This window comes from Streptomyces sp. NPDC006798 (genome assembly GCF_040635975.1).
GTDB lineage: Bacteria > Actinomycetota > Actinomycetes > Streptomycetales > Streptomycetaceae > Streptomyces.
Map to the genome: position 1 here is coordinate 1 of NZ_JBEYIS010000003.1, position 57,046 is coordinate 57,046.

The window sequence follows — 57,046 nt, forward strand, 5'->3', positions numbered from 1 at the left end:
GGCACCGCGGCCGAACTCAAGGGCCGGATCACGGGGCCGGAGCCGACGAAAGGGGCGGCCGGAGAGATCCGGCCGCCCCTCTTCCCTGCCCTTGAGCGCGTGTCCGCCGCCCGGGCTCAGCGGCCCACCGCGCGGCTCGCCTTCTTCGCCTGTTCCGCCTCGGCCTTCACCTCGGCCGCGTAGCGGTCGACGTACTCCTGTCCGGAGAGTTGCAGAACGGCGTACATGATCTCGTCGGTGACGGCCCGCAGAATGGCCTTCTCGTCCTCGAGACCGGCATAGCGGGAGAAGTCCAGGGGTTTGCCGAAGCGGACCGTGACCCGCTTGACCTTCGGCAGCTTCTGGCCGGGCGGCTGGATCTCGAAGGTGCCGACCATGGCACACGGAATCACCGGCACCCCGGCCCTGAGCGCCATCACGGCCACCCCGACCTTGCCCTTGTAGAGCCGTCCGTCGTGCGAACGGGTGCCCTCCGGATAGATCCCCAGCAATTCGCCCTTGCTCAGGACGCCGAGCCCTTCGCGGATCGCGGCCTGCCCCGCCTCTTTGCCCGACCGGTCCACCGGGATCTGCCCGACGCTGTGGAAGAACGCGGCCGTCAGCCGTCCCTTGAGCCCGGGTCCGGTGAAATACTCCGCCTTCGCGAGAAAGGTGATACGCCGTTTGAGGATGGCGGGCATCAGGAAATGGTCGGAGAACGACAGATGGTTTCCGGCGACGATCGCGGCGCCCTCCTCGGGGATGTGTTCGAGACCCTCGATCCTGGGCCGGAACAGCAACCGCAGCAGCGGCCCCAGAAGAACGTATTTGAGCACGTGGTAGAACACGTCGGGGGTGCTCCTTCAGCAGCGGGCCGGTGGTGGGGGATGCGCCCCTGGTCCTGCGGGAATTCTCGAACGCGGTCATTTTATGTGTCCGTCGACCGCCGGGTCACCGCTCCGGCACACCCGGCCCGGGTCTTCGCCGGGACGGGCGGTACGCCGTGTGCTGTTGCGGCCCCCGGGTCCCGGGTTCACCCTGGGCAGTGACCCGAATGCGTCAGTCGGCGACTCTCCGTGATATTTCGGCGGGCCGTCGCGGCAGGTCGTCGTGGTCGGCGGCCGTGGCCGGGCGGATCCGGACTGTCGCGGTGAGGAGCCATCGTCATGCACGGTCAGACCGAATGCCGGTACAGCATGGAAGTGCTGGCGACGGAGGAGCGGATTCCGCGGATCCGGCGGATTCTCGCGGCCCATCTGCGGCACTGGGATCTCGAAGCCCAGATCGATCCCGTCTGCCGGGCCGTGGACGCGTTGATAGCCAATGTCGTCCGTCATGTGCCCGGCGATCCGACCTGTCTGGTCGAGCTGCGCTGGACCGGCCGCAGGATCAATGCCTCCGTCGCGGACCGCGACCCCCGGATGCCGAGGATGACCAGCTCCTGCCCCGCCCGGGGCGGGCTCGCCACCGTCGCCCAGCTCAGTGACAGCTGGGGCACCTGCGGCACCGGTGACGGCAAGGTCATCTGGTTCACCCGTACCGTCACCAGCCGCGGCCGGGTTCCGGGCGAGGGCGGCCGGGACGCCACCCTGCCGCCCGTGGGCGAGGCCCGGCCCCGGCCGGAGCCGGCCGCCGGTCAGTTCCTTGAGGCGATCATCCCCACGGTGAGCAGCCCCAGCACCACCCAGCCGAACCAGAGCCAGCCATTGCTGCCGAGCGCGGCCGTATAGGCGGTGACCAACACCAGGGTGCCGATCGTGATGGCACCCATCGCACGCGTGGAACCGGGCATACGCGCCCTCCTCGGACGACGACCTTGGCCACCGCCATGGTCGCCCCGGAAGGGGTGTCGGCGCTACCGCCCGGCGCCCGCGCCCTGCTCCCGGCGCCGTTCGGTGGCGCTTTCCGGGGCGCTCGCCGCCGTACCTCCGGCAGCCTCGGCGCCCGCCGTCACGGCCTCCGTATCCGTTCCGGAATCCGGGACGGCACCCGCCGTCGGAGTGCCGTCCGCCGACGCGGCCCCGGTCTCCGGCCCGGCCTCCGCTGCGGCCGGTGCCGCCGGGGCACCGGCGGCACGGGCCTGCAGCCGCGCCAGATAGGCGTTGTACGCCGCCAGCTCCTTGTCCCCGTCCCGGTCCGCCGCCCGGTCCGTCCGCCTCGCCTGCCGCTGATCCGACCGGTACCACTGGAAGACGAGCGCGATCAGTACCAGCACCGAGGGGATCTCGCTGAACGCCCAGGCGATACCACCGGCCGCGTTCTGGTCGGCGAGCGCGTCGATCCCCAGCGACGCCGGAGGGCTGTCGTACGTCTTCACCATCGGCGAGCTGGCCATCATCAGGGCGATACCGAAGAAGGCGTGGAACGGCATGCCCGCGAACAGCTCCAGCATCCGCATCACATAGCCCGGCCGGTGCGGACCGGGGTCCACGCCCATGATCGGCCAGAAGAAGACCAGACCCACCGCGAGGAAGTGGATCATCATCACGATATGGCCCAGCTGCGAGCCCATCAGGAAGTCGAAGAGGGGCGTGAAGTAGAGCCCGTACAGACTCGCGATGAAAAGCGGGATCGTGAAGACCGGATGGGTGATGATCCGCATATAGCGGCTGTGCAGCAGGGCGAGCAGCAGCTCGCGCGGGCCCGTCCGGCCCCGGCCCGACACCGGCAGCGCCCGCAGCGCCAGCGTCACCGGCGCGCCGAGCAGCAGCAGGATCGGCGAGACCATGCTGATGATCATGTGCTGCACCATGTGCACGCTAAACATGACCATGCCGTAGTCGTTGAGCTTGGTGCACATCGCCAGCAGCACCGTGAGCACACCGGCGACGAAGAAGACCGTACGGCCCACGGGCCAGGCGTCGCCCCGCCGTACCAGCCGGGTCACCCCCCAGCCGTAGAGCGCCAGCGCCACCAGACAGGCGGTGAGGAAGAACGGGTCGGGGGAGAGTTCCAGCCCGCGTTCCAGCGTGAACGGCGGCAGATCCATCGATGTGCCGTGCTCGCTGTGATCCATCCGCCGGCTCCTGATTCTGCTGTGCGTGCCTTGCCGCACCAGAGTAGAACCGCCCCCGGCCGCGATCTCGGCCGGGGGCGGTTCCGCGCGCCTGATGCCGCGGCGGTCGCTACAGCACGCACTCCGCCTCGGCGTACCGCTCGTCCGGAACCGTCTTCAGGGTCTCCACGGCCCGCGCCAGCGGTACCAGGGTGATGTCCGTTCCGCGCAGCGCCGTCATCATGCCGAACTCGCCCCGGTGCGCGGCCTCGACCGCGTGCCAGCCGAACCGGGTCGCCAGGACCCGGTCGTACGCGGTCGGCGTACCGCCCCGCTGCACATGGCCGAGGATCACCGGCCGCGCCTCCTTGCCCAGCCGGTCCTCCAGCTCGTTGGAGAGCTGGCGGGCGACCCCGGCGAACCGCTCGTGGCCGTAGACGTCCTTGCCGCCCTCGTCCCAGCGCATGGTGCCCTCGCGCGGCTTGGCGCCCTCCGCGACCACCACGATCGCGAACCGCTTGCCCGCCTCGAACCGGGCGCCGACCCGCTTGGTCAGCTCCTCGATGTCGAAGGGCCGCTCGGGGACGACCACGGCATGCGCCCCGGCCGCCATCCCGGAATGCAGCGCGATCCACCCGGTGTGGCGGCCCATGACCTCGACGATCAGTACCCGCTGATGCGACTCGGCGGTGGTCTTCAGCCGGTCCAGGGCCTCCGTCGCCACCCCGACCGCCGTATCGAAACCGAAGGTCACATCGGTGGCGGCGATGTCGTTGTCGATGGTCTTCGGTACGCCGACGATCGGCAGACCGCCCTCGGAGAGCAGATGCGCGGCCTTGAGGGTGCCCTCGCCGCCGATCGGGATGACCGCGTCGAGACCCAGGTCGGCGCAGTGGCCCTTGGCCCGCTCGACGCCGTCGCGGAGCTGCTCGGGCCGGACCCGGGAGGAGCCGAGGATCGTACCGCCGCGGGCCAGGATGCCGCCCACCGCGTCCAGGTCCAGCTTGCGGTAGTCACACTCCAGCAAGCCCTTCCAGCCGTCGTGGAAACCGATCACCTCGTCGCCGTGGTCGACGACCGCGCGGTGCACGACGGACCGGATGACGGCGTTCAGACCGGGGCAGTCGCCTCCGGAAGTGAGCACACCAATGCGCATTGCCCGAATTACCTTTGCAACGTGGGCCGACTCCCGGACCACGTCGTCCGGCTGGATCGAGCCTCACCCTACCGGCGCCCCGGGCCACCGGCCGAATGGGGCGTCCGCCTGATGGGACGCCGGGGCCTCGCCGCCGGACCCGTACCCGATCCCGCTCCGGTCCCGGGTCGCGCTCCGGCCGGATCCCGCCGTACGGACCCGGGGCGGCGGTGCCGTACGGACCGCGGGTACGCCGAAGTCCCCGGCCGGACGGCTCGGGGACTTCGGTCGGCGGGGCTCAGGCGGGCTGGGTCGCCGTCGTGATCCGCTCGTTCCGCAGCGCCTCGTACCACCGGTCGTCGACCGGCGGCAGCGCGTTCACATCGAGCGCCAGCTTCAGCAGCAGATCCGCGATCTGCGGATTGCGCGCCATCACCGGACCGTGCATATACGTGCCGAACACGGTCTCGTTGTACGCGCCCTCGGTGCCGTCGCCGGTGCCGTTGCCGCGGCCCAGGACGGTCCGGGCGAACGGCCGGGCGGTGGGCCCGAGGTGGGTGATGCCCTGGTGGTTCTCGAAGCCGGTGAGCTGCGGCAGCCCCAGCCGGGGGTCGATGTCCGCGAGGACGTCGCCGACGCAGCGCTCGCCCTCGCCCCGGGTGGAGACCACATCGATCAGACCGAGGCCCGGCTCCCGCTGCCCCAGGTCGTTGATGAACTCGTGGCCGAGGATCTGGTACCCGGCGCAGACCGAGAAGATGATCGCGCCGTTCTCGGCGGCCCGGCTCAGTCCGGTGTCGCGCCGCAGCCGCTCGGCGGCCAGCCGCTGCGGCCGGTCCTCACCGCCGCCGATCAGATAGATATCGCCGGAGGTGGGGACGGGCTGGTCGCTGCGGACGTCCACCCGCTGGACGTCGAGGCCGCGCTGCCGGGCCCGCCGCTCCACGACCAGCGCGTTGCCCTGGTCGCCGTAGGTGGACAGCAGGTCCGGGTAGACCCAGACCAGACGGAGGCTGTTGTCGGCCATGCTGGATCAGTCTCTCTCGTTCTCGTCGGTCCGGTCGGCTCAGTTGCCCACGCGGCGGCGGACGTCCTGGAAGGCGGTGTAGTTCGCGATCAGCTCGATCCGGCCGGGCGGCGCCATCGCCACCGCCTCGTCCACGGTCTCGCAGACCCGGAAGTCCAGGCCCGCGACCTCCAGCCGGACCGCCAGGTCGAGCCGCCGGTCGCCGATGACCACGATCGGATGCCCGGCGAGCCTGGTGTAGTCCACGTCCCAGAGCCAGGAGGTGTCGGTACCGTCGGCGCCGCGCGCGTTCACCGACAGGATCACCGGGGTCGGCGGCGGGTCGATCAGTGAGAACGTCTCCAGCCAGCCCGCCGGGTTCTTCGCCAGCAGCAGCCGCAGCTCCCGCTGGTTGAAGGTGACCACGTCATAGCGTCCGGCGACCGCCTGCACCTGGTACATCCGCTCCAGCGCCACCTGCGGCGGAACGCCGAAACAGGCGGCGACGGCGGCCGAGCTGGTCGCGTTCGCCTTGTTGGCGCGGCCCGGGAGCTGGAGATGGATCGGCCAGGCCGAACCGTGCGGGTCGAGGACATGGTCCCCGCTCAGCACCCAGCTCGGCGCGGGGCGGCGGAAGCCGCACTCGCCGCAGTACCAGTCGTCGCCCGGGCGCTGCATCACACCGCCGCAGGACGGGCAGGACCAGGCGTCGTCCTTCCACGCCTGTCCGGCCGCCACCCACACCACATGCGGAGAGGAGGAAGCCGCCCACACCACCAGCGGATCGTCCGCGTTGGCGATCACCACTGCCTTGGTGCCCGCCAGCCCCTCCCGCCACTTCTCCGCCAGCATCCGGGTCTCGGCGGCCCGGTCGAGCTGGTCGCGGGAGAGATTCAGCAGCGCGATCGCCTTCGGCGTCACATCGCGCGCCACCCCCGCCAGATACTTCTCGTCGACCTCGATCACACCGAACTTGGCGCTGGAACCGCCCGCCAGCGCGGAGGTGATCCCGGCCGGCATATTCGCGCCCAGCGCGTTGGACACCACCGGCCCGGCGGCGCGCAGCGCCTCCGCGATCAACCGTGTGGTCGTCGTCTTGCCGTTCGTCGCCGACACCAGGACGACGTCCAGGTGCTGCGCCAGCCGCCCCAGCAGATCGGGGTCGAGTTTGAGCGCGACCTTCCCGCCGATGACCGAGCCGCTACCGCGTCCGGCCGCACGTGACACCGCCGCCGCCGCCTTGCCGGCCGTCACGGCGAGCTTGGCGCGAGGCGTCAGTGGCTCCGAGGTGCCTGCCATGGTCCTTGATCCTCCTTGCATCGGTCGACCCCAGCCTATCCAGGTCCGGCCCCGCCGCCGTACCTCGGCACCGGGCGACGCGGCCGACAGCCCCGGGAACGTACCCTTGCGCCCATGCGAAACCGGCCGATCCCCGGCAGTTCCGGACGCGTACGGCCCGTGAGCCTCTTCCGCGATCCCGTGCTGCACGCCCCCTGTGCACCCGTCACCGACTTCGGCCCCGGGCTGCGCCGGCTGGTCGAGGACATGTTCGCGACCATGTACGCGGCCCGCGGGGTGGGTTTGGCGGCCAATCAGGTCGGGGTCGGGCTGCGGGTGTTCGTCTACGACTGCCCCGACGACGAGGACGTCCGCCACCTCGGGCATCTGGTCAATCCCCGGCTGGTCGAGGCGGACGGCGTGGAGCTGCGCGGGCCCGAGGGCTGCCTGTCGCTGCCGGGGCTGGAGGCCGGGACCCCGCGGTACGACCGGGCCGTGGTCGAGGGCTTAACGGCGGACGGCGAGCCGGTACGGGTGGAGGGCACCGGGTTCTTCGCCCGCTGCCTCCAGCACGAGACCGACCATCTGGACGGTGTGGTCTACGCGGATCTGCTCACCGGGCTGCGCCGGACCCGGCTGCTGCGCGCGGTCGCCCGGGCGCCCTGGGCGGACCGGGTCGGGAGCCGGGGCGGCGGCGGGTCCGGAGAGCGACCGCTCGCCGGCCCCTGACACCGGGCCGCTGGCCGGACCACCGCCGTGCCGCCGCCGGGCCCGCCCGGGGCGGCGGAGCGTTCAATTCCGTACGGCGGTGTTCCGTACGGTCGTGTTCCGTGCGGCGGTCTTCCGCAAGGCCGCGCGGGGGCTGTGTTCCGTACGGCCGCCGCCCGACCGCCGGACGGGCCGCGGCGGCTCAGAAGCCGGGGCCGCCGTCGCGGTCGGCGGCCGTGGCGAGCCGCCCCCAGAGCAGATCGGTGAGATCGGCGACCAGCTCGGCGCGGGAGCACGGCCGGTCGCCGAGCCACCAGTCGCCCGCCGCGTGCATCATCCCGACGATGCCGTGGCCCCAGACCCGGGCCAGCCGGGTGCCGTCGGGCCCGAGGTCGACCCGCTCGCCGATGACCTGGGCCAGCTCCTCGCCGAGCCGCCGCAGCAGGGGCGCGGAGTGCCGTCCGACGTCGAAACCGGTCTCGGCCGCCGGGGCGCTCGCGGCCCCGTTCCCCGCCGGGGCGGAGGCCGTGACGGGCTCGGCCGGATGCATCAGGAACCGGTAGACCTGCGGTCTCGCCTCGATGGCGGCGAGATAGGTGTCCAGGGTCGCCGCCACCCGCTCCCGGCGGTCCGCGGGGGCGTCCAGCGCCGCACGGAGCGCCTCCAGCAGCGCGTCGGTGTGCCGCTTCGCCAGGGCCCGGTAGAGGCCGCCCTTGTCGCCGAAGTGCCGGTACAGGATGGGCTTGGTGATGCCCGCCTCGGCGGCGATCGCGTTCATGGACGCACCGGGACCGTCGCGGAGCACGACCCGGTCGGCCGCCTCCAGCAACTCCCCGCGGCGCTGTTCGGCCGCCGACCGGTCCTGGTCGGCGGCGTGCCGCGTGGTCTCCATCAGATCGTTCTCCCGCCCCTGCGATATGCCTGACGCCTGCGCAAAGTAACACCCTCCGGACCGCTCGGACCGGCCGCCGGGACGTTGACAGGCTCTACTGCCCGGTAACAGACTGTAGTTACCGCGAGTAACAGTGGTCTGTGATCGGGTGTCCGGAGGGGTTGTGGCGATGTCTGTTCCATCTGATTCATCTGTTTCGTCTTCGTTTGAGCTGAACGACGAGCAGCGGCTGCTGCGCGACTGGCTGCACGGCTTCGCCGCCGACGTGATGCGCCCGGCCGCCGCCGAATGGGACGAACGCGAGGAGACGCCCTGGCCGGTGATCCAGGAGGCGGCGAAGCTCGGGATCTACTCCCTCGACTTCTACGCCCGGCAGTACACCGACCCCACCGGCCTGGGGATCCCGATCGCGATGGAGGAAACTGTTCTGGGGCGACGCGGGTATCGCCCTCTCCATCGTCGGTACGGGCCTCGCCGCCGTGGGCGTTCTCGCCAACGGCACCGACGAACAGATCGGTACCTGGATCCCGCGGATGTACGGGGACCCCGACGACGTCAAGGTGGCCGCCTTCTGCTCCTCCGAACCCGACGCGGGTTCGGACGTCGGAGCCATGCGGACCCGCGCCGTCCACCTTCCCGCCACCGGCGAATGGGTGCTCAACGGCGTCAAGTCCTGGGTCACCAACGGCGGGATCGCCGACGTCCATGTGGTGGTCGCCGTGGTCGACCCCGAACTGGGGGCCCGCGGGCACGCCTCCTTCGTCGTACCCCCGGGCACTCCGGGGCTCGGCCGGGGCCGGAAGATCCGTAAGCACGGTATCCGGGCCTCGCACACCGCCGAGGTCGTCCTCGACGACGTCCGGATCCCCGGCCACTGCCTGCTCGGCGGCAAGGAGCGGCTGGACGAACGGCTGGCCGGGGCCCGTGAGCGGGCCGGGACCGGCGGCGGGGGCGAACGGACCAGGAACGCCGCCATGGCCACCTTCGAGGCGTCCCGCCCCGCTGTCGGCGCCATGGCGGTCGGCACGGCCCGGGCCGCGTACGAGGTGGCCCTGGAGTACGCCGGGACCCGGACCCAGTTCGGCCGGCCGATCATCGACAACCAGGGCATCGCCTTCCAGCTCGCCGATATGCGGACCCGGATCGACGCGGCCCGGCTGCTGGTCCGGCGGGCGTCGTGGATGGCGGCGGCGGGACGGCCCTTCGACGCCGCCGAGGGCTCGATGTCCAAACTCTTCGCGAGCGAGACGGCGAAGGACGTCACCGCGCGAGCCGTCCAGATCCTCGGCGGGAACGGCTTCACCCGGGAGTATCCGGTCGAGCGGATGCACCGGGACGCCGCGATCTACACGATCTTCGAGGGGACGAGCGAGATCCAGCGACTGGTGATCGCCCGCGCCCTCTCCGGCGTCGCCATCCGCTGAACCGCCCGTACTCGAAGCGCGTACCCCCGGGTTCGTACGGCCCGACCCGCACCACCCGGCTCGTACCGCCGGGTTCGTACGGCCCGGATCCGGGCACCCGGTTCCGGATGCCCGGCCCGTACCACCCGTCGCGCGGCGGGATCAGGCCGTCAGCAGCCGCTCGATCGCCGCGACGACCTCGGGCGCGTCCGGCTCGGTCCGGGGCCGGAACCGGGCCGCGACCGCGCCGTCCGGGCCGATCAGGAACTTCTCGAAGTTCCACTGCACGTCCCCGGCCTGGCCCGCCGCGTCGGCGGTCCGGGTCAGCTCGGTGTACAGCGGATCCCGCCCGGCCCCGTTGACCTCGGTCTTCGCCAGCATCGGGAAGCTGACGCCGTAGGTCGCCGAACAGAATGTCGCGATCTCGTCGGAGCTGCCCGGCTCCTGACCGCCGAACTGGTTGCACGGTACGCCCACGACCGTGAAGCCGCGCTCCCCGTACTCCTTCTGGATCCGCTCCAGCCCGGAGTACTGGGGCGTCAGTCCGCACTTCGACGCGACGTTCACCACCAGCACCACCGAACCCCGGTACGCGCCCAGGGATGTCGGCTCGTCCGCCAGGGTCCGCAGCGGGATGTCGTACAGCGTCGTCATCTCTCGACTCCTCGTCTCGTGGTGCTCCCGTGAGGTCACACGGGGTCTTCTTGTGAACGGTGCCTCACCCCGGGAGGCCGTGGGAGGCGGTCCGGGGACGGAGAGCGGCCCAGCTGCCGCGTCACTCACGGACGTCAGCCGCCGAGTGGCCGGAACAAGCCCTCCTGGACGACCGAGACCAGCAGTTCGCCGTCCCGGTTGTAGATCCGGCCCCGGGCCAGCCCGCGACCGCCGGTGGCGATCGGCGACTCCTGGTCGTAGAGGAACCACTCATCGGCCCGGAACGGGCGGTGGAACCACATCGCGTGGTCCAGCGACGCCAGGTCGAAATTGCGTGGTCCCCACAGGGGTTCGATCGGGATGCGTACCGCGTCCAGCAGGGTCATATCGCTGGCGTACGTCAGCGCACAGGTGTGGATCAGCGGGTCGTCGCCCAGCGGTCCGACCGCCCGCATCCAGACGGCGCTGCGCGGATCGGACTCCTTCTCCTTGATCTCCGCCGGGCTCCACCGCAGCCGTTCGGTGTAGCGGATGTCGAACGGCTGACGGCGGGCCATCCGCTCCAGCGCCTCCGGCAGCGCGCCCAGATGCTCCCGGATCTCGTCCGCGACCTTGGGCAGCGTCTCGGGCGCCGGGAAGTCCAGCCGGGGTGGCAGCTGGTGCTCGATACCGCCCGGCTCGGGCGAGTGGAAGGAGGCCGTCAGATTGAAGATCGTCCGCCCCTCCTGGACCGCCGTGACCCGGCGGGTGGTGAAGGACCGGCCGTCCCTGACCCGCTCCACCTGGTAGACGATCGGCACCCCGGGGCGGCCGGGCCGCAGGAAGTAGGCGTGCAGGGAGTGCACCGGGCGCTCCCCGTCCGTGGTGCGGCCCGCCGCGACCAGGGCCTGTCCGGCGACCTGGCCGCCGAAGACCCGCTGAAGCGACTCGTCGGGGCTCGCCCCGCGGAAGATATTGACCTCGATCCGCTCCAGATCGAGCAGATCGACCAGGCGTTCGGCCGGATTCGTCATCGCACTTCTCCTGATCGCGCCTCGTCCGGCCCGGTCCGCCGACCGGACCGGGGGGAACGGCGGAGCGCCGTCCACCCGGTCACAGCTGCCCCACCGATGTCACTCGTACCACCGCACGGCCCTCTTCGTCGGAGGCCGCGAGATCGACCTCGGCACTGATGCCCCAGTCGTGGTCGCCGGCGGGGTCGGCGAAGATCTGCCGGACCCGCCACAGCCCGTGCGGCTCGTCCTCCTCGATCAGCAGCAGCCGGGGACCGCGGGCGTCGGGTCCGGTGCCCAGCTCCTCGTGCTCGTCCCAGTACGCGTCCATGGCCTCGCCCCAGGCATCCGCGTCCCAGCCCGACTCGGTGTCCAGCTCGCCCAGCTCCCCGACCTTGTCGAGGGCGGCCAGCTCCACCCGCCGGAACATCGCGTTCCGTACGAGTACCCGGAAGGCCCGGGCGTTGGCGGTGACCGGCCGCACCTGGTCGGCCTTCTCCTGGGCCTCCTCGGCGGTCTCCACATCGGGATTGGCCAGCTGCTCCCACTCGTCCAGCAGGGACGAGTCGACCTGGCGGACCATCTCGCCGAGCCAGGCGATCAGATCCTGGAGGTCTTCCGACTTCAGATCGTCCGGGATGGTGTGCTCCAGCGCCTTGTAGGCACCGGCCAGATAGCGCAGCACGATGCCCTCGGTCCTGGCCAGCTCGTAGAACGAGGTGAACTCGGTGAACGAGAGCGCCCGCTCGTACATGTCGCGGATCACGGACTTCGGCGAGACCGGATGGTCACCCACCCAGGGGTGGCTCTTGCGGTAGACGTCGTACGCGTGCCACAGCAGCTCCTCCAGCGGCTTCGGGTACGTCACCTCCTGGAGCCGCTCCATCCGCTCCTCGTACTCGACGCCGTCCGCCTTCATCAGCGCGACCGCCTCGCCGCGGGCCTTGTTCTGCTGGGCCGCGAGGATCTGCCGGGGGTCGTCGAGCGTCGACTCCACCACGGAGACCATGTCCAGCGCGTACGACGGCGACTCCGGGTCCAGCAGCTCGAAGGAGGCCAGCGCGAAGGTCGACAGCGGCTGGTTGAGCGCGAAGTCGTGCTGGAGGTCGACGGTCAGCCGGACGATCCGGCCCTGGGCGTCCGGCTCGTCGAGCCGCTCCACCACCCCGCCGTCCAGCAGCGACCGGTAGATCGCGATGGCCCGGCGGATGTGCCGCAGCTGATTGCGGCGCGGCTCGTGGTTGTCCTCCAGCAGCCGCCGCATCGCGTCGAAGGCGTTCCCCGGGCGGGCGATCACCGACAGCAGCATCGTATGCGTCACATTGAACCGGCTGGTCAGCGGCTCGGGCTCGGACTCGATCAGCTTCTCGAAGGTCGAGTCCGACCAGGCGACAAAGCCCTCGGGTGCCTTCTTCCGGACCACCTTGCGGCGCTTCTTCGGATCGTCGCCCGCCTTGGCCAGCGCCTTGTCGTTCTCGATGACGTGCTCGGGTGCCTGGGCGGCGACCAGCCCGGCCGTATCGAAACCGGCCCGCCCCGCCCGGCCTGCGATCTGGTGGAACTCCCGGGCCCGCAGGGTGCGGACGCGGGTGCCGTCGTACTTGGTGAGCGCCGTGAACAGCACCGTACGGATCGGGACGTTCACTCCGACCCCGAGGGTGTCCGTACCGCAGATCACCTTCAGCAGCCCCGCCTGGGCCAGCTTCTCCACCAGCCGACGGTACTTGGGCAGCATGCCCGCGTGATGAACCCCGATCCCGTGCCGGACGTAACGCGACAGATTACGTCCGAACTTGGTGGTGAAACGGAAGTTGCCGATCAGTTCGGCGATCCGCTCCTTCTCCTCCCGGGAGCACATATTGATACTCATCAGGGACTGCGCCCGCTCCACCGCCGCGGCCTGGGTGAAGTGCACGATGTAGACCGGTGCCTGCCGGGTCTCCAGCAGCTCGGTCAGCGTCTCCGTGATCGGCGTACGGCGGTACTCGTACGACAGCGGGACCGGGCGGGTCGCGGAGCGGACCACCGCGGTGGGACGGCCGGTCCGCCGGGTCAGATCCTGCTCGAACCGCGAGACGTCCCCGAGGGTCGCCGACATCAGCACGAACTGTGCCTGCGGCAGCTCCAGCAGCGGGATCTGCCATGCCCAGCCGCGGTCCGGCTCCGCGTAGAAGTGGAACTCGTCCATCACGACCTGGCCGATATCGGCGTCCCGGCCGTCCCGCAGGGCGATCGAGGCCAGGATCTCGGCCGTACAGCAGATCACCGGGGCGTCCGCGTTGACCGACGCGTCTCCGGTCAGCATGCCCACGTTCTCGGTGCCGAAGATCTTGCAGAGGTCGAAGAACTTCTCCGAGACCAGAGCCTTGATCGGGGCGGTGTAGAACGTCACCTCGTCCCGGGCCAGGGCCGCGAAGTGGGCGCCCGCCGCCACCAGCGACTTCCCGGAGCCGGTGGGCGTGGAGAGGATCACATTCGCCCCCGACACGACTTCGATCAGCGCCTCCTCCTGCGCCGGGTAGAGCGAGATGCCCCGGCCCTCCGCCCAGGAGGAGAAAGCCTCGAAGAGGGCATCGGGGTCGGCGTCCGGCGGCAGCTGATCGATAAGCGTCACGCCCCCATCTTGCCTGGCGCGGGCCGCCGGATTCACCTCGGACCAGGGATCCGGGCGGCGCGGCGAAGATCACGGACGGTACGCTGCCCTGTCGGCCGGGGCTTCCCCGGCCCGACCGGCCTTTCGGGGCGGGGCGGTTCGGCGGTGACGGCCGGGCCCGCTCACCCGTGAACCCGGCGACAACGACAACGACATCAACAACGACATCAACAACGACAGCAACAACGACAGCAACAACGACATCTATAACGACTACGTCGATTGCATCGGCGACAGCGGCCCACCGGGCCCGGGCGGAAACGTTCCGGGACGGCCGGGCCACCACGGGGCGGGGACACGATCATGATGGGACCGGCGCACTCACTCTCCGGGGCGGCGGCCTGGCTGGGGGTGGGCGCGGCGACGGCCGCCGCCGGGCACCCCATGCCCTGGCCGGTACTGGTCGTCGGCGCGCTGATCTGCGCGGGCGCCGCCCTCGCACCCGATCTCGACCACAAGGCGGCGACCATCTCCCGGGCCTTCGGGCCGGTCTCCAAGGCGCTCTGCGAGATCGTCGACAAGCTCTCCTACGCGGTGTACCAGGCGACCCGCAAGCCCGGCGACAAACGGCGTACGGGCGGCCACCGCACCCTCACCCATACCTGGGTCTGGGCCGTAATGATCGGCGGCGGCGCCTCCGCCCTCGCCGTCACGGGCGGCCGCTGGGCGGTCCTCGGGATCCTCTTCGTCCATCTGGTGCTCGCGGTCGAGGGCTTGCTGTGGCGTGCCGCGCGGATGTCGAGCGATGTCCTGGTCTGGCTGCTCGGCGCCACCAGTGCCTGGATCCTCGCCGGGGTCCTCGACAAGCCGGGCAACGGCTCCGACTGGCTCTTCACGGCCCCGGGGCAGGAGTACCTCTGGCTGGGGCTGCCGATCGTGCTCGGCGCCCTGGTCCACGACATCGGCGATTCCCTGACCGTCTCGGGCTGTCCGGTGCTGTGGCCCATTCCCATCGGCAACAAGCGCTGGTACCCCATAGGTCCGCCGAAGGCGTTGCGCTTCAGGGCCGGTAGCTGGGTGGAGCTGAAGGTGCTGATGCCGGTCTTCATGCTGCTCGGGGGAGTGGGCGGGGCCTCGGCGCTCAATGTGTTCTGAGCCCGGCCCGGCCCGATCCGCGGGGGCCGGCCCCGGCGCCGTCCGGGGCGGTGGGCGCGCCGAGTGCCGTCCGGTGGGGGCGGCCCGCGCGGCTCAGCCCCGGTCCGTCGTCCGGTACATCCCGATGGAATCGTGCCCGGCGGTGTCCGCGAAGCCGAACTTCTCGTAGAGATGGCGCGCGGGGCCGTCCGCGATCAGGGATACGTACGCGGTGGCGGGCGCCCGGCGGTCCAGCTCCCCGGTGAGCGCGGCCATGATGCGCTTGCCGAGGCCACGCCCCTGGTGGGCGGGGTGCACACAGATATCGACGAGCTGGAACGCGGTACCGCCGTCCCCGATGATCCGGCCCATGCCGATCGGCTCGCCCGCGTGGTGCAGGACCACGCCGAACCAGGTATTGGGAAGGGCGAGGGCGACCGCCTCGGGGCTCTTGTCGGAGAGCCCTGCGTCGGTGCGCAGTCGGCGGAAGACCTCCGTCGTGGGTACGCCGGTCCGGATCTCGTAAGGGTCCTCGTCGATCTGCATGGATTACATGCTAACGGGTGGGCGATCAGCGGCGGCAGGCCGGACGACGGTGTCCGGCCCCGGTCCGGGGCCCCGCGACGGCTACTCCCTCCGCCCGTGGTGGGCGGCGGCCGACGGCCGGGGCACGGGGGTCCGGGCCGGTTCGTCACCGGTCCGGCACGGTTGTCCACAGGGGGTGGCGCGGTGGTGCCGTCCGGGCCTAACGTCCCCTCAGCACGTCCCCTCGGCCGCCGGTGTGGCGGCCCAGTCGTACGCCGTGGCGCACTGTCGTCGTCGCGGCCCGCGTACCCCGGGAGCGCCCATGCGCCGTAGCCGTCCGACCAAGGCCCTGCTGGCCCTCGTCGCCTCCGCCGCCCTGCTGATCGGCGCGGCGGGCCAGCTGGCCAAGATGATCGTCCCCGAATCCGCGCCGCGTGCGGCGGCCGCGGATGTCGCGCCCGTGCTCATCGGCGGATTCCTGATCGGCGCCGCCGCCCAGCTCTTCGACGACGGCGGCCAGGCGGGCCCGCAGGAGCGCCACATAGCCGCGATGAACAAGGCGGAGCTGGTCGGCGCCTGATCCCCGACGGGCCCCGCGCGGGGCGGGAAGCCGGTCCTGCGGCTCCCCGCCCAATGGGTCCACCGGGCCTGTCAGCCGTGCCAGGACCGCCAGAGCGCCGAGTACGGCCCCCCGGCCGCCACCAGCTCGTCGTGCTGCCCCAGCTCGGTGATCCGGCCCTCCTCCACGACGGCGATCACATCGGCGTCGTGCGCGGTGTGCAGCCGGTGCGCGATCGCCACGACCGTACGGCCCTCCAGCACGCGCGACAGGGACCGCTCCAGCTCCCGGGCCGCCCTCGGGTCCAGCAGGGACGTGGCCTCGTCAAGCACCAGAGTGTGGGGGTCGGCCAGGACCAGCCGGGCCAGCGCGATCTGCTGCGCCTGCGCCGGAGTCAGCGCCAGACCACCGGAGCCGACCTCCGTGTCCAGGGCATCGGGCAGCGCCCGCGCCCAGCCGTCCGCGTCCACCGACGCGAGCGCGTCCCACAGCTCGGGATCCGCCGCCCCGGCCCGCGCGAGCCGAAGATTATCCCGCAGCGTCCCGACGAACACATGGTGTTCCTGGTTGACCAGGGCCACATGCTCGCGCACCCGCTCGGCCGGCATCCGGGACAGCTCGGCCTCGCCGAGGGAGACCCGGCCCGACCGGGGCCCGTAGATCCCGGCCAGCAGCCGCCCCAGCGTCGACTTCCCGGCCCCCGAGGGACCGACGAGCGCCACCCGGCTCCCCGGCTTCACGGCCAGGGTCACGTCGTGCAGGACGTCGACGCCGTCGACATAGCCGAAGCGCACCTTGTCGGCGCGCATCTCGCGCCCCTCGGGCCGCAGCTCGGCGTCCCCCGCGTCCGGCTCGATCTCCCGCACACCGACCAGCCGGGCCAGCGACACCTGGGCGATCTGCAGCTCGTCGTACCAGCGCAGAATCGTGCCGACCGGCTCCACCAGCATCTGGGCCAGCAGCGCGCCCGTGGTCAGCTGGCCCACATCGAGCCACCCCTGGAGGACGAACACCCCACCGACCAGCAGCACCACACCGAGCACGGTGGTGTGGGTGGCGTTGATCGCCGGGAAGAGGATCGACCGCAGATACAGCGTGTAGTTCTCCCAGGACGTCCATTCCTTGATCCGCCGGTCCGACAGCTCGACCCTGCGCCGGCCCAGCCGGTGCGCCTCGACGGTCCGGCCCGCGTCGACGGTCTCGGCGAGCGCCGCGGACACCCCGGCCAGCCCCGCCGCCTCCGAGCGGTAGGCCGACGGCGCCCGGCGGAAGTACCACCGGCAGACCACGATCAGCAGTGGGGCCGCCACCACCACGGCGAGCGCCAGCGGCGGCGCCGTGATGGTCAGCCCGGTCAGCAGCAGCGCCGCCCACACCACCCCGATGGCGAGCTGGGGCACGGCTTCCCGCATGGCGTTGGCGAGCCGGTCGATATCGGTGGTGATCCGGGCCAGCAGATCACCCGTACCAGCCCGCTCCAGCACCCCCGGAGGCAGCCGTACCGACCGGACGAGGAAGTCCTCGCGCAGATCGGCCAGCATCTCCTCGCCGAGCATCACCCCCCGCAGCGCCACCAGCCGGGCGAGGAACGTCTGGAGCAGCAGCGCCACCACGAACAGTGCGACGACGGGCCCCAGCCGCAACTCGTCGGCCCCCTCGTTGAGCCGGTCGACCAGGGAGCCCAGCAGATACGGCCCCACCATGGAGGCGATCACCACCAGCGCCTGGACTGATATCAGCACGGTGAACGCACGGCGATGCCGCCGTATCAGCTCCCGCGCATAGCCCCGTACGGTCGCGGCGCCGCCCACCGGCAGCGTCGTCGCCGACTCGGGTGCCGCCGGATCGAAATCCGGCGCTTTCACCCGGAACATGGTCATTCCTCCTGAAGTCTGAATGAAGTCTGAAAATGGGTGCGTCCGGTGGGCGGGTTCGTCCCGCCCACCGGTCCGTCACACGGTCTCCGTCGTCGCGCCCCGGTCGGTCGGGCCGGGGCGCGCGGGCCTCCCGGTCGGTCAGGCCGGGACGCCCGCCTCCTGGTCCCGGCCGGGGTCGGCCTCACGGGTGACGACGGCGCGGTAGCGGGGCTCGGAGCGCAGCAGCTCCCGGTGGGTGCCGACGGCGGCCACGGTCTCGCCGTCCACCAGCACCACCCGGTCCGCCAGATCGAGCAGCAGCGGCGACGAGGCGAAGACCACCGTCGTACGGTCGTCGCGCAGCCGCCGCAGCCCCGCCGCGATCCGGGCCTCGGTGTGGGAGTCCACGGCCGACGTCGGCTCGTCGAGTACCAGCACCTCGGGGTCGGTCACCAGGGACCTGGCCAGGGCGAGGCGCTGGCGCTGGCCGCCGGAGAGCGATCGGCCGCGCTCGGTGATCGTGGTCTCCATGGGGTCACCGGATCCGTCGGAGTCGCCCGAGGCGCGGCCCAGGGCGGTCAGTACGTCGGCACACTGCGCCGCGTCCAGCGCGTCGGCGGCCGAGACCCGCCCCGACGAGGGGACGTCCAGCAGCTCGCGCAGAGTGCCGGAGAGCAGTACGGGCTCCTTGTCCTGGACGAGGACGGCCGTTCTGGCCTCCTCCAGCGGCAGCTCGTCCAGCGGGACCTCGCCCAGCAGTACGGAGTCCACCGGGGCGGCGGTCCCACCCGCCGCATCGCTCTCCCCGGGACCGGACGGGGCCACTACATCGGCGGCCGGATGGCCGCCCAGCCGTTCGGCCAGGTTCCCGGCGGTGTCGGGGTCGCCGCAGACGACGGCGGTCAGCAGCCCTTCGGGCGCGAGGACGCCCGTCACCGGGTCGTAGAGGTCACCGGTGGCGCGTCCGTGGTCGCGGTCGGTGGTCGTACTCGTCCTGCGGAGCGCGAGCACCCGGGCCGCGCGCTTCGCGGACGGCTTCGAGTAGGAGTAGGCGAGGGCGATCTCCTCGACGTTCCGCAGCGGGTGCTGCGCCAGGAGTACGGCGCTGTAGACGGTGACCAGCTCACCGACGGTGATCTGCCCGTCCAGCGCCAGATGGGCGCCGTAGACCACCACGATCAGCATCAGCGCGCCCGGCAGCAGGACCTGGATCGCGGAGATCAGGGACCAGGTGCGGGCGGCCCGGACGGCGGCCCGGCGCACCTCCTGGGACGCCTCGCGGTAGCGGTGGAGGAACTGCTCCTCACCGCCGATACCGCGCAGGACCCGCAGTCCGGCGACGGTGTCCGCGGCGAGTTCGGTCGCGTATCCGGCCTTCTCCCGCTGGACGTCGGCCCGCTTCGACGCGGGCGCCAGCAGCGGCAGCACGGCCAGACCGATGATCGGGAAGCCGATCGCGACCACCACACCGAGGGCGGGCTGGTAGATCACCAGCGCCCCGCTGACCAGCAGGACCGTCGTGGCGGCCGCCAGGAAGCGGGAGAACGCCTCGACGAACCAGCCGATCTTCTCCACATCGCCGCCGGAGACCGCGACGACCTCGCCCGCGGCGACCCGGCGGGTCAGTACCGAGCCGAGTTCGGCGGTCTTGCGGGAGAGTAGTTGCTGGACCCGGGCGGCGGCGGTGATCCAGTTGGTGACGGTCGCCCGGTGCAGCATGGTCTCGCCCACCGCGATCCCGGCACCGAGGACGGCCAGCAGCCCGCCCGCCCAGGCGAGCCGGGTCCCGTCCCGGTCCACCACCGCCTGGACGGCGATACCGGTGGCCACGGCCAGTCCGGCGATGGAGAGCTGGTTCAGCAGGCCCCAGCCCAGAGCCTTTGCCTGGCCGCCGAGCTGATGGCGAAAGAGCCAGGCCAAAAATCGCGTACCCGATCGCACATCGGGTTTACCGGGATCCCTGAAGGGAAGATTCTGGATCTGCATGGTGCCCCAGCACAGTCGAGGGTGGTGCAAACCGTGCAAGGTTCGCTCCGATCGCCCCGTTCGCGCAATCGGTTTTCGGGCGTTTCGAACGCCCGCGCGTGCCGGGGGGAGCGGAGCCGTACCCGGCGCCCGCTCCCCGTACGGCATCGGCCGTACTCGGGTTCGAAGCGGAGTCTCCGCCTCACTCTCCAGGTTTGGCCGAATCCACACCCGGACGGCTTCGGCGCCACTCGCCGCGGGTGAAGTCCGGGATCTGCAGCGGGGCGCCCTGGGCCTTGATCGACAGATGGCTCAGCGGTACCGGAGCGGTCCAGACCGCCGCGTCGTACACATCGAAATCGGGGACCAGCCCGAGCCGCATCGTCTGGATCAGACGGAAGAGCATGATGTAGTCCATCCCGCCGTGACCGCCGGGCGGGTTGGCATGCTCCTTCCAGAGCCAGTGGTCCCAGTCCGCGTACCGGGAGAAATTGCCCCAGGCGTGGTTGGAGTGGTCGGGCTCCAGATAGATCCGGGCCGGGTAGTCCTCGAAGACGCCCTTGGTGCCACCGAGGCTGTTGATCCTGCTGTACGGATGCGGGGTCGACACATCGTGCTCCAGCCGGATGATCCGGCCCTTGGCCGTCCGCACCATGCTGATGGTGCGGTCGGCGGAGACGTAGCTCTCCTTGAAGCTGGGGTCGCCTGCCGGCATATGCGCCTTCCGGTACTCGGCGAGGCCGAGTGCGGGGGTGCCGAAGCTGGCGATGGAGACCGCCCGGTCGCCGCGGTTGACGTCCATGTAGTTGGCGATCGGCCCGAAGGCGTGGTTCGGATAGAGATCGCCGCGGAGCCGGGTGTGCCAGAGCCGCCGCCAGGGGCCCTCGTAGTAGTCGGAGTCGAACATCAGATCGCGCAGATCGTGGTTGTATGCGCCCGCGCCGTGCAGCAGTTCGCCGAACTTCCCGGCGTGGGCCATTCTCAGGACCCGCATCTCGTTCCGGCCGTAACAGCAGTTCTCCAGCTGCACGCAGTGGCGCCGGGTGCGTTCGGAGAGGTCGACCAGGGCCCACAGCTCCTCCAGCCGCATCGCGACCGGACACTCCACCCCGACGTGCTTGCCGCCGCGCAGGGCCGCCTTCGCCATGGCGAAGTGGGTCTCCCAGGGTGTGGCGACATAGACCAGGTCGAGATCGCCCCGCTCACAGAGCTCGAGGTAGTCGTCGTCGCCGTTGGTGTAGAGGGTGGGGGAGGGCTGTCCGGCCGCGACGACCTTGGCGGCGGCCCGCTCGGTCTTCGTGCGGACCGGGTCGCAGAGGGCGACGACTCGTACCCCGGGCAGGGCGAGGAAGAGGCCGAGCATCGAGGCGCCCCGGTTGCCGAGGCCGATGATCCCGAGCCGGACCGTGCTCCGGCGCTCGAAGGGCACCCCCGCCATGGTCCGGCCCTGGCGCGGCGGTACCTTCAGCGCCTCGGCGGCGGCCACCGCCGCCCTACCGTCCGGGGGCGCCGCGGACGCGGCCGATGCGCCGAGCCCGCCGAATCCGCCGAGGGCCGCCCCGGCCCCGGCGACCCCCGCGGAGGTCCGCAGGACGGAACGGCGGCTGGGGGAGTCGGTGGAGTCCGGCGAGGGAGCGGCGCCGTCGTCGCCGGGGACGGCCGATGCGCCGTGGTCGGGTGCTGCGTCGTTCATCGAGCCTCCAGATAAGGGGAGCTGATGGTGCGCTGCTGGGCCGTGTCCAGGGGAGCTCTCCGGGCTCGCCACCTGGCACGACCGGGTACTGAATCTCCGTCAGCACGATCTCGGGTGAGGAGGCTGATGCGCAAGAGGGCCTCTGTGTCCCGTGTGTCGCCACCGTGCCGAGCCGTCGGGTCCGGGCGCGGCCTCCCAGGTCCCGGTTCCCCCCTGGGGAAGGCCCTGTATGCCGCGCTGATCCGGCACGGCCTAGCGGTGAGCATGCTCCGGTCAACGCAGGGGCGCAATGGTGCGCGGGGGCCGATCTCGTACGGTCCCGGCATCCTCGGCGGCCGACGCCGCGTCACCCCCGTACGGGCGCGGCTGAAGCGGCCCCGGCGGGTCAGCGGCTCCGGGCCGGACCGTCCGCCAGGGCGGAGAGCAGGGCGCCGAACTCCGTGCGCTGCGCCGGGGAGAGCGGCGCGAGGATGTCCTCGGCGGCGGCGCGGCGCGCCTCGCGCAGTGCCCTGAGCGTGGCGCGGCCGGTGTCGGTCAGCTCGATCCGTATGACCCGGCGGTTGTCGGGGTCGGGGGCGCGGCGGACCCGTCCCGCCGTCTCCAGGCCGTCCACCAGGCTGGTCACCGCGCGGGGCACCACTTCGAGCCGGGCGGCGAGATCGGCCATCCGCGGCGGGCGCTCGTCGTGCGCCAGGGCGCGCAGCAGGCGCGACTGGGCGGGTGTGATCACGACCCCGGCGGACTCCAGCCGGCGCTGCTGGCTGCGGTGGATCCGCCGGGTGAGCCGGAGCAGCTGCTCGGCCAGCAGGCCGTCGGGCTCGGGTGTGGTCATACGGGAACACTATCAGGACTTACTTCATTGTGTACATAGGTAACTATGAGCTATGCTCTCGATGTCGTCGTGCCGGACGTGGGCCGGACGGGCCAGGGGCGGTCCCAGTGAATTGCCCCGGGAATCGCCGCCCCGGTCGGGCCGCGGAAGGAGACCATGCACCCCGAACGGATCACCTGGACACCCCCGGCCCCCGGCCCGGAGCAGCCGCCCGCCCAGGTGCGGCGGATCCTCCGGCTCTTCCGGCCCTACCGGAGCCGGCTGGCCCTCGTCGGGCTGCTGGTCGCGGCCGCCTCCCTCGTCTCGGTGGCCTCCCCGTTCCTGCTGAAGGCGGTCATCGACACCGCGATCCCGCAGGGCCGCACCGGCCTGCTCGGTCTGCTCGCCCTGGGCATGATCGCCGCCGCCGTCGTCACCAGCGTTCTCGGCGTGCTCCAGACCCTGATCTCGACCACGGTCGGCCAGCGGGTGATGCACGATCTGCGGACCGCGGTCTACGCCCGGCTCCAGCGCATGCCGCTGGCGTTCTACACCCGGACGCGGACGGGCGAGGTGCAGTCCCGGATCGCGAACGACATCGGCGGGATGCAGGCCACCGTCACCTCCACGGCCACCTCGCTGGTCTCCAATCTGACGGCCGTGGTCGCCACCGTCGTCGCCATGCTCGCCCTCGACTGGCGGCTCACCGCGGTCTCGCTGCTTCTGCTGCCCGTCTTCGTCTGGATCAGCCGACGGGTCGGCCGCGAACGGAAGCGGATCACGGCCCAGCGGCAGAAACAGCTGGCGACGATGGCCGCCACGGTGACGGAGTCCCTCTCGGTCGGCGGCATCCTCCTCGGCCGCACCATGGGCCGGTCGGACTCGCTGACCCGTTCCTTCGCCGATGAGTCGGAGCGGCTGGTCGATCTGGAGGTCCGCTCCAGCATGGCCGGGCGGTGGCGGATGTCGATCATCGGCATCGTGATGGCCGCCATGCCCGCCGTCATCTACTGGACCGCGGGACTCGCCCTGGCCGGGGGAGCCGCCATCTCCATCGGCACCCTCGTCGCCTTCGTCTCCCTCCAGCAGGGGCTCTTCCGCCCGGCCGTGAGCCTGCTCTCCACCGGGGTGGACATGCAGACCTCGCTCGCCCTCTTCCAGCGCATCTTCGAGTACCTCGACCTGCCCGTGGACATCGCCGAGCCCGACGAACCGGTCCGGCCGGCGAGGATCCGCGGCGACATCCGCTTCGAGGCGGTGGACTTCGGCTACGACCCGAGGCAGGACGCCCCCACCCTCTCCGGTGTCGACATCGCCGTCCCGGCGGGCGGCAGCCTCGCCGTCGTGGGCCCGACCGGCTCGGGAAAGTCCACCCTCGGCTACCTCGTCCCCCGGCTCTACGACGTCACCGGCGGCCGGGTCACCCTCGACGGCATCGACGTCCGCGCCCTCGACTTCGACAGCCTCGCCCGGGCCGTGGGCGTGGTCTCCCAGGAGGCGTATCTCTTCCACGCCTCCGTGGCCGAGAATCTGCGCTTCGCCAGACCCGGCGCCACGGACGCCGAGATCGAGGCCGCGGCCAGGGCCGCCCAGATCCACGACCACATAGCCGCCCTCCCCGACGGCTACGACACCCTCGTCGGCGAGCGGGGCCACCGCTTCTCCGGCGGCGAGAAGCAGCGCCTGGCCATCGCCCGCACCATCCTGCGCGATCCCCCCGTCCTCATCCTCGACGAGGCGACCAGCGCCCTCGACACCCGTACCGAGGAAGCCGTCCAGCGGGCGATCGACGCGCTCTCGGCCGGACGTACCACCATCACCATCGCGCACCGGCTCTCCACCGTCCGGAACGCCGACGAGATCGTGGTGCTCGACGGCGGCCGGATAGCCGAACGCGGCACCCATGACGAGCTGCTGGCGAAGGACGGCCGCTATGCGGAGCTGATCCGCCGGGACGCCGACCCGACGGTCTCCGCCCCGGTCTGACCGTCGACCGTCAGACGAGTGCGGGCCGGCGCTCCAGCAGCTCCCGGATCTCCCGTACGGCCGCCCGCCCCGCGCGGTTGGCGCCGATCGTCGAGGCGGAGGGGCCGTACCCGCTCAGATGGATCCGCTCGTCCCGCGCCACCCGGGTACCGTCCATCCGCACACCACCGCCCGGCTCCCGCAGCTTCAGCGGGGCGAGATGCTCCAGCGCCGCCCGGAAGCCGGTCGCCCAGAGGATCACATCCGCCGCGACGGCCCGGCCGTCGTCCCACTCCACCCCGGCCGGGGTGATCCGGTCGAACATCGGCAGCCGGTCCAGCACCCCGTCGGCCCTGGCCGCGCGGACGGCATCGGTCAGCGGCAGCCCGGTCACCGACACCACACTCCTCGGCGGCAGCCCCTCCCGGACCCGCTCGTCCACCCGGGCCACCACCTCCCGGCCGACGTTCTCGTCGAACGGCCCGTCGACGAAGACCGGCGCGCTCCGGGTCACCCAGGTCGTCTCCGCCGCGTACTCCGCCAGCTCCATCAGATGCTGCGTCCCCGACGCGCCACCCCCGACCACGACCACCCGCTGCCCGGCGAACTCCTCGGGCCCCCGGTATCCGGTGGTGTGCAGCTGACGCCCCCGAAAGGTCTCCTGTCCCGGATACCGCGGCCAGAACGGCCGGTCCCAGGTCCCGGTCGCACTGATCAGAGCCCGCGCCGACCATCGCCCGGCCGAAGTCTCCACCGAGAGCCGCCCGCCCTCGCCGTCCCGTACGGCCACCACATCCACCGGCCGCCGGACCCGCAGCCCGAACCGCTCCTCGTACTCCGCGAAATACGCGCCGATCACCTCGGCCGAAGGCCGGGCGGGATCGACCCCGGTCAGTTCCATTCCGGGCAGTGCGTGCATCCCGTGCACCCGCCCGTACGTCAGACTCGGCCACCGGAACTGCCAGGCCCCACCGGGCCCGGGGGAGTGGTCGAGCACCACGAAGTCGCGGTCCGGCACCAGCCCGATCCGCCGCAGATGGTAGGCGGCCGACAGCCCGGCCTGCCCGGCACCGACGACCACCACGTCCACATCCCGCACCCCTGAGTCGTTCATGTTTCTACCAACCGTGGCGCCCGTGCCCTTCTTCCCACCCTTCCGCCGGAGGTCGGCCAAGATGGACTCATGCCGACCCCCTTCACCACCACCGCACTCGACCTCACCACCGGCTCCCGCGAGACGGTCACCGACCTCACCCGGGCCTGCGAACGCTTCCTCGACGAGGCCGCGTCCGGCCGCGACGGGCTCCTCAACGTCTTCGTCCCCCACGCCACCGCGGGCATCGCGATCATCGAAACGGGCTCCGGCAGCGACGACGACCTCCTCGCCGCACTCCGCACCCTGCTCCCCGCGGACGACCGCTGGCACCACCGCCACGGCACCCCGGGCCACGGCCGCGACCACGTCCTCCCGGCGCTCGTTCCGCCCCACGCCACCCTCCCGGTCGTCGGCGGACGGCTGGAACTCGGGACCTGGCAGTCGGTCTGCCTGGTGGACACCAATATTTCCAATACCAACCGTCAAGTGCGGTTGAGCTTCCTCGGCTGATCAAGATCATCCTGGGAGTGGCCGCCATTTCTCCGTACTCCGCGCGTTCGAAAGGGAGAGAGCGTGCGCGGTACGGACCAGAGCGTGATCGAACGAAGCTCGGGCCGTGGCTCCGGGACGAGCGTGGGCCGTACGACGGCCTGGCGGCCGCCGCGGTGGACCGGCTCGGCCGCAACGCCGTGGCGGCCCACGAACCTGAAGAACATCCTCCTGTCCGAGGTGGCCCCGGGCTGTCCGATGCGCCGCGGGCGACCGGTGACAGACCGTCTACGCCGTCATCGTCGGCGTCGCCCCGCTCCATCCCCGCCGTTCCCGCCGACGAGGTCGCTTGACCCTGCGTTCTCGCCTACGCGGCCGCCCTGTTCCGGTTCCGCATCGGGACGCGGGTCGGCTATGCGGTGGGCCGCAGGAAGCGGACCACGGCGTCTTCTTCCACGCCGACTGCCCTCCGGATCCGTTGAGGGACGGGTTCGAACGCGTCCACCTTGAGCGAGTGCCCGCCGGAGCCACGGCTCCAGGTGGCGATGGCCAGGCCGTCGGCGATGACGGTCGGCCGGATGAGGCCGCCTCCCGGCCAGACGCGGGCCTGGTGGACAGCGGGGACGGACATCTCGCGAGTGCGGTAGCCGATCAGGTAGTTGTCGTAGGCGGGCAGCATACGAACGTCCGGAGTGTCGGACGGGCCCGGGAGTTCCGCCACTCGTCCGGCGAGCACGGTCAAGCCGCCGTACTCGGTGATCACGCCGGATTCCGCCAGCAGTTTCCAGGACCTGCGGGCCCAGGTGACCGGCAGCCCGGACCAGGCGGCGAAGTCCTCCGGGGCGGCGGGGGCGTGCGCGGCCAGGTAGCGACGGGCCAGCTCGGCGAGAGCAGCGCCTTCCTCCCACCGGGCGCCCCCGGTGATGGGCAGCCAGTCGTCGAGCAGTACATACGTGGCCTCACCGGCGCGCTGCGGACCGTGGCAGAGGACGCCGGTGAGTGCCGCGTGGCGGATCAGGTGGAAAGGCGCCTGCCCGTCCGGCGGGATGCCGAGGGTGGTGAGGTGCCCGGTCAGCTCGGACCGGGTGAGCGGGCCGTGCGCGGCGAGAACGCGCCGGATGAGATGGTCGGCGCGCCGGCGCAGATCGCCGTCCAGGCCCAGCTGCTGATAGCGGCGGCTGGTTGCGGCAAGAATCCGCGGGGACAGCAACCGCGAGACCCAGTGGGCATCGTCGCCGGGAATGGTGTGCAGGGTGCCGCGCATGTACCAGCCGCGGACGATGCTCTTCTCTTTCTCGTATGCCGTGCGGATGGCCTGGCCGGTGATGTCCCGGCCGCGCACCCGGATGCCCAGGTCGGCGGCCGTGGCGTCCTGGGCCTGGATGGCGAAGGCCCGTCGGACGACCGCCTCGGCAGAGGCCTCGCGCGCTCCGCCGGCCAGGGCCTGCGCACAGGCCCGCAGTCGGCGGATGCTCTCCTGGTCGTGCATCGGGCTGTGCCTCCCGGCCGACCCGGTCAGGAGACGGCCTTGTCGAGGACGCGGGCGAGTTCGGCGGGCGCCGACAGCATCGGCCAGTGCCCGGTGGGCAGGTCGAAGCGCCGCCACGGCGGCTGGTTCAGGTAGGCCGGCATCGGGACCCCGGCGTCCAGCAGCCCCTTGAAGTCATGGCACGCGACCAGGACACGGTCCACATCGGGACCGGGCTCGGCCGGCCCGTCGAGACGCTGGGTGAAGGTACCGAACGGCTGAGGGGTGGCGCCCGTGAGCAGAGCGTCCCGCCGGCCCTCGTCGAGCCCGTCGAGGCTGCTGGACAAGCCCAGGACCTCCAACGGCGGCATCGGCAGTCGCCACCCGTCGCCAGACGCGTCGACCTGCCGGCGCAGCTGGTCCGACGACTGCGGCGGCATGAGGTCGAGCATGCGCATGCCCACGGTAAACGGGGCGCTGTCCACATAGACCACGCGCTCCAGCCGGTCACCGAGACGTCCGGCTGCCCCGGTCACCGGAGCGGCCGCGTAGCTGTGGGCGACCAGCGTGACATCGCGCAGATCGTTCCGCTCGACGAATCCCGTGATGTCCGCGATGTGGGTGTCCAGATCTGTCTCGGGTCCGCCCCGGTCCGCGTGCTCGGCCAGGCCGGTCAGGGTCAGCGGCAGCGCCGTGTGACCACGCTCCCGCAGAGCTCGGGCGGTGTCTTCCCAGGCCCACGCCCCGAGCCAGGCGCCGGGAACGAGTACGAAGGTGGCCATGTGAACTCCCTGAGGTAGGTGCTGCCGGGAGCGTAAGGTCGATACAGGACAGAATCCGCCCTGAAATGCCGAGTGATCCATGTCGCATCCCCTCACCCGCGTGCTGACCCTGCTGGAACTCCTCCAGTCCAACGCCCGGCTCACCGGGGCGGAGCTGGCGGACCGCCTGGACACCGACGTCCGCACCGTGCGCCGCTACACGGCCCACCTACGCGACCTGGGCATCCCCGTGGAGGCCGAACGCGGCCGCTACGGCGGCTACCGACTGGCCCGCGGATACCGGATGCCACCTCTGGTCCTCACCAACGACGAGGCCCTCGCCGTCGTTCTCGGCCTGCTCGGGGCAGAACGTCTGGGCATGGGCACCGCCGCGCCGGCCAGTGCCGGTGCCTTGGCCAAGATCGAGCGGGTGCTTCCGCACGCCCTGCGCGAACCGCTCGCCGCCATGCGGGAGACCCTGTTGTTCACCGCCAACGCCGTGATCGGTCAGGCACCCGGAACCGGCGTCCTGCTGGCACTGGCCCAGGCCTCCCGTGCCCGCGTAACCGTCGGTATCAGCCACCGGTCCTGGCGTCAGGAGCACACCGAACGCGACATCGACCCCTACGGCGTGGTCTTCCACACCGGCCGCTGGTACGTCGTCGGCCACGACCACCTCCGCGACAGCCTGCGTACCTTCCGCATCGACCGCATCACCGCCGTCACCTCCCGAGCCGGCGGCTTCACCGCACCCGACGACTTCGACCCCGTCGCCCACCTGACCTCGACCCTCGCTCAGGGGTCCTACCGCTGGCAGGTCGAGGTGACGATCCACGGCCCCCTCGACGAGATCGCTCGCCGGCTACCTCGCTCAACGGTGACCCTCACCGCCCGGCCCGCCGGCGTCCTGATGCGCGCACGGGCGGAACGGCTGGACGGCATGGCCCATATGCTCGCCTCCCTGGAGTGGCCCTTCACCGTCCACCATCCCGACGAACTACGGCAGGCGCTCGAGAATCTGGCCGCCCAGCTCATCGCAGCCGCCCGGCGGAGACCGGAAGTACCGCAGTAATGCCGGATTCACCGCGGCAGAGCCCCTGCCGTGATCAACGCGACCTGCCGCGGTCCATTCCGGCCGCCGGGGCGAGGTGTACGCATTCACCGCGGCAGTACCGGAACGACGGGGCGGGCATGACGACCGAACCGGTGAGAGGGCGCAAGCCCCGCGAGCAATCGCGCGGTCCGGCCGGGGACTGAGAGTCCGGTGTTCATACCTTGCTCGCGACTACCCGGTAGTTCTCGGCCTCAAGACCGAACGTGCTCTGTTCCGTCCGGAGTCCGACCCGGTGAAGATCGACTTCGAGTTCCTCGTACCGGTAGGGCCAGCAGGACAGCACTTCCGAGCGGACAAGAACCAACCCGGTCGCATCGACTTCCGCGATCGCGATCTCGATGTGGTGCTCCTCCTCCCAACGCGGCGCAATCTCCCAGCGGTAGACCACAACGGCATCGCGACCGTTCCGGCGGACGAGTCGGTCACCGATCTCCAGCCGGGAACCTCTGGACCTCACGAGTTCCCAGGTGCGGGATGTGAGTACCAGGCGCCCGCCGGGGCGCAGAAGCCGTGACATCGACTCCAGGGCGGCACCCCTGCCTGTCGCGCCCGTGGCATGGTGAAGCGAGTTGCCGACGCAGAACACCATGTCGAACGTGTTGTCCTGGAAATGGTCCGGCAGCTCTTCCCAGTTCGCCCGTACGGTGCGGACGGATGCCCCGAACTCCTCGGACAACTCCGCGGTCCGGCGAACCATCGCCTCGCTGGCGTCAGTTGCGACAACCCGCATGCCGCGACCGGCGAGGCCGACCGCCAACTGTCCGGTACCGCAGGAACAATCAAGGACCTGCGCGTTCGACGGCAGGACACCGAGGACGTCGTCGTACGACGCAACGAACTCGGCTGGAGGCAACTTCGCATCCGAGATGAGCCATTCGTATACCTCGGCAAGCACGTCATAACCTGTCACAACCGCTACCTCCGTCGCGCGGCAGACTCACGGTAGGACGTCAGTCCATCAGCGGAGCAAGCCGGGCACCAATGGTTTTCCCGAGGATGGCGCTGACGGAGTTTGCGGGCTGTCGGTTGTCCGTCCGCCGGACAAGCTCTCCGTGCACTGCGAGTGCTTTTCCCCCCGGGGATCCGAAGTGCCGTTATCGAGGGATGAGGTTGCCTCCGCCGCACGGCGGAGGCGGGTAGGCGCAGCGCGGGATGTGCCGGGAGTGCGTGCTCGCCAGTCTGGAGACATGACCCGGATCTCCCGCCCCGCTTCCCCTTCCGTTCCCGCTCGGCTGCCCGGTCCCGGCCGGTTGCCGCGGGTGCTGCGGGCAGTCGCCATCGCCTCCTGTGTTCCGTATCTCGCGCTCAAGGTGGCCTGGATCGCGGGCAGTCGTGTCGGGATCCCGAGCGGTAGTTCGCTCCTCGACGAGGACACCCGGGCGTTGCTGATGGCCGTCAACGCGGTGACCGTGCTGATGGACGCCGCCGTCATCGTGCTCGCCCTGGTGCTCACCCGGCCTCGGGGCCGCCGCGTGCCCGCGCCGCTGCTGGTGTTTCCGATGTGGGTGGCGACCGGGCTGCTGACGCCGATCATGGCGGGCTTCCCGGTCCAGCTGGCGGTCGGCCTCTTCACGGGTCCGGGCGAGAAGTCGGCGTCGAGCGGCGACCCCTTCCTCGACGACTGGGTCTACGGCATCGTCTACGGCGGCTTCATCGTCCAGGGCCTCACCCTGGGCATCCTCTTCGCGCGGTACGCGCGGGACCGCTGGGGCCACGTCTGGCAGGGGCGCATGGGCGAACTGCCGCGCGATGCCTGCGGCCGTGCGGCGCGTACGGCCTCCGTAGCGGGCGCCCTGCTGGCACTGATGCCCATCACGGTGCACCTGATGTGGGCGGCGGGCTCCACGACCGGACTCCCGCAGCAGCGCATCGACGAACGCGACGGATCCTTCGCCGCACTCGAAACCCTCACCGCCGTCACCGCGGCCGTCGCCGCCGTAAGTCTGCTGCTCCTCGTCCTCGCACCCCGCGCCGCGGCATTCGCCCGGCTCCCGGTGAAGGTGCCGCTCGCCGCCGCCTGGGCGGGCTCGGGAGCCGTCGGCTGCTGGGGCGCCTGGATGTTCCTCGCCGGACTCATCCCCCACGACGACCCCGCCAAGCAGCCCCCCGCGCTGATGACCCTGACCTACGCCGCGTCCATGACCGCCGGATTCCTGCTCGCCTACGGCGTCGCCTCCTTCCTGAAGCGGCGCACTCCGTGAAGACGCTCTACGGTCCTCCGGCTCGGCGCACGCGGTGCGGGCGTCGTTCCGGTCCGGCCGGCCCGCACGGTCGAGCCGCCCGTGCGGATCCGTCCCGGCGCCTGTGACTGCCCCGACCCGGTCGGCACCATCGTGGAGCCGACCGGGTCGGGGCAGTCCGCCGTGCGCCGGACCCGGGCCCGCCCCGGGTGCGGATCCGCCGATACCCGGTTGATACAGAACCGCGTGACCGCTGAAGCACGGCGTAGACCGGTCGGAAGTCCAGCTCTCCGAGACTGGCGGCGTACCCGGTCCCGGGTGACGCGAGATGGGGAGAGACCGTACGTGCCGAGCGCTCCGACAGTCCTGGAACCCGCCCCCGATCCGACACCGGAGCGGCCGGACGCCACCGCCCGGCCCCGAGGACGGGTACTTGCCGCCGTCGGGCTGCTCTGGGCGGCGCTGATGGCGGCGCACGGCTGGATACCCAACGGGTTCGGCAACCTCGGCAGCCTCTTCCAGACGCTGCTGCCCTGGACGGGGATCGCCGTACCCGTCCTGCTCGGGCTGGCCGCCGTACGCCGCTCCCGCCTCGCGGCCGTCACGGCTCTCGTACCCGCCGTGGTCTGGTCGGTGCTGTTCGGCGGCACCCTCACCGACAAGAGCGCGGGCGGCGGCGATCTGACCGTGGTCAGCCACAATGTGGACGAGGGCAACCCCGACCCGGAGCGCACCGCACGCGCCCTGGCGGCCGTCGACGCGGACGTCCTGGCGCTGGAGGAGCTGCCCGCGGACTCCGTCGAGGTGTACGAACGCGCGCTGGCCGGTGCCTATCCCCACCACGCGGTACTCGGCGGGGTCGGTCTGTGGAGCCGCCATCCGCTCAAGGACGTGGCGGCGGTGCCGATCATGCCGTGGACCCGGGCGATACGGGCCACGGCCGATACCCCGAGGGGTCCCGTCGCGGTCTACGCCGCCCATCTCGCGTCGGTACGGGTCCATCCCGCCGCCGGTTTCACCACCGGGCGCCGCGACGCCGCGGCCCGGGTCCTGGCCGCGGCGCTCCGCGCGGAGCCCCTGCCCCGGATCGTGCTGATGGGCGACTTCAACGGCACCTCCCGGGACGCGGCCCTCGGCCCCCTCTTCTCCGGGCTCCGCTCGGTGCAGGGGGAAGCGGGGGACGGTTTCGGCTTCACCTGGCCCGCCGCTTTCCCCGTGGTCCGTATCGACGACATCCATGTGAAGGGGATCACCCCGCGGTCGTCCCGGACCCTGCCCGCCACCGGCAGCGACCATCTGCCCGTCGCCGCGTCCCTGGCCCTGTGACCCTTCGTCCCGGCCGCCGCGACCCGTCCCGGCACCGGGACGGGTGGGACGACTGATTTACGATACGAGGGTCGAATGAACGAAGACGGCCAGGTGAGCGGTGTGTCAGAAGTCCGGGTCCCGGACCCCCTCAACGTGCTTCTCGTCGAGGACGACGACGCCATCCGGCGCTCCGTCCAGCTCGCCCTGGAGCGCTACGGCTACCGGGTCGTGGTGGCCGCCGACGGGCTAGCCGGTCTTGAGGCGTTCCGGGACGGCGGCCACGACCTGCTGATCCTCGACGTCATGATGCCCGAGCTCGACGGCATCGGCCTCTGCTGCCGGATCCGCGAGCAGAGCCAGGTACCGGTCCTGATGATGTCGGCCCGCGGCGACGCCCTCGACGTGGTCGCCGGTCTGGAGGCGGGCGCCGACGACTATGTGGTGAAACCCGTCGACACCGCGGTCATGGTCGCCCGGATCCGGGCCCTGCTGCGCCGCGCCACCTTCCGCCCGCCCGGGCCGGCCGCCGGCCCGCCCGTCACGAACACCGCCACCGCGCCCGCCGGCACTTCCGGGTCCGGCGGCGACGGGGCCCTGGTCTTCGGTGACCTCAGTGTCGACACCCGGGGCATGGAGGTGCGCCGGGCGGGCGAACTCGTACCCCTGACCCCCACGGAACTCCGTCTGCTGCTGGAGTTCGCCGCCTCCCCCGGGGTGGTCCTGGACCGCCGCAAGCTGCTGCGCGACGTCTGGGACTACGGCTGGGAGGGCGACACCCGCGTCGTGGATCTCTGCGTCCTCCGGCTGCGGAAGAAGATCGGCGGCGGCCGGATCGAGACCGTCCGCGGCTTCGGCTACAAACTCGTCCGCGGCTGATCGCCGTGCGCCTCTTCAACCCCCGCGCCCTGCGCTGGAAGATCGCCGCGCTGACCGCCCTCGCGTGCTGTGCCGTCGCCACCACGATCGCCCTCCTGGTCCGGGACTCCAACCGGGACCAACTGAACAAATTGGCGCGCGAGCGTGTCACTCTTCTGCTGACGACGGCGAAGAGACATTACGACCAAGGGGAGAACCGGCCCACATGGCTCGATGTCCGTACCCGTGACGAGACACCCGCGCCGCTGCTGCGTGCTCTGTCCGAAGAGCGCGCCCGGGGCGGGGAGGCCGGTCACTGGTACCAGGCCGAGAAGCCCGACCGGCACTGGATGTGGGCGGCGATCGCCGTCGACAACGACCGGATCCTGATCGTCAGGACCGATATGTACGCGGAGGAACGCGGCCTCCAGCTCCAGGACCGCGCCATGGTCACCTCCGTCCTCGCCGCACTCGTTGTCGTCGTCCCGCTCGCCGCGCTGGCCACGGAACCGATCATCCGGCGGCTGGGCCATGGCGCCCGTACCGCCCGGGCGATCGCCGACGGCGATCTCGACGCCCGGATCGGCAGCCCCGGCCGGGCCCGGGACGAGGTCACGGAGATGTCGGCCGCCGTCGACGAGATGGCCGCGGCCCTCCAGCGCAGACTGGAGAGCGAGCGGCGGTTCACCGCCGATGTCGCCCACGAACTCCGCACCCCGCTGATGGGCCTGGTCACCACCGCCGGACTGCTGCCCGACGACGACGAGGTGGCCCTCCTGCTCCGGGACCGGGTCCGGGCGCTGAACGCGCTGGTCGAGGATCTGCTGGAGATCTCCCGGCTCGACGCGGGCATCGAGCGGGCCGATCTCGACACCGTGCCGCTCGGCGAGTTCGTCACCGATGTCGTACGGCGGCTGGAGGCGGGCCCGGGGGTCGCGGTCACCGTCCCCGCCGGAGACGGTGACCCGGTCGAAACCGATCCGCGCCGGGTGGAACGGATCCTGGTGAACCTCGTCGTCAACGCCCAGCGGCACGGCGCCGAGCCCGTCCGGATCACCGTCGCCGGGAACCGGATCACGGTTCGCGATCACGGACCCGGATTCCCCGCCGTACTGCTCGACGAGGGCCCGCAGCGGTTCCGTACCGGCGCGAGCGACCGGGGGCGCGGGCACGGGCTCGGGCTGACCGTCGCCCAGGGGCAGGCCGGGGTCCTCGGCGCCCGGCTGACCTTCGCCAACGCCCCGGACGGCGGCGCCGTCGCCACCCTCGACCTGTAGCCCGTCGCGGCCGGGAGTCGCGGGACCGGGTCCCCGTACGGCCGTACCGGGACAAGTCGGTACGACCGCACGGCTGTCGGCGCGGAGTGAAACGCAACGGCAACACAGCTACGCGGCGGCGGAAACAGCGCCGCACCGGTACCGAAGAACGAGTCCCCGAAGGTGATTCCGGGTGCCCACAGGCACCCGGAATCACCGGAGGTGTCCCCATGTCCACCGTTCGCCGCCACACCCCGCCGGGCCGCGGAGCCCGCCCCGCCGCACTCCCCGGCCGCCGCCGTCTGCTCCTCGTCCCCCTGGTCGTCGGCGCGCTGCTCACCGGAGCGTGCGCGGGGCCCGCCGCCGAGGACGGGGCGTCCGGCTCCGGCGTCGCCGGTGCGGTGGAACTGGCCTGGCCGGACGAGGGCCAGGCCAGCGTGGCCGTCGAGGGCATCGGCAGCCTCGGCAGCACGGGCGGGCGGACTCCCGTCCCGATCGCCAGCGTCACGAAGGTCATGACCGCCTATGTGATCCTCAAGGAGCATCCGCTGAAGGGCGGCGATACGGGTCCCGGCATCGTCGCCGACCAGCAGGCGGCCGACGAGGCGTTCTCCTCCGTCGAATCGGCCGCGCCCGTCCTGGCCGGGCACTCCTACACCCAGCGGGAACTGCTGGAGATCATGATGGTGTCCTCCGCCAACAACGTGGCCCGGCTGCTGGCCCGGTGGGACGCGGGCGGCCAGGAGGCGTTCGTCGACAAGATGAACCGGACCGCCGCCGAACTCGGCATGGAGGACACCACCTACACCGGGGTGAGCGGTATCGAGTCCGACACCCGCAGCACCGCCGACGACCAGATGAAACTGGCCCGCGCCGCCATGAAGGACCCGGTCTTCCGCGCGATCGTGGCCATGCCCGCCGTGACACCGCCCGGCGGCGTACGGATCCCCAACACCAACAAGCTGCTGGGCCGCGACGGTGTCATCGGGCTGAAGACCGGCTCCTCCACCCCGGCGGGCGGCAATCTCGTCTGGGCCGCCACCCAGAAGATCGCCGGCACCCCCCGGCTCGTCATCGGCGTCGTACTGGGCCAGCGCGCGGGCCGCGCGCCCGTCGAGGGCAGCGCCGCCGCGCGCGATGCCAGCCGGGCTCTGATCGCCTCGGTCCGCGACGGCCTCCCGGACGCGGTCACCCGGGCCGCCGGAGCGAGCGGCTGACCGGTCACGAACAGCCGCCTCCGGAAGTGCCGCACGCCGTGTCCCGCGCCGTGGCCGGGGGAGTGGGTGCGGGGAGAAGGGGCTCCGGTTCGGAGCAGCATCCGGCCGCCGTCTGCTGATCGGTGGGAGTGGGGGCGTCGAAGAGGCCGGAGCCGCCGCAGACGCCCGTCTCGGGGAGGGTGAGTTCGATCCGGTCGGCCGCCTCGGTGTCGCCCGCGAGGGCGGCGGCGATCGAGCGGACCTGTTCGTAGCCGGTGAGGGCGAGGAAGGTGGGGGCGCGTCCGTAGGACTTCATGCCCGTGGCGTAGAAGTCCGGCTCGGGGTGGGAGAGTTCGCGGTGTCCGTGGGGGTAGACGGTGCCGCAGGAGTGCTGGTTGGGGTCGATCAGGGGCGCGAGGGCGACCGGTGCCTGGAGGCGTTCGTCCAGGCCGAGCCGGATCTCGGAGAGGAACGACAGGTCGGGGCGGAAGCCGGTGAGGGCGATGATCTCGTCCACCGGGTCGAGGCGGCGGCCGTCCTCCGCGACCAGGACGAGACGGCCCCGGTCGTCGCGTTCGATCGCCTCGGTACGGAAACCGGTGACCGCGTCCGCGTGCCCCTGGTCCACCGCCGCCTTGGCCGCGAGGCCGAGGGCGCCCCGGGCGGGGAGTTGGTCGGCGGTGCCGCCGCCGAAGGTGGAGCCGGAGATTCCGCGGCGGAGGATCCACACCGTCTTCGTACCGGCCCCGTCGTCCGCCCCGGCCAGGTCGGCGAGGGTGGCGAGGGCGGTGAAAGCGGAGGCGCCGGTGCCGATGACGGCCGTACGGCGGCCCGCGTACCGGGCCCGGACCGCGGGGTCGGCCAGATCGGGGACCCGGTACGAGATCCGGTCGGCGGCCGCGCGCTCGCCGATGGCGGGCAGTCCGCTGCCGCCCGCCGGGCCCGGTGCGGACCAGGTGCCGGAGGCGTCGATCACGGCGCGGGCGGAGATCCGCTCCTCCCGGCCGTCCGGGTGGGCGAGATGGATCACGAACGGCTGGGCCTCGCGGCCGTCGTCGACGATCCGGTCCCGCCCCGTCCGCGACACCCCGGTGACCCGGGCCCCGTAGCGGATCCGGTCGCCGAGGACTTCGGCGAGCGGCTGGAGATAGTGGTCCGCCCACTCGCCGCCGGTCGGACAGGAGGCCGGGTCCGGCCTGGTCCAGCCGGTGGGGGCGAGGAGCTTCTCGGCGGCGGGGTCGGTCACCTCGGCCCAGGCGGAGAACAGCCGGACGTGCGACCACTCACGGACCGCCGTTCCGGCTCGCGGCCCGGCCTCCAGCACCAGGGGTTCGAGGCCCTGGTCGATCAGATGGGCCGCGGCGGCGAGGCCGACGGGCCCGGCTCCGATGACGACGACGGGCAGCGCGGTGGTGGGCTTACTGACTGGCGTGGGCACGGTGACTCCCTCACTGTTTCGACATCTGTCGATGGCGTGTGATGTCAGGGTCACTCTTGATTCGATGAATGTCAACATAGATGAATGTCAAAGCAGGGATATCGGTCCCGGCGCCCCGCGCTCTGATTTGATATGTGTCAACATAGATATATGTCGAACGCGAAGGCGCTGCCACTGATCGAGACCACCGGGCCGGGCGCGGTGACGCCGTGCTGCCCGCCGTTGACCGAGCGCCCGATGAGCGCCGCGGAGGCCGAGATCGCCGCCCTGATGTTCAAGGCGCTCGGCGACCCGGTCCGGCTCCGGCTGTTCTCCGCCGTCGCCTCTCATGAGGGCGGGGAGGCGTGCGTCTGCGACATCTCCGATGTCGGCGTCTCCCAGCCCACCGTCTCCCACCACCTCAAGAAGCTCAAGGAAGCCGGACTGCTCACCTCCGAGCGGCGCGGTACCTGGGTCTACTACCGGGTCGAGCCCGCCGTTCTCGCCGCCATGGGCAAGATCCTGGTCAGCTCGTCCGGGTGAACCGGCGGCGCCGGGCGAGAGCGACATGGACGAGGCAGATCAGTACCGGTACTTCGATCAGCGGGCCGACCACTCCGGACAGGGCCTGCCCGGAGGTAACGCCGAAGGTGGCGATGGCGACCGCGATGGCCAGTTCGAAGTTGTTGCCCGCGGCGGTGAAGGCGAGTGTGGTGGTCCGCTCGTACGACATCCCCAGCGCCTGGCCCAGTGCGAAGGTGCCGAAGAACATCACCGCGAAGTAGACGAACAGCGGCAGCGCGATCCGGGCCACGTCCCACGGCTGGGAAGTGATCGTCTTCCCCTGGAGGGCGAACAGGATCACGATCGTGAAGAGCAGCCCGTACAGCGCCCATGGTCCGATCCTCGGCAGGAACTCCGTCTCGTACCGCTCCCGGCCCGGCTTCCGTTCGCCGATCCTGCGGGTGAGGAATCCGGCGGCCAGCGGGATGCCCAGGAAGATCGCCACATTCAGGGCGATTTCCCACATCGAGATGTCGAGCCGCTCGCCGTCGCCGAGTCCCAGCCATCCGGGCAGCAGATCGAGATAGAACCAGCTCAGCAGGCCGAAGGCGATGACCTGGAAGACGGAGTTGAGTGCGACGAGGACGGCGGCGGCCTCCCGGTCGCCGCGGGCGAGGTCGTTCCAGATGACGACCATGGCGATACAGCGCGCGAGCCCGACGATGATCAGCCCGGTGCGGTACTCGGGCAGATCCGGCAGGAAGATCCACGCCAGGGCGAACATCACCGCCGGGCCCAGGACCCAGTTGACCGCCAGGGACGTGGCTATGAGTCGCCGGTCCCCGGTCACCGTGTCCAGTCGGTCGTAACGCACCTTCGCCAGTACCGGATACATCATGACCAGCAGACCCAGTGCGATCGGGAGGGAGATCCCGCCGACCTCCACCTTCGCCAGCGCGTGGTTCAGCCCCGGGACCAGCCTGCCGAGTCCGATTCCGGCGGCCATCGCGAGCAGGATCCACACCGCGAGATACCGGTCCGGGGTGGAAAGCTTCGCCGTGATCGACGACTCCCCGGCGGTGCCCGGAGCCGCGGCGTCCGCCGAGGTCATCAGCACGCCCTTGTGCGGTCGGCGTGGGCGCGGGCGGTCGCGGCGAGACCGGCGAACTGCCCCGCGAGGGCTTCGAGCACCTCGGGCTTCAGCCGGTAATAGGTGAACCGTCCGCAGGGCTCGGTGTCCACCACCCCGGCTTCGCGCAGCACCCGCAGATGGTTCGACAGATTGGTCTGCCTGGCGCCGGTCTCCGCCACCAGATGCGTGGTGCACAGGGTCTCGCGGGCCAGCAGCCCCACGATCCGCAGGCGCAGCGGATCGTCCAGGGCGCGGATCACATCAGGATCGACTGAAGTCAGCATTCGCTGATACTTTCATATCTCCGCTCGCCGATATCGGGGAGCGCTGACGAGATGGGGCGGTCCGGCCGCCGTGAGACGAGAGAGCCCCGCCGTGCCCGACACTCCCGGCCCCAAGCCGTCCGTCCTCTTCGTCTGCGTCCACAACGCCGGACGCTCCCAGATGGCCGCGGCCTGGCTCGCCCATCTCGCGGGTGACCGCGTCGAGGTGCGCTCCGCGGGGTCGGCCCCGGCCGACGAGGTCAACCCCGCCGCGGTCCGGGCGATGGCCGAGGTCGGTATCGACATCTCCGCCCGGACCCCGAAGGTCCTCACCGCCGACGCGGTCCGGGCGTCCGATGTCTGCGTCACCATGGGCTGCGGCGACACCTGCCCCGTCTTCCCCGGCAAGCGCTACGTCGACTGGGCCCTGGACGACCCCGCCGGGCAGGGCCTCGACGCCGTCCGCCCCATCCGTGACGAGATCGAACGCCGCGTCCGCGCGCTGCTGGCCGAACTGGGCCCGGGATACACGCCCTGACCTCTCGGACGGTTTCGCCGGTGGATCAGTCGTTCGCCTCGGGGGTGAGCGGAGCCAGGAAACGCTCGATCCGGGCGAGGAGGGCGAGCGGGGTCTCGTCGACGGCGTAGTGCCCGGTGTCGGGGAGTACGTCGAGGGTGCCCCGGGGGTAGTGCCGGAGCCAGGTGGCGCGCAGGGCGTCGGCGGAGATCGCCGGGTCGTGGGCCCCGGCGAGGGCGAGGGCCGGTACGGGGCTGCCCTGGACGAGTGCGGAGAAGTCCGCACCGGCCCAGTCGGGGAGGTACGCGGCGAAGGCGTCGCGGGTGGAGTTGGCGACGGAGAGCCGGACCATGTGGTCCAGCCAGGGGCCCGGCAGTCGGTCCCCGGTGGTGGTGCTGATGATGGCGCGCCGTACGGCGGGGTCGTCGGCGGCAGCGGCGAAGAACTGCCGGGTGGCGTCGTCGAGTCCGGCGCCCGAGGCGGGGACGGGCGAGATGCCCACCAGGGCCCGTACCCGGTCCGGCGCGATGGCCAGGACGTGTTGGGCCGCCTTGCCGCCCATGGAGTGCCCGACCAGGGAGAAGCTGTCCCAGCCCAGATGGTCGGCGAGGGCGAGGGCGTCGTGGGCGATCCGTTCGGTGGTGTACGGGCCGGGCAGCCCGCGCGCTTCGCCGTAGCCCCGCTGGTCCATCGCCGCCCAGGTGAAGCGGCCGGTGTCCAGATACGGGAAGAGCGGCAGATAGCTGCTCCGGTCGGAGAACCAGCCGTGCAGGGCGAGGACTCCGTGGTGGCCGGAGCCGTGGCGCGTATGCGGTGGGACGACCGTGCTCATGACGTACTCCTGTCTCGACTGACTCCGGTACGGGTGAACCGGGTTCGGCCCCATCAGGTTGTGGCCGGGCCCGCGGTGCTGTCCACAGGGGCCGGATCTCCCGGCGGGCGAGGCGGGCGGGGTGGAAGAGGTGGACGACGCGGGCGGCCCGTACGGAGCGGGGGTGCGTCAGGACGGGCCGGTGTCGGGAAGCAGGCCGTGCAACAGCGTGCGGACGAGGTCCGCCGCGAACTCCTCGGTGGACCGAGGCGGGGGCATGCCCTCCTCGGCGTCGTAGACGAAGGCGCGCTGGGAGCAGGCGCCGAGGAGGAGTGCCGCGGCCGCGTCCGGGTCGGCGTCGGGGCGCAGCGCGCCGCGGTCGCGTTCCGCGCGGAGATAGCGGGCGAGGGCCACCAGGGGGATGTGCGGGCCCTGGCCGAGTTCCCGTACGCCCTCGAAGTGGCGTTTCTTGAGGGCGGGTTCGGCGAAGAGGGAGGCGGCCAGGGGGAGGCTCTGCCGGTAGAAGCGGACCGCGTGTTCGGCGACGAGGGTGAGGTTGTGCGCCACGCCGAGGGTGCCGGGGTCCCGGCCCAGCTCGTCCAGGAGGGGGTTGAGGCGGGGCAGCCGGTCCCGCAGGACGCGGACGAAGATCTCCTCCTTGCTGCGGTAGTGCTTGTAGAGCGCGGCCTCGGAGCAACCGGCCTCGCGCGCGATCTCCTTGGTCGTCGTGCGGGCCAGCCCGGTGGTGCGCAGCAGATGTTCGGCGGCGTCGACGATCCGTTCGCGGGTGGGGCGTGTTGACTCCGGAGTGGGCATTCACTCACCCTATAGGTGAGTGAGTACTTACCCACCCAGGGAGAGGCGACACCATGCGGTATACGGTCTTCGGGGCGTCCGGCGGCACCGGCCGACAGCTCGTACGGCAGGCGCTCGACGCCGGACACGAGGTCACCGCGGTCGTCCGCGATCCGCGGCGGCTGCCCGTCCCGGAGGGGGAGCGGCTTCGGGTCGTCGTCGCCGATGTCACCGACCCGGAAGCGCTGCGCCCGGCCGTCGCGGGACAGGACGCGGCGCTCTCGGCGCTCGGCGCGCCCAGCAACAAGGCCGCGGGCATCGCTTCCGCCGGGACCCGGGCGATTCTGCGCGCCCTCCAAGCGGAGGGAGTGCGGCGCTTCGTCGCGGTGAGCGCCTCACCGGTCGGGCCGCCCCCGGAGGGGGAGGGTGTGCTGTACCGCCGTGTGGTGCTGCCGCTGGTGCGCCGGGCCTTCCGGGAGGTCTACGCCGATCTGGCGGTGATGGAGGACGAGATCCGGGCCGCGGGCGCGGAGTGGACGGTGGTCCGGCCGCCCCGGCTGACGGACCGGCCGCTGACGGGGGTGTACCGGACCCGGACCGGCGGTGCCGTGCCCGGCGGTCTCACCGTCGGGCGGGCGGATCTGGCGCATGCGGTGCTCGCGCTGGCGGTTGACCCGGCGGCGGTACGGAAGGTGGTGGGAGTCGCGGTCTGACCCGGGCGGGCCGGGGCGTACGGCTCGGGACGGGGCGGGGGCTCCGGTCCCGAGCCTGCCGAGGGGCGGGGCCGGTCAGGCCGTCCGGGGCCCGGGGCCGTACGACCGCTTCGTGGTCCGGTCGATCCACTTCCGGTACTGGGCCACGTCGGTGAAGGAGGAGATCGCGAGGGTGCCGGTATTGATGCCGGACGATACGACTCCGGCGAGCCGCCAGCCCTTGCCGGACCTCACGACCAGCGGGCCGCCCGAGTCGCCGGGCCCGCTGCCGCGGTACCGCTCGTCCTCGAAGCGGAGTTTGTCCTTGACCTTCGCGCGCAGCGGCAGTTGGAGCTGTTGGAGCCGCTTCGGCGCGCAGACCGCGTCGGCGCAGGCGTTGCCCCAGCCCAGCATGCGCGCGGGAGTGCCGGTCGCCGGGGTCGTGCCGTTGAGCGGTACGGGCCGCTCGCGGACCGGTTTCTCCAGTTCGAGCAGGGAGAGGTCGGGTCCGGAGATCTCGGTCTCCGTGGCCTTGGCGTCGGGGTGATGGACGATCCTCTTGATCCTGGCGACGGTGCCGCCCCGGCCGGTGGCAAGGCTGCCGATCCGCAGGTGTATCGCGTCCTTGGGGACGGCGCCGTCGGCCACGCAGTGGAACGCCGTCAGAACCCACCTGGCGTCGATCAGCGTGCCGCCGCAGAACGCGCCGTCCTTCGTCTGGAGGGAGACCATCCAGCTCTCCGGCTCGGGGGCGTCCTCCCCTCCGACGACGGCATGGGCCGGGGCGGCCAGCGCCACGACCCCGGCGAGGGCGGTGAGGGAGCCGGTGATCGCGGTGGCCCGGCCGGTCCGTTTCCTGGTGAGTCGCATGTCTTGTGCCTCTCTCTCGGTCGGATGGTCGCGGCCGCCCCGGGACGGCCCGGCCACCTGCCGACGGGGACGGGGACGGGGGCGGACAGGGGTGGCCGGACCGGTATTCGTTCTAGCCGCGGCGGGCATTTCGTCGCCTTATCCGTTCTTCCATACGCGGATGAAAGGGGGGTCTGCGGTAGGAAGGAGACATGCGGGTACTGCTGGTGGAGGACGAGGAGCACCTGGCGGAGCGGGTCGCCGGAAGGCTGCGGCGCGACGCGATCGCGGTGGACGTGGCGTACGACGGGACGGGGGCGCTGGCGAAGCTGGAATCCCGCGACTACGACGTGGTCGTGCTCGACCGGGAGCTGCCCGGGGTCCACGGCGACGAGGTGTGCCGGTGGATGGTCGAGCGCCGGCTGCCGTCCCGGGTGCTGATGCTGACGGCCTCCGGGAGCGTCGCGGAGCGGGTCGGAGGGCTGGCCCTGGGCGCGGACGACTGTCTGCCCAAGCCCTTCGAGTACGCCGAACTGCTGGCCCGGGTCCTGGCCCTGGGCCGCCGGGTGCATCCGGCCCTGCCGCCGGTGATCGAACACTCCGGTCTCGTGCTGGACACCGCTCGCCGCCAGGCCACCCGGCACGGCCGGTTGCTCCCCCTGACCCGGAAGGAGTTGGCGGTGCTGGAGGTCCTGCTCGGGGCGAGCGGTATCGCCGTGAGCCATGACGATCTGGTCGAACGGGTCTGGGAGGAGAGGACCAGCTACCGCACCAACGCGATCCGGATCACCATCAGCAAACTCCGCGCCAAGCTCGGAGCCCCGCCGGTGATCGACACCGTCCCCGGTCTCGGATACCGAATAGCCCAGGATCCCCGGGCGGGACAGGTCCGCTGACCGCGGGTCCGCCGGAGGCCCAGCCCCCGGGCCTCCGGATCGCTCCGGTCGTCCGGCGCGCGTCACCGCCTGCCGAGGGCGACGGCCGGGCGTCCGTATCACTCGCCGCCGAGCCGTATCGACTGTCCGGGTGTGTGATGAGGGCCTGGACGGCACCCGTTCTTCACGGCCGGAACCGTCTTGCGGAACCGGTGCCGGTGGCCCGGGGAGCGGGTGTCGTCGCAGGTCACATGACATGTCCCCGTCGGAGAGGTGTCCCCAATTGGTGACCGATTGGTGGAGCTTATTTCAAAGCTTGACCACAAGTTGTCCACATCCCCTCTCCATCCCGGCCGCGATGGTCTAGATTGACCGTGCTTCAGGCGTTCGGGCAGGAGACGAACGTTAATGATCTATAGATCCGGCGCTGTGGACGGTGGTTGTCGCGTCCCGGTGCCGGGCCCGGAAGTGTTCGATTTCTGGGGCCCGGGAGGGTACGTCGGGTGCGGGGAGCACCCGGGGTTTCGACGGGCTCCGCGCACCTCGTGAATCCGGCAGGGCCGATAGGTCCTGCCGTCGGATGGGCTGTTCGAAAGGCGCCGTAACGGCGGTGCCGTCATACGCGGAAGGCGGGGGCCTTCCGCGGGGGGAATGACGGCATGCCACGGGGAGGCGGGGGCCTCCCCGTGGCCGAGCACAGTGTCAGGTGAGCACATCGGATTGTCGGCTACCTGGGGGGTTCTGTGGAGCAGGGGGGATTAGTCAACTCGTTCAAGGCCGGGCCGGCCGCGCACGGTCGGCTGGCGAACGGGACCATCGGCGACTCCGCGACCGACTGGGAGGAACGGTACCGCCGTACCGTGATCACCAGCGATACCGTCGCTACCGCCTTTGTGGTGGCGTCGATCGGTAATTTATTCGGGGCACGGGACGCGGCGAACTGGCACGAGAAATGGGGAATTCTCGCCTTCGGCACCGAACTGCTGATTCTGGCCGCGCTCGCGGTGAGCCGGTCATGGGCACCGGCCGTACTCGGTCAGGGCGCCGAGGAATTCCGCCGGCTCGGCCGCGCGCTCTTCGCCGCGGCCGTCGTCCTGGCGCTCGGCGGGATCGCCCTCACCTCACGCAATATCAAACTCTGGATTTTCGTCGCGATCCCCGCGATCGCCCTCGTCACCATGACCGCGCGGTATCTGCTCCGGCTCAGGCTGCACAAGCAGCGGAAGGAAGGGGAGTGCCTGCGGCCCGTACTCGCCGCCGGGAGCCCGGAGACCGTACGCGATCTGATCACCCGGGCCCGTAAGTTCCCGCACCTCGGCTGGCGGGTGGACGCGGTGTGCACCACGGACGGCCACGGGCTCGACGGCGATCAACTGGACGGAGTGCCGGTCGTCGGCCGGCTGGCGGACGTCGCCGACCACATCCGCCGGGACGGCTACCGGGTCGTCGCCATCACCCCGGATCCGCACTGGTCACCGGATCGGCTGCAACGGCTGGCCTGGAATCTGGAGGGCAGCGACGCCGAGATGGTGGTGGCGCCCGTCCTGATGGAGGTGGCCGGGCCGCGGCTCCATGTCGACGCGGTACTCGGCATCCCTCTGCTGCGGGTCAGCATGCCGACCTTCACCGGAGGCAGACGGGCCGTCAAGGCCGTCGTCGACCGGATGGGCGCCGCGATCCTGCTGCTGGTCTTCGCACCGCTGATGGTCCTCGTCGGACTGCTCGTCCTCGCCGACAGCCGGGGCGGGGCGTTCTACCGCCAGCGCCGGGTCGGCAAGGACGGCCGGGAGTTCACCATTCTCAAATTCCGCACCATGGTCGCCGGGGCCGACCGGGCCCGCGCGGCGCTGGCCGACCGCAACGAGGGCGCGGGCCTGCTCTTCAAGCTCCGCCGGGATCCGCGGGTGACCCGGGTGGGAGCCGTGCTGCGCCGGTACTCGATCGACGAACTGCCGCAGCTGTTCAACGTACTCACCGGATCGATGTCGCTGGTCGGCCCGAGGCCGCCGCTGCCGGAGGAATCCGCCGCGTACGGACCCGACATCAGACGCCGGCTGCTGGTCAAGCCCGGACTCACCGGCCTGTGGCAGATCAGCGGACGGAGCGATCTGCCCTGGGACGAGGCGGTCCGGCTGGACCTGCGCTACGTGGAGGACTGGTCGCTGGCCCTGGACACGGTGATCTTGTGGAAGACGCTGCGCGCGGTGGTCCACGGGCAGGGGGCCTACTGATGTACGGGAAACGTCGTCGGGCCGGTGTGCGGACGGCAGGCCGCGAGGGCCTGCCCGGGCGGAGGGACGGGGCATGAGGGTCAGCGTTTTCGGGCTCGGCTATGTGGGCTGTGTATCGGCCGCTTGCCTGGCCGAGCTGGGGCACGAGGTCATCGGGGTGGATGTGAACCAGGTCAAGGTCGACCTGGTCAACGAGGGCAAGGCCCCGGTGGTCGAGGAACGGATCGGCGAGCTGATCGCCGGGGTCGTCGGATCCGGGGCGCTGCGCGCCACCACCGACGTCCGCGAGGCGATCGAGGGCAGCGAGATCTCCCTGGTCTGCGTCGGTACGCCGTCGGAGCCCAACGGCAGTCTGTGCACCACTTATCTGGAGCGGGTCACCGAGCAGATCGGTACCGCGATCGCCGAGCGCGGCGGCCGGCGGACCGTGGTCTTCCGCAGCACCATGCTCCCCGGTACCTGTATGAATCTGCTGGTCCCGATCCTGGAGAAGAGCGCCGGCGGCACCGCCGGGGTGGACTTCGGCGTCGCCGTCAATCCGGAGTTCCTGCGCGAGGGCACCAGCGTGCGGGACTTCTTCGACCCGCCCAAGACCGTCATCGGCCAGCTCGGCCCCGCCGACGGCGACGCGGTCGCGGCGCTCTACGAGGGCTTACCCGGCGAGGTGTTCCGGGTGCCGGTGCCGACGGCCGAGGCGATCAAGTACGCGGACAACGCCTTCCACGGCCTCAAGATCGGCTTCGCCAATGAGCTGGGCGCGGTCTGCCAGGCCCTCGGCGTCGACTCCCACCAGGTGATGGACGTCTTCCTGGCCGACCGGAAACTCAATATCAGCCCCGCCTATCTGCGGCCGGGCTTCGCCTTCGGCGGCTCCTGCCTGCCCAAGGACTTACGCAGCCTGGTCCACGCCGCCCAACGGGCCGATGTCGCGGTCCCCATCCTCGCCCATGTCCTGCCCTCCAACTCCGCCCATCTGCAGCGCGCTGTCGAACTGGTCGAACGGACCGGCAAGCGCCGGGTCGGACTCCTCGGCCTCTCCTTCAAGCCCGGCACCGACGACCTCCGCGAGAGCCCCCTGGTCGAACTGGCGGAGCGGCTCTTCGGCAAGGGGTACGACCTGCGGATCCACGACGCCAATGTGAGCCTCTCCCGGCTGCTCGGCGCCAACCGCGAATACATCGAGACCCGGCTGCCGCATCTGGCGCAGCTGCTCGCGGACTCCGTCGCCGAGGTCCTCGAACACGCCGAGGTCTGCATCGTCGGAACCAGCGATCCGGCCGTGCTGTCGGGGCTGCCGCACGGCGAGGGCCCCGTACTGATCGACCTCGTCCGCCTTCCCGACGCCGAGGCGCGCCGGGCCGAACCGGGGTACATGGGCCTTGCTTGGTGAACCGAACGGCGGCGACCGGGTGAACCGGCGCGCCCTGATCCTGGTGGAGAACCTGTCGGTGCCGTTCGACCGGCGGGTATGGCAGGAATGCACGACCCTGCGCGACGCGGGCTGGGAGGTGCATGTCATCTGCCCCCGCGGCACCAAACGGGACACCGAACCCGAGATCGAGATCGACGGGATCCGGATCCTCCGCTATCCGCTGCGGGCGGCCACCGGAGGCCCGGCGGGCTATCTGCGGGAGTACGGATCGGCGCTCTGGCACACCACCCGGCTGGCCCGCAAGGTCGGCCCGGTCGATGTCGTCCACGCCTGCAACCCGCCCGATCTGCTCTTCCTGCCCGCCCTCCGGCTGAAGCGCCGGGGCGCCCGGTTCGTCTTCGACCAGCACGACCTGGTCCCCGAGCTGTATCTCTCCCGCTTCGACCGGGGCGAGGACCTGCTCTACCGGGCCGTCCGCGCGCTGGAACGGCTGACGTACCGGGTCTCCGACGTCGTCATCGCCACCAACGAGAGCTACCGGGAGGTCGCGATCCGCCGCGGCGGACGGCGCCCCGAGGACGTCTTCGTGGTCCGCAGCGCGCCGGTGACCGACCGGTTCCAGCCGGTGCCGCCCGAGCCCGGACTGAAGCGCGGCAAACCCCATCTGCTCTGCTATCTCGGCGTCATGGGCCCCCAGGACGGGGTCGACTACGCCCTGCGGGCCCTGGCGAAGCTCCGCGACGAACAGGGCAGGACCGACTGGCACGCCGTCTTCATCGGCTCCGGCGACGCCTTCGACGCCATGGTGGAACTGTCCCGGCGGCTCGGACTCTCCGACCAGGTGCGGTTCACCGGCCGGATCCCCGACGCCGACCTGGTCCGCTATCTCTCCACCGCGGACGTCTGCCTCTCGCCCGACCCGTGCAATCCGCTCAACGACGTGTCGACCATGAACAAGGTCCTGGAGTACATGGCGATGGGCCGGGCGATCGTCTCCTTCGACCTGAAGGAGGCCCGGGTCTCCGCCGGGGACGCCGCCGTCTACGCGCCCGACGACGACGAGGCCGAGTTCGCCCGGCTGATCGCCCTGCTGCTGGACGATCCCGACCGGCGGACCCGGATGGGCCGGATCGGCCGGAAACGGGTCAACGGGCCACTGTCCTGGCGGAATTCGCAGACGGCGCTGCTCGCCGCCTATGCCGCCGCCGTCCGGGACAGCCCCGCCGTACCCGCGGGCGACCAGGCCGGAAAGGGAAGTGGCCGCGCTCTTGACCGATGACACGATCCGCCTGGCGACGATCGGGCGGCTGCTCCGGCTGCGCTGGCGGCTGCTCACCGTCCTCGCCGTGGTGGGCGCCCTCCTCGGCTACGGCGCCTCGGCGCTCTTCCCGCCGCGCTACACCTCGTCGGCGTCGGTCCTGCTGCCGGGGCAGTGGGAGGAGCGCGAGCTGCTCACCCAGGTGGAGATCGCGACCAGTTCGGCGGTCGTCGACCGGACGGCCGCCGCCCTCGGCTGGCCGGGCGTCGGCGGCGGCGAACTGCGGAACCGGGTGAGCGCCGGTACCACCGACGGGAACATCATCAAGATCTCCGGTACGGCCGAGACCCCGGACCGGGCCCGGCAGCTCGCCGACCGGGTGGCCCAGCAGTTCATCTCCTTCGCCGCCCGGATCGCCGGCGACGACACCGAGTCCGACGCGGCCACGGGACCCGAGGCGCTGCGGCGGAAGGTGGCGGAGACCAACCGCCGGATCACCGAACTCGCCGAGGCGGCCGACCCGGGGCGCAGCGTGGAGAGCGTGCAGGCCCGTACGGCGCTGGAGAAGCTGCGTACCGCACTGGAAGAGGCGATGAGAAAGCTGGAGGAGGCCGACCCGGCGGCCAACAAGGCGGGCATGGTCGTCATGGGGCCCGCGACCCGGCCGGCCGGGGAGGCCCCGCCCACCGCGACCCAGCTGATCGCCGCCGGAGCCGTACTGGCCGTACTGCTCGCGGTCGTCGTCCAGCTCACCGCCGCCCGGATGAACCGCAGACCGCGCACCGAGCCGGAGATCGCCGCGGCGCTGGGGTCCACCCCGCTGGGCACCGTCGACGTCCCCGGCGAACGGGCCGCGCACCCGCCGGGGCCCGAGGGCCGGGCCGCCCGGATCCGCCGACTGCTCGGTACCGACACCCGGTGGGACGTACCGGCTCCGCACACCTCGGGCGACGAGGCCAGCCGCGGAATCCGCTACCGGCGGGTGTGCGCCCGGCTCCGGGAGCGGCTGCCCGCCCCCCGGCGGCTGCTGGTCGTCGTCCCGGAGGGCGACGAGATCGCCGCCCTGGCCGCCGGACGGCTCGTCGCCGAGGCCGGTGCCGATCCCCGGCTCCGGGTGGTACGCATCCCGGTCGACCGGCCGATGGTGCCCGACCGCGACACCGAGTCCGGCGCCCTGGTCGTGCTGAGCGCCGGGAGCCGGACCCCGGGAGAGCTGACCGCGATCGCCGAGGCGTGCGCGGACGGCGGACACGAGATCGCCGGCGTCGTCGTGGCGGGCCAGGTCCGGGACCGTACGGCACGCTCCGCCGACCGGCCCGCCGCCGACGACCCCGCTCCGGCGCTCGCGGCGGGCGGCCGCACGACGGGAGAGCCGGTGTGACGACACGTACGACCCCACCACCGCCACCATCCGACGACGCCTCCCCCCTGCTGGACCTCCACGCGCTGGTGGTGGCGGTCCGCAGACGCCGCCGCCTCTGGTCGTCGGTGGCACTGCTCGGGCTGCTGGCCGGGGTCGCGGCGGCGGTCCTGCTGCCACCGCCGCCGACCGCCACGACCACCGTGCTCGTCGCCCACCAGGAGGACCATCCCAACGACACCGGCACCCTGATCCGTACCGATGTCGCGCTCCTCGGGACCACCCGGATCGCGGCCGAGGCCCTGAAGGCCCTCAAGTCCACCGAGGACCCCGAGGAGTTCATGGGCCGGTACCGGGCCGCCGGAATCACCAACAACCTGCTCCGGATCGAGGCCGAGGGCGCCGACGACACCCAGGCGGTGGCCCGGGCGGAGGCCCTGGCCGACGCGTTCGTCGCCGACCACGTCCGGCGGATGCGGGAGAGCGCCGCCGCCGAGGCCGACGCCCTGCTCGAACAGCGCGACCGGATGCGGGAGGAGCTGGCCCGGGTCAACGCGGCCATCGGCAAGCGGGCACCGGAGAGCGCCCCCGAGTCGGCGGCGAGCACCGAATCGCTCTACGCCCGCCGGGCCGAACTGAACTCCCGGATCGCCGACTTCGACCAGCGCGCCGCCGAGGCCCGTACCGGCACGCCCCGGGTCGTCGCCGGAACCCGGATCGTGGACGGCCCGCGCGCCGTCCGGTACTCCCTGCCGAGAACCGCCGCCACCAACGCCGCCATCGGACTCGTCCTCGGACTGGTCGTCGGACTGGCCTGGGCCGCCGTCGGTACCGTGGTCGCCGACCGGCCCGTACTGCGCCGGGAGATCGCCGCCCACCTGGGCGCCTCGGTGATCGCCGAGCTGCGCCGCGCGCCCCGCCTCCCGGCCGGATTCTGGCAGCGCCGCGGCGTCCGGGCGGAACGGGACCGGCTCACCGCGACCCTGGCCCGTACCGTACGCGGCTCCGCCGAACCGGTGTCCCTGCTGGAACTGGGCTGTGCGCGCGGAACGAGCCTGATCGCCCTCGGCCTCGCCCGGGCGCTGGCCGACGACGGACCGGTGGTCCTCGTCGACGGGCTGCCCGGCAAGGAGCTGGCCGGCAGCCGCCGCGAGCCGGAGGACCCGGCCGTCGTCGGCGGCGAGGCCGCCGAGACCGTACCGCCGCAGACCCGCCGGATCGGCGTCGGCTCCGTCGCGCCCGGTACGGCCTGGACCGACCTGCGCCATCTGGGCCACCGGACCGTCCTCGTGGTACGCGCCGGGCACGGCAGCGCCGCCTGGCTGCACACCGTGGCCCGGCAACTCGCCGACCAGCGCGTCCCGGTGATCGGGGTGGTGCTGATCGACCCCGACCCCCGGGACAGGACCGACGGCACGCTGTGGGACGGGACCCCCACCGCGCCGGGCGGCGCCCGGGAGCGGCCCGCTCCCCGGAACGGGACCGGCAGGCCGCTGACCGAGCGGCATGCCCCGCAGAACCAGACCGGCCGGCCGCGGACGGAGCGGCCGCCGAGGCCCGCCGCGCGGGTCCCGGACAGCGACCAGGAGGCGCGGTAGAACATGTGTGGCATCGCAGGCGCATACCGATGGCCGGACGGACGGGCCGTCACCGACCGGCTCACCGATGTCCTCGCCCACCGGGGACCCGACGGGGCGGGCCGGTACAGCCATCCGGCCGGTGACGGCGAGGTCCACCTCGGACACCGCAGACTGGCCGTGATCGACCTCTCCGAGACCGGCGCCCAGCCGATGGTCTCGGACGGCCTCGCCCTGACGTACAACGGCGAGCTGTACAACGCCCCCGAACTCCGTACCGAACTGGCCGCCGCCGGGGTGCGCTTCCGCGGCACCTCCGACACCGAGGTCCTGCTGGAGGCGTGGCGGCGCTGGGGCACGGACTGTCTGCCCCGGCTGCGCGGCATGTTCGCGTTCGCGGTCTTCGACGAGCGGACCGGGGAGCTGGTACTCGCCCGCGACCAGCTCGGCGTCAAACCGCTGTTCCTGCTGCGGCGCGGCACCGGCCTGGTGTTCGCCTCCGAACTGAAGGCGCTGGCCGCCGTGTCCGGCGGCAAACTGGAGGTGGACAACGCGGCCCTGGTGGCGTCCCTCCTGTACTACTGGGTACCCGACTCCCGCTGCGCGTTCCGCGAGGCGGAGAAGCTGCCGCCGGGGAGCTGGCTGCGCTGCCGCCCCGACGGCCGGATCGAGCGCGGCCGGTACTGGAATCTGCGGGACGTCGCCGCCGAGGCCCGGGACCGGGCCGCCGCGGGCGAACACCCGGACCTGGCCGCCGTCGTGGCGGAGTCCACCCGGCGCCATCTGCTCTCCGACGTACCGGTGGCGACCTTTCTCTCCGGTGGGCTCGACTCCAGCTATCTGACCGCCCTGGCCGCCCGTGACCGGCCCGGGATCTCCGCCTACACCATCGGATTCCGGGCCGAGGACGCGCGGTTCGAGGCCATGCCGGACGATCTGCGCTACGCCCGGCAGGTGGCCCGCCGGTTCGGGGTCGAACTGCACGAGATCGAGATCGCCCCCCAGGTGCTCGATCTGCTGCCGAAGATGACGTACCACCTGGACGAGCCGATCGGCGACCCGGCCGCAATCAACACCTATCTGATCTGTTCGGCCGCCCGGGACGCCGGGGTCAAGGTGATGCTCTCCGGGATGGGCGCCGACGAGCTGTTCGCCGGCTACCGCAAGCATCTGGCCAATCTGCTCGCCCTGCGCTACCAGCGGATCCCGGGGCCCCTGCGGCGCGGCCTGTCCGGGGTCGTCGACCGGCTGCCGGTCGCGTCGGCCCGCCGGGGCTACCGGTCGGTGCGGTTCGCCAAGCGGTTCCTCTCCTTCGCCGATCTGCCGGAGGAGACCGCCTTCCGGCGCAGCTACACCATGTACGACCGGGACGAGCTGCTCGCCCTGGTCGATCCGGATCTCGCCGGGACGGTCGAGGACGTCCTCACCGAACACGCCGACGTCTACCAGGACAACGACCTCGACGACTTCGTCAACCGGATGTGCCTGGGCGACACCCGGATGTTCCTGCCGGGCCTCAACCTCGCCTATACGGACCGGTCGAGCATGGCCGCCTCCACCGAGGTACGGGTGCCGTACGTCGACGTCGAGGTGGTCAAGGCGGCCTTCGCGGTACCCGGCGACCGCAAGATCGTCGGACGGCAGGGCAAGGCCGTACTCAAGGAGGCGGCGGCCTCGATCCTGCCCCGGGAGATCGTCTACCGGCCCAAGGGCCTCTTCAGCGCCCCGCTGCGGGCCTGGATGAGCCGGGATCTGGCCCCTCTGGTCCGGGAGGTGGTCCATGACGGCGTGCTGGTCAGATCCGGGCTGCTGCGCCGGGACGCGCTGGCCCGGCTGGTCGCCGAGGACGCCGCCGGACAGCGGGACTTCTCCAAGCATCTCTGGCATGTGCTGACCCTGGAGTACTGGTATCGCGGCGCGACCTCCGAGGCGGGCCAGACCCCTTCCCTGACGGCGTAGAGACAAGAGGACTTCGGTGAAACAGGTCGTACAGAACTACAAGAGCGGCGAGCTGGCGCTGCTCGACGTACCCGTGCCGGGGTGCAAGCCGGGCGGTGTGCTGGTCCGCAGCGGCTACTCGCTGATCTCCACCGGCACCGAGCTGATGAAGGTGTCCGAGGCCGGGATGTCGATGCTGGGCAAGGCCCGCTCCCGGCCGGACCAGGTGGCGAAGGTGGTGCAGAGCGTCGCCACCAACGGGGTGGGGCCGACCTACCGCAAGGTGATGGGCAAGCTGGACTCCTACACCCCGCTGGGCTACTCGCTGTGCGGCGTGGTCGAGCGGGTCGGTCCCGGGATCGACGACGTGGCCGTGGGCGACCTGGTGGCCTGCGCGGGCAACGAGCACGCGCTGCACGCCGAACTGAACTGGGTGCCGAGGAATCTCTACGCCCGGGTCCCCGACGGTCTCGCGCCCCGCCACGCCGCTTTCGGCACCGTCGGGGCGATCGCGATGCAGGGCGTCCGCCGGGGCGAACCGCAGCTCGGCGAGGTGGCGCTGGTCATCGGCCTCGGCCTGATCGGGCAGCTCGTGGTGCAGCTGCTGACGGCCTCGGGCGCGGTCGTCGTCGGGGCGGACCCGGATCCGGCCCGCTGCGAGCTGGCCGAACGGCTGGGCGCCGCGGCCTGCGGCGACCCCGGCTCCACGGCCGTGGCGCGGGCCGTCGCCGAACTCACCGGCGGCCACGGAGCGGACCAGGTGTATCTGGCCGCGGGCGGCGGCAGCAACCAGCCCGTCGAGCTGGCCGCCCAGCTGAGCCGGGACCGCGGCCGGGTCGTCGACATCGGCAAGTGCCGGCTGGACCTGCCGTGGAACGCGTACTACGAGAAGGAACTGGATGTCCGGTTCTCCCGCTCCTACGGCCCCGGGCGCTACGACCCCGAGTACGAGCTGGAGGGGCGTGACTACCCGATCGGCTACGTCCGCTGGACCGAGCGCCGCAATCTGGCGTGCTTCCTCGATCTGATCGCCCGGGGGCGGATCGACGTGGAGCCCCTGATCTCCCATATCGCGGACTTCGGTACCGCCGTGGAGACGTACCGGCGGCTGAAGGACGGCGATCTGAAGGCCGTGGCGGTGCTGTTCCGGTACCCGGGAGACCTGGGGACGACGGCGGGCACCGGCACGACCGGGGGCGTGGAACAGGCCGGAGGGACCGGGGCCGCGGGGGAATCCGGGACCACCGCCGGAGAAGCCGAGGGCACGGGGGCCGCCGGAGCGGCCGGGACCGCCCGGGAGACGGAGGACACCCCGAAGGTCTCGGACACCCCTGACACCCCCGACGCACCGGAAGCTTCGGACCCCGGCCCGGCCGGCGCCGTACGCACCCCGGTGGCGACCGTCCCCTCGGCGCGGCGCTCCGGGTCCCGGACAGCCGTCCGGGCCAAGGCCCCCGGGGCGCCGGTCCGGCTGGCGTTCGTCGGCGCGGGGAACTACGCGACGTCGATGCTGCTGCCGCATCTGGCCCGGCGCGACGGCGTCACCCTGTCGACGGTCGTCACCACGACGGCGCTCTCCGCGGCCAACGCCCGCCACAAGTTCGGCTTCGGCTCGGCGACCACCGATCTGGACGCCGTACTCGGCGACCCCGCGATCGACGCGGTCTTCGTGGTCACCCGGCACAGCTCGCACGCCGAACTGACCCGCCGGGCCCTGCTGGCGGGCAAGACGGTCTTCGTGGAGAAGCCGCTGGCGCTCGACCGGGACGAACTGGCCAAGGTACTCGCCGCGGTGGAGGAGTCCGGCAACGACCGGCTCCAGGTCGGCTTCAACCGCCGGTTCGCCCCCCTGCTGCGCGAGGCCCGGCGCCGGTTCGGCGCCCGCACCGGACCGGCGAACGTCCGGTATCTCGTCAACGCGGGCCGGCTGGACCACGGCAGCTGGTATCTGCGGCAGTCCACCGAGGGCTCACGGTTCACCGGCGAGGGCGGCCACTTCGTCGACACGGTGAGCTGGCTGCTCGGCGCCGACCCCGTCTCGGTGTACGCGACCGCCACCCCCGGCCACGAGGATCTGCAGATCCTCCTCGGCTACCCGGACGGCTCCACCGCCGCCATCGGCTATGTCACCACCGGCCCTTCCGGCTTCCCCAAGGAGACCCTGGACCTGGTCGCGGACGGCCGGGCGCTCCGGCTCGACGACTTCGTCCGCGCCTCGGTGTACGGCCGCAAGCGGTGGACCGGACCGAGGCTCGCCAAGGCCCGGGACAAGGGCCAGCGCGCCGAACTCGACGCGTTCCTCACGGCCGTACGGACCGGCGGGCCGATGCCGATACCGCTGGAGTCGCTGGCCGCGACCACGGCGGCCACCCTCGCCGTACCGGAGGCGCTGGCCACCGGCGCGCCGGTGAGCCCGGTGAGGACACCATGACCATGACCGCGGGCTGGTATCTGCGGCGGCTGTCCCGGATGGGGCCGCGGGAGATCGGCGGCCGGGCGGGCGACACGCTCCGCAGGCGGCGGTGGCGGGCGGCGTTGCCGGAGGCCCCGGTCACCCGGGGCGCCCGGTTCACCGCCGTACTGCCCGCCGGGACGATCGACGGGATCCCCGCGGACGCCGCGAAACGGCTGGTCGCCGAAGCGGACCGGCTGCTGGCCGGGCACGCCCGGTTCTTCGGCGTCGACCGCGACGACCTGGCCGACCCGGACTGGTGGTACGACCCGAAGACCGGCCGCCGGGCCCCGGACGGCTACGCCTTCGACGTCCCGTACCGGGACGAGGACACGGTCGGGGACGTCAAACAGATCTGGGAGCCGTCCCGGCACCAGTACCTGACCGTGCTCGCCGCCGCCTACGCGATCACCGGCGACGAGCGGTACGCCGAACGGGTCGCCGCCCATCTGCGGTCCTGGTGGACGGCGAATCCGCCGCTACGCGGGGTGCACTGGGTCAGCGGTATCGAGCTGGGGATCCGGCTGATCTCCTGGGTGTGGATCCGCCGGCTGCTGCACGGCTGGCCGGGCGCGGCCGGACTCTTCGAGGACAACCCGGTGGCGCTCGGGCAGATCTGGCACCACCAGCGCTGGCTGACCGCCTTCCCCAGCCGGGGATCGTCGGCGAACAACCATGTCATCGCCGAGACGGCCGGACAGGCGACGGCGGCCTGCGCGTTCGGATGGTTCCCCGGCTCGGCGCGGCTGCGGGCCGAAGCGCTGCGGTCGCTGGAGCGGGAGCTGCGGAACAACACCTTCGACTCCGGCCTCAACCGCGAACTGGCCACCGAGTACCACGGCCTGGTGCTGGAGCTGGGCCTGGCGGCGGTGGCCGAGGCGGACGCCGCGCGGGTGCCGGTCCCCGACTCCCTCCGGCGGACGCTGCTGCGGATGACCGACGCGCTCGCCGCCGTCGTCGACAGCCGATTACGGCCACCGCGCCAGGGCGACGCCGACGACGGGCACGGCCTGGTCGTGGACGGTACGGGGACCGACCGCTGGGGCTCCCTCCTGGCCACCGGGGACGCCGTCTTCGGCCGCCTCGGCTGGTGGCCCGAGGTGACCGGGACCGATGTCCGCACCCCGCTGCTGGCCG

General features: G+C 71.8%; 47 protein-coding genes and 2 pseudogenes (1 of these 49 cut by a window edge). 25 read left to right on the plus strand and 24 right to left on the minus strand.

What is annotated here, in order from left to right; translation table 11 throughout:
* Window positions 1-116: 116 nt before the first annotated feature.
* On the minus strand, window positions 117-827 hold the full coding sequence (locus ABZ714_RS02395) for a lysophospholipid acyltransferase family protein (protein WP_358823250.1): 711 nt from the start codon (window positions 825-827) through the stop codon (window positions 117-119).
* A 318-nt stretch (window positions 828-1,145) separates the two neighbouring features.
* Here ABZ714_RS02395 and ABZ714_RS02400 point away from each other — a divergent pair, with 318 nt between their 5' ends.
* Window positions 1,146-1,709, plus strand: coding sequence for an ATP-binding protein (locus ABZ714_RS02400; RefSeq protein ID WP_358823251.1), 564 nt, complete (start codon window positions 1,146-1,148; stop codon window positions 1,707-1,709).
* 350 nt (window positions 1,710-2,059) lie between these two features.
* Here ABZ714_RS02400 and ABZ714_RS02405 read toward each other — a convergent pair.
* The 4 genes and pseudogenes from ABZ714_RS02405 to ABZ714_RS02420 all read right to left on the minus strand — a co-directional run.
* Window positions 2,060-2,995, minus strand: a pseudogene (locus ABZ714_RS02405) (cytochrome c oxidase assembly protein); the annotation flags it as partial.
* A gap of 109 nt (window positions 2,996-3,104) precedes the next feature.
* A complete protein-coding gene (locus ABZ714_RS02410; protein ID WP_358823252.1) occupies window positions 3,105-4,130 on the minus strand; it encodes a 6-phosphofructokinase in 1,026 nt (341 codons plus the stop codon).
* Window positions 4,131-4,407: 277 nt separating this feature from the next.
* On the minus strand, window positions 4,408-5,136 hold the full coding sequence (locus ABZ714_RS02415) for a glutamine amidotransferase (protein WP_358823253.1): 729 nt from the start codon (window positions 5,134-5,136) through the stop codon (window positions 4,408-4,410).
* 39 nt (window positions 5,137-5,175) lie between these two features.
* Window positions 5,176-6,414: a MurT ligase domain-containing protein gene (locus tag ABZ714_RS02420; RefSeq protein ID WP_358823254.1), complete on the minus strand. Its 1,239-nt coding sequence runs from the start codon at window positions 6,412-6,414 to the stop codon at window positions 5,176-5,178.
* A 114-nt stretch (window positions 6,415-6,528) separates the two neighbouring features.
* On the opposite strand from ABZ714_RS02420, the gene def reads away from it, so the two are divergent.
* Window positions 6,529-7,122: a peptide deformylase gene (def, locus tag ABZ714_RS02425; RefSeq protein ID WP_358823255.1), complete on the plus strand. Its 594-nt coding sequence runs from the start codon at window positions 6,529-6,531 to the stop codon at window positions 7,120-7,122.
* Between the two features lie 181 nt (window positions 7,123-7,303).
* Here the strand turns inward: def and ABZ714_RS02430 are convergent, their stop codons facing one another.
* Complete coding sequence (locus ABZ714_RS02430) at window positions 7,304-7,993, minus strand: TetR family transcriptional regulator (RefSeq protein ID WP_358823256.1); 690 nt, start codon at window positions 7,991-7,993, stop codon at window positions 7,304-7,306.
* Window positions 7,994-8,162: 169 nt separating this feature from the next.
* On the opposite strand from ABZ714_RS02430, the pseudogene ABZ714_RS02435 reads away from it, so the two are divergent.
* Window positions 8,163-9,417: pseudogene (locus ABZ714_RS02435) on the plus strand (acyl-CoA dehydrogenase family protein).
* A gap of 141 nt (window positions 9,418-9,558) precedes the next feature.
* Here the strand turns inward: ABZ714_RS02435 and ABZ714_RS02440 are convergent.
* The 3 genes from ABZ714_RS02440 to ABZ714_RS02450 form a co-directional block, all read right to left on the minus strand.
* On the minus strand, window positions 9,559-10,050 hold the full coding sequence (locus ABZ714_RS02440; RefSeq protein WP_358823257.1) for a glutathione peroxidase: 492 nt from the start codon (window positions 10,048-10,050) through the stop codon (window positions 9,559-9,561).
* Window positions 10,051-10,184: 134 nt separating this feature from the next.
* Window positions 10,185-11,063, minus strand: coding sequence for an acyl-CoA thioesterase II (locus ABZ714_RS02445; protein ID WP_358823258.1), 879 nt, complete (start codon window positions 11,061-11,063; stop codon window positions 10,185-10,187).
* 79 nt (window positions 11,064-11,142) lie between these two features.
* The gene (locus ABZ714_RS02450) at window positions 11,143-13,656 is read right to left on the minus strand and encodes a DUF3516 domain-containing protein (protein ID WP_358823259.1); all 2,514 of its coding nucleotides are present in this window, start codon (window positions 13,654-13,656) and stop codon (window positions 11,143-11,145) included.
* A 342-nt stretch (window positions 13,657-13,998) separates the two neighbouring features.
* On the opposite strand from ABZ714_RS02450, the gene ABZ714_RS02455 reads away from it, so the two are divergent.
* Entirely contained in the window at window positions 13,999-14,790 is a 792-nt protein-coding gene (locus ABZ714_RS02455) for a metal-dependent hydrolase (protein ID WP_358823260.1), read from the plus strand.
* A 93-nt stretch (window positions 14,791-14,883) separates the two neighbouring features.
* On the opposite strand, the gene ABZ714_RS02460 is transcribed toward ABZ714_RS02455, so the two are convergent.
* On the minus strand, window positions 14,884-15,315 hold the full coding sequence (locus ABZ714_RS02460) for a GNAT family N-acetyltransferase (RefSeq protein ID WP_358823261.1): 432 nt from the start codon (window positions 15,313-15,315) through the stop codon (window positions 14,884-14,886).
* Window positions 15,316-15,616: 301 nt separating this feature from the next.
* Between ABZ714_RS02460 and ABZ714_RS02465 the strand changes: the two genes are divergently transcribed.
* A complete protein-coding gene (locus ABZ714_RS02465) occupies window positions 15,617-15,874 on the plus strand; it encodes a hypothetical protein (protein WP_358823262.1) in 258 nt (85 codons plus the stop codon).
* Window positions 15,875-15,945: 71 nt separating this feature from the next.
* Here ABZ714_RS02465 and ABZ714_RS02470 read toward each other — a convergent pair whose 3' ends face one another.
* The 4 genes from ABZ714_RS02470 to ABZ714_RS02485 all read right to left on the minus strand — a co-directional run bounded on the left by ABZ714_RS02470 (window position 15,946) and on the right by ABZ714_RS02485 (window position 22,199).
* On the minus strand, window positions 15,946-17,727 hold the full coding sequence (locus ABZ714_RS02470) for an ABC transporter ATP-binding protein (RefSeq protein WP_358823263.1): 1,782 nt from the start codon (window positions 17,725-17,727) through the stop codon (window positions 15,946-15,948).
* 141 nt (window positions 17,728-17,868) lie between these two features.
* On the minus strand, window positions 17,869-19,695 hold the full coding sequence (locus tag ABZ714_RS02475; RefSeq protein ID WP_358823264.1) for an ABC transporter ATP-binding protein: 1,827 nt from the start codon (window positions 19,693-19,695) through the stop codon (window positions 17,869-17,871).
* Window positions 19,696-19,876: 181 nt separating this feature from the next.
* Window positions 19,877-21,367 carry a Gfo/Idh/MocA family oxidoreductase gene (locus ABZ714_RS02480; RefSeq protein ID WP_358823265.1) on the minus strand — a complete coding sequence of 497 codons (1,491 nt, stop codon included), beginning with the start codon at window positions 21,365-21,367 and terminating at the stop codon, window positions 19,877-19,879.
* Window positions 21,368-21,752: 385 nt separating this feature from the next.
* Window positions 21,753-22,199 carry a MarR family transcriptional regulator gene (locus tag ABZ714_RS02485; RefSeq protein WP_358823266.1) on the minus strand — a complete coding sequence of 149 codons (447 nt, stop codon included), beginning with the start codon at window positions 22,197-22,199 and terminating at the stop codon, window positions 21,753-21,755.
* A gap of 156 nt (window positions 22,200-22,355) precedes the next feature.
* Between ABZ714_RS02485 and ABZ714_RS02490 the strand changes: the two genes are divergently transcribed.
* Window positions 22,356-24,164: an ABC transporter ATP-binding protein gene (locus tag ABZ714_RS02490; protein WP_358823267.1), complete on the plus strand. Its 1,809-nt coding sequence runs from the start codon at window positions 22,356-22,358 to the stop codon at window positions 24,162-24,164.
* 10 nt (window positions 24,165-24,174) lie between these two features.
* Here the strand turns inward: ABZ714_RS02490 and ABZ714_RS02495 are convergent, their stop codons facing one another.
* Window positions 24,175-25,257, minus strand: coding sequence for an NAD(P)-binding domain-containing protein (locus tag ABZ714_RS02495; protein WP_358823268.1), 1,083 nt, complete (start codon window positions 25,255-25,257; stop codon window positions 24,175-24,177).
* A 69-nt stretch (window positions 25,258-25,326) separates the two neighbouring features.
* On the opposite strand from ABZ714_RS02495, the gene ABZ714_RS02500 reads away from it, so the two are divergent.
* On the plus strand, window positions 25,327-25,749 hold the full coding sequence (locus ABZ714_RS02500) for a secondary thiamine-phosphate synthase enzyme YjbQ (protein WP_358823269.1): 423 nt from the start codon (window positions 25,327-25,329) through the stop codon (window positions 25,747-25,749).
* A 391-nt stretch (window positions 25,750-26,140) separates the two neighbouring features.
* Here the strand turns inward: ABZ714_RS02500 and ABZ714_RS02505 are convergent, their stop codons facing one another.
* Window positions 26,141-27,217 (minus strand): winged helix DNA-binding domain-containing protein, encoded by a 1,077-nt coding sequence (locus ABZ714_RS02505; protein WP_358823270.1) that lies wholly within the window; start codon window positions 27,215-27,217, stop codon window positions 26,141-26,143.
* A gap of 26 nt (window positions 27,218-27,243) precedes the next feature.
* Entirely contained in the window at window positions 27,244-27,978 is a 735-nt protein-coding gene (locus tag ABZ714_RS02510; protein ID WP_358823271.1) for an alpha/beta fold hydrolase, read from the minus strand.
* Between the two features lie 79 nt (window positions 27,979-28,057).
* Between ABZ714_RS02510 and ABZ714_RS02515 the strand changes: the two genes are divergently transcribed.
* A complete protein-coding gene (locus tag ABZ714_RS02515) occupies window positions 28,058-29,029 on the plus strand; it encodes a transcriptional regulator (protein ID WP_358823272.1) in 972 nt (323 codons plus the stop codon).
* A 196-nt stretch (window positions 29,030-29,225) separates the two neighbouring features.
* Here the strand turns inward: ABZ714_RS02515 and ABZ714_RS02520 are convergent, their stop codons facing one another.
* Window positions 29,226-29,981 (minus strand): class I SAM-dependent methyltransferase, encoded by a 756-nt coding sequence (locus tag ABZ714_RS02520; RefSeq protein ID WP_358823273.1) that lies wholly within the window; start codon window positions 29,979-29,981, stop codon window positions 29,226-29,228.
* Window positions 29,982-30,258: 277 nt separating this feature from the next.
* Here ABZ714_RS02520 and ABZ714_RS02525 point away from each other — a divergent pair, with 277 nt between their 5' ends.
* The 5 genes from ABZ714_RS02525 (at window position 30,259) to ABZ714_RS02545 (ending at window position 35,887) form a co-directional block, all read left to right on the plus strand.
* Window positions 30,259-31,272, plus strand: coding sequence for a hypothetical protein (locus tag ABZ714_RS02525; RefSeq protein WP_358823274.1), 1,014 nt, complete (start codon window positions 30,259-30,261; stop codon window positions 31,270-31,272).
* Window positions 31,273-31,596: 324 nt separating this feature from the next.
* Entirely contained in the window at window positions 31,597-32,577 is a 981-nt protein-coding gene (locus ABZ714_RS02530; protein WP_358823275.1) for an endonuclease/exonuclease/phosphatase family protein, read from the plus strand.
* 75 nt (window positions 32,578-32,652) lie between these two features.
* A complete protein-coding gene (gene cseB, locus ABZ714_RS02535) occupies window positions 32,653-33,435 on the plus strand; it encodes a two-component system response regulator CseB (RefSeq protein ID WP_358823276.1) in 783 nt (260 codons plus the stop codon).
* Between the two features lie 5 nt (window positions 33,436-33,440).
* Window positions 33,441-34,691 carry a HAMP domain-containing sensor histidine kinase gene (locus ABZ714_RS02540; protein WP_358823277.1) on the plus strand — a complete coding sequence of 417 codons (1,251 nt, stop codon included), beginning with the start codon at window positions 33,441-33,443 and terminating at the stop codon, window positions 34,689-34,691.
* Between the two features lie 209 nt (window positions 34,692-34,900).
* Window positions 34,901-35,887 (plus strand): serine hydrolase, encoded by a 987-nt coding sequence (locus ABZ714_RS02545; RefSeq protein ID WP_358823278.1) that lies wholly within the window; start codon window positions 34,901-34,903, stop codon window positions 35,885-35,887.
* 4 nt (window positions 35,888-35,891) lie between these two features.
* Here the strand turns inward: ABZ714_RS02545 and ABZ714_RS02550 are convergent, their stop codons facing one another.
* Entirely contained in the window at window positions 35,892-37,304 is a 1,413-nt protein-coding gene (locus ABZ714_RS02550) for an NAD(P)-binding domain-containing protein (RefSeq protein WP_358823279.1), read from the minus strand.
* A gap of 150 nt (window positions 37,305-37,454) precedes the next feature.
* On the opposite strand from ABZ714_RS02550, the gene ABZ714_RS02555 reads away from it, so the two are divergent.
* Window positions 37,455-37,826 (plus strand): metalloregulator ArsR/SmtB family transcription factor, encoded by a 372-nt coding sequence (locus tag ABZ714_RS02555; RefSeq protein ID WP_358823280.1) that lies wholly within the window; start codon window positions 37,455-37,457, stop codon window positions 37,824-37,826.
* Here the strand turns inward: ABZ714_RS02555 and arsB are convergent.
* The gene (arsB, locus tag ABZ714_RS02560; protein WP_358823281.1) at window positions 37,810-38,898 is read right to left on the minus strand and encodes an ACR3 family arsenite efflux transporter; all 1,089 of its coding nucleotides are present in this window, start codon (window positions 38,896-38,898) and stop codon (window positions 37,810-37,812) included. The genes ABZ714_RS02555 and arsB overlap by 17 nt on opposite strands.
* Complete coding sequence (locus ABZ714_RS02565; RefSeq protein ID WP_358823282.1) at window positions 38,898-39,203, minus strand: metalloregulator ArsR/SmtB family transcription factor; 306 nt, start codon at window positions 39,201-39,203, stop codon at window positions 38,898-38,900. Before ABZ714_RS02565 ends, arsB begins: the two co-directional genes overlap by 1 nt.
* A 91-nt stretch (window positions 39,204-39,294) precedes the next feature.
* Between ABZ714_RS02565 and ABZ714_RS02570 the strand changes: the two genes are divergently transcribed.
* Window positions 39,295-39,720 carry an arsenate reductase ArsC gene (locus ABZ714_RS02570; RefSeq protein ID WP_358823283.1) on the plus strand — a complete coding sequence of 142 codons (426 nt, stop codon included), beginning with the start codon at window positions 39,295-39,297 and terminating at the stop codon, window positions 39,718-39,720.
* A gap of 25 nt (window positions 39,721-39,745) precedes the next feature.
* Here the strand turns inward: ABZ714_RS02570 and ABZ714_RS02575 are convergent, their stop codons facing one another.
* Together ABZ714_RS02575 and ABZ714_RS02580 are read right to left on the minus strand one after the other, a co-directional pair.
* Window positions 39,746-40,531, minus strand: a complete 786-nt coding sequence (locus ABZ714_RS02575; RefSeq protein ID WP_358823284.1) for an alpha/beta hydrolase — start codon at window positions 40,529-40,531, stop codon at window positions 39,746-39,748.
* A gap of 168 nt (window positions 40,532-40,699) precedes the next feature.
* Window positions 40,700-41,326 carry a TetR/AcrR family transcriptional regulator gene (locus ABZ714_RS02580; protein WP_358823285.1) on the minus strand — a complete coding sequence of 209 codons (627 nt, stop codon included), beginning with the start codon at window positions 41,324-41,326 and terminating at the stop codon, window positions 40,700-40,702.
* A 53-nt stretch (window positions 41,327-41,379) separates the two neighbouring features.
* On the opposite strand from ABZ714_RS02580, the gene ABZ714_RS02585 reads away from it, so the two are divergent.
* Window positions 41,380-42,018: an SDR family oxidoreductase gene (locus ABZ714_RS02585; protein ID WP_358823286.1), complete on the plus strand. Its 639-nt coding sequence runs from the start codon at window positions 41,380-41,382 to the stop codon at window positions 42,016-42,018.
* A gap of 75 nt (window positions 42,019-42,093) precedes the next feature.
* On the opposite strand, the gene ABZ714_RS02590 is transcribed toward ABZ714_RS02585, so the two are convergent.
* Complete coding sequence (locus tag ABZ714_RS02590; protein WP_358823287.1) at window positions 42,094-42,867, minus strand: trypsin-like serine protease; 774 nt, start codon at window positions 42,865-42,867, stop codon at window positions 42,094-42,096.
* Between the two features lie 191 nt (window positions 42,868-43,058).
* On the opposite strand from ABZ714_RS02590, the gene ABZ714_RS02595 reads away from it, so the two are divergent.
* The 9 genes from ABZ714_RS02595 to ABZ714_RS02635 form a co-directional block, all read left to right on the plus strand.
* Window positions 43,059-43,742: a response regulator transcription factor gene (locus ABZ714_RS02595; protein WP_358823288.1), complete on the plus strand. Its 684-nt coding sequence runs from the start codon at window positions 43,059-43,061 to the stop codon at window positions 43,740-43,742.
* Between the two features lie 722 nt (window positions 43,743-44,464).
* Window positions 44,465-45,952, plus strand: a complete 1,488-nt coding sequence (locus ABZ714_RS02600) for a sugar transferase (RefSeq protein ID WP_358823289.1) — start codon at window positions 44,465-44,467, stop codon at window positions 45,950-45,952.
* A gap of 73 nt (window positions 45,953-46,025) precedes the next feature.
* A complete protein-coding gene (locus ABZ714_RS02605; RefSeq protein ID WP_358823290.1) occupies window positions 46,026-47,342 on the plus strand; it encodes a nucleotide sugar dehydrogenase in 1,317 nt (438 codons plus the stop codon).
* Entirely contained in the window at window positions 47,332-48,603 is a 1,272-nt protein-coding gene (locus tag ABZ714_RS02610) for a glycosyltransferase family 4 protein (RefSeq protein WP_358823291.1), read from the plus strand. Before ABZ714_RS02605 ends, ABZ714_RS02610 begins: the two co-directional genes overlap by 11 nt.
* Window positions 48,593-49,963: a polysaccharide biosynthesis protein gene (locus tag ABZ714_RS02615; RefSeq protein WP_358823292.1), complete on the plus strand. Its 1,371-nt coding sequence runs from the start codon at window positions 48,593-48,595 to the stop codon at window positions 49,961-49,963. The genes ABZ714_RS02610 and ABZ714_RS02615 overlap by 11 nt, the downstream gene beginning before the upstream one ends.
* A complete protein-coding gene (locus tag ABZ714_RS02620) occupies window positions 49,960-51,540 on the plus strand; it encodes a Wzz/FepE/Etk N-terminal domain-containing protein (protein ID WP_358823293.1) in 1,581 nt (526 codons plus the stop codon). Before ABZ714_RS02615 ends, ABZ714_RS02620 begins: the two co-directional genes overlap by 4 nt.
* Window positions 51,541-51,543: 3 nt before the next feature.
* On the plus strand, window positions 51,544-53,478 hold the full coding sequence (asnB, locus tag ABZ714_RS02625; protein WP_358823294.1) for an asparagine synthase (glutamine-hydrolyzing): 1,935 nt from the start codon (window positions 51,544-51,546) through the stop codon (window positions 53,476-53,478).
* 16 nt (window positions 53,479-53,494) lie between these two features.
* A complete protein-coding gene (locus ABZ714_RS02630; protein ID WP_358823295.1) occupies window positions 53,495-55,888 on the plus strand; it encodes a bi-domain-containing oxidoreductase in 2,394 nt (797 codons plus the stop codon).
* Window positions 55,885-57,046 carry the 5' portion of an alginate lyase family protein gene (locus ABZ714_RS02635; protein WP_358823296.1) on the plus strand. 866 nt of this gene lie beyond the right edge of the window, so only the first 1,162 of its 2,028 coding nucleotides appear in the window; the start codon lies at window positions 55,885-55,887; its stop codon lies off the right edge, out of view. Before ABZ714_RS02630 ends, ABZ714_RS02635 begins: the two co-directional genes overlap by 4 nt.

Bases quoted from the DNA above. Each gene is read 5' to 3' on its own strand.
- ABZ714_RS02440 (WP_358823257.1), bottom strand. From the start codon at position 10,050: ATGACGACGCTGTACGACATCCCGCTGCGGACCCTGGCGGACGAGCCG.
- ABZ714_RS02565 (WP_358823282.1), bottom strand. From the start codon at position 39,203: ATGCTGACTTCAGTCGATCCTGATGTGATCCGCGCCCTGGACGATCCG.
- ABZ714_RS02480 (WP_358823265.1), bottom strand. From the start codon at position 21,367: ATGAACGACGCAGCACCCGACCACGGCGCATCGGCCGTCCCCGGCGAC.
- ABZ714_RS02400 (WP_358823251.1), top strand. From the start codon at position 1,146: ATGCACGGTCAGACCGAATGCCGGTACAGCATGGAAGTGCTGGCGACG.
- arsB (WP_358823281.1), bottom strand. From the start codon at position 38,898: ATGACCTCGGCGGACGCCGCGGCTCCGGGCACCGCCGGGGAGTCGTCG.
- ABZ714_RS02420 (WP_358823254.1), bottom strand. From the start codon at position 6,414: ATGGCAGGCACCTCGGAGCCACTGACGCCTCGCGCCAAGCTCGCCGTG.
- ABZ714_RS02455 (WP_358823260.1), top strand. From the start codon at position 13,999: ATGATGGGACCGGCGCACTCACTCTCCGGGGCGGCGGCCTGGCTGGGG.
- cseB (WP_358823276.1), top strand. From the start codon at position 32,653: ATGAACGAAGACGGCCAGGTGAGCGGTGTGTCAGAAGTCCGGGTCCCG.
- ABZ714_RS02460 (WP_358823261.1), bottom strand. From the start codon at position 15,315: ATGCAGATCGACGAGGACCCTTACGAGATCCGGACCGGCGTACCCACG.
- ABZ714_RS02495 (WP_358823268.1), bottom strand. From the start codon at position 25,257: ATGAACGACTCAGGGGTGCGGGATGTGGACGTGGTGGTCGTCGGTGCC.
- ABZ714_RS02490 (WP_358823267.1), top strand. From the start codon at position 22,356: ATGCACCCCGAACGGATCACCTGGACACCCCCGGCCCCCGGCCCGGAG.
- ABZ714_RS02515 (WP_358823272.1), top strand. From the start codon at position 28,058: ATGTCGCATCCCCTCACCCGCGTGCTGACCCTGCTGGAACTCCTCCAG.
- ABZ714_RS02445 (WP_358823258.1), bottom strand. From the start codon at position 11,063: ATGACGAATCCGGCCGAACGCCTGGTCGATCTGCTCGATCTGGAGCGG.
- ABZ714_RS02575 (WP_358823284.1), bottom strand. From the start codon at position 40,531: ATGAGCACGGTCGTCCCACCGCATACGCGCCACGGCTCCGGCCACCAC.
- ABZ714_RS02485 (WP_358823266.1), bottom strand. From the start codon at position 22,199: ATGACCACACCCGAGCCCGACGGCCTGCTGGCCGAGCAGCTGCTCCGG.
- asnB (WP_358823294.1), top strand. From the start codon at position 51,544: ATGTGTGGCATCGCAGGCGCATACCGATGGCCGGACGGACGGGCCGTC.
- ABZ714_RS02410 (WP_358823252.1), bottom strand. From the start codon at position 4,130: ATGCGCATTGGTGTGCTCACTTCCGGAGGCGACTGCCCCGGTCTGAAC.
- ABZ714_RS02545 (WP_358823278.1), top strand. From the start codon at position 34,901: ATGTCCACCGTTCGCCGCCACACCCCGCCGGGCCGCGGAGCCCGCCCC.
- ABZ714_RS02525 (WP_358823274.1), top strand. From the start codon at position 30,259: ATGACCCGGATCTCCCGCCCCGCTTCCCCTTCCGTTCCCGCTCGGCTG.
- ABZ714_RS02505 (WP_358823270.1), bottom strand. From the start codon at position 27,217: ATGCACGACCAGGAGAGCATCCGCCGACTGCGGGCCTGTGCGCAGGCC.
- ABZ714_RS02590 (WP_358823287.1), bottom strand. From the start codon at position 42,867: ATGCGACTCACCAGGAAACGGACCGGCCGGGCCACCGCGATCACCGGC.
- ABZ714_RS02500 (WP_358823269.1), top strand. From the start codon at position 25,327: ATGCCGACCCCCTTCACCACCACCGCACTCGACCTCACCACCGGCTCC.
- ABZ714_RS02415 (WP_358823253.1), bottom strand. From the start codon at position 5,136: ATGGCCGACAACAGCCTCCGTCTGGTCTGGGTCTACCCGGACCTGCTG.
- ABZ714_RS02470 (WP_358823263.1), bottom strand. From the start codon at position 17,727: ATGTTCCGGGTGAAAGCGCCGGATTTCGATCCGGCGGCACCCGAGTCG.
- ABZ714_RS02605 (WP_358823290.1), top strand. From the start codon at position 46,026: ATGAGGGTCAGCGTTTTCGGGCTCGGCTATGTGGGCTGTGTATCGGCC.
- ABZ714_RS02555 (WP_358823280.1), top strand. From the start codon at position 37,455: ATGTCGAACGCGAAGGCGCTGCCACTGATCGAGACCACCGGGCCGGGC.
- ABZ714_RS02475 (WP_358823264.1), bottom strand. From the start codon at position 19,695: ATGCAGATCCAGAATCTTCCCTTCAGGGATCCCGGTAAACCCGATGTG.
- ABZ714_RS02465 (WP_358823262.1), top strand. From the start codon at position 15,617: ATGCGCCGTAGCCGTCCGACCAAGGCCCTGCTGGCCCTCGTCGCCTCC.
- ABZ714_RS02510 (WP_358823271.1), bottom strand. From the start codon at position 27,978: ATGGCCACCTTCGTACTCGTTCCCGGCGCCTGGCTCGGGGCGTGGGCC.
- ABZ714_RS02585 (WP_358823286.1), top strand. From the start codon at position 41,380: ATGCGGTATACGGTCTTCGGGGCGTCCGGCGGCACCGGCCGACAGCTC.
- ABZ714_RS02580 (WP_358823285.1), bottom strand. From the start codon at position 41,326: ATGCCCACTCCGGAGTCAACACGCCCCACCCGCGAACGGATCGTCGAC.
- def (WP_358823255.1), top strand. From the start codon at position 6,529: ATGCGAAACCGGCCGATCCCCGGCAGTTCCGGACGCGTACGGCCCGTG.
- ABZ714_RS02595 (WP_358823288.1), top strand. From the start codon at position 43,059: ATGCGGGTACTGCTGGTGGAGGACGAGGAGCACCTGGCGGAGCGGGTC.
- ABZ714_RS02430 (WP_358823256.1), bottom strand. From the start codon at position 7,993: ATGGAGACCACGCGGCACGCCGCCGACCAGGACCGGTCGGCGGCCGAA.